General features: G+C 71.5%; 53 protein-coding genes and 1 pseudogene (1 of these 54 cut by a window edge). 31 read left to right on the top strand and 23 right to left on the bottom strand.

What is annotated here, in order from left to right; genetic code table 11:
- Nucleotides 1–610, top strand: the 3' end of a protein-coding gene (locus tag VGK78_RS06390; RefSeq protein WP_331526693.1) for a cytochrome P450. It extends 743 nt beyond the left edge of the window; the window shows 610 of its 1,353 coding nt (coding positions 744–1,353); its start codon lies beyond the left edge, outside the window; its stop codon occupies nt 608–610.
- Nucleotides 611–689: 79 nt separating this feature from the next.
- Nucleotides 690–1,988 carry an MFS transporter gene (locus VGK78_RS06385; protein WP_331526692.1) on the top strand — a complete coding sequence of 433 codons (1,299 nt, stop codon included), beginning with the start codon at nt 690–692 and terminating at the stop codon, nt 1,986–1,988.
- A gap of 85 nt (nt 1,989–2,073) precedes the next feature.
- Here VGK78_RS06385 and VGK78_RS06380 read toward each other — a convergent pair whose 3' ends face one another.
- Nucleotides 2,074–2,964: a hypothetical protein gene (locus VGK78_RS06380; protein ID WP_331526691.1), complete on the bottom strand. Its 891-nt coding sequence runs from the start codon at nt 2,962–2,964 to the stop codon at nt 2,074–2,076.
- A gap of 243 nt (nt 2,965–3,207) precedes the next feature.
- Between VGK78_RS06380 and VGK78_RS06375 the strand changes: the two genes are divergently transcribed.
- Nucleotides 3,208–3,765 carry a hypothetical protein gene (locus VGK78_RS06375; protein WP_331526690.1) on the top strand — a complete coding sequence of 186 codons (558 nt, stop codon included), beginning with the start codon at nt 3,208–3,210 and terminating at the stop codon, nt 3,763–3,765.
- 76 nt (nt 3,766–3,841) lie between these two features.
- Here the strand turns inward: VGK78_RS06375 and VGK78_RS06370 are convergent, their stop codons facing one another.
- The gene (locus VGK78_RS06370) at nt 3,842–4,702 is read right to left on the bottom strand and encodes an aldo/keto reductase (protein WP_331526689.1); all 861 of its coding nucleotides are present in this window, start codon (nt 4,700–4,702) and stop codon (nt 3,842–3,844) included.
- Nucleotides 4,703–4,792: 90 nt separating this feature from the next.
- Here VGK78_RS06370 and VGK78_RS06365 point away from each other — a divergent pair, with 90 nt between their 5' ends.
- Nucleotides 4,793–5,371: a SecDF P1 head subdomain-containing protein gene (locus VGK78_RS06365; protein ID WP_331526688.1), complete on the top strand. Its 579-nt coding sequence runs from the start codon at nt 4,793–4,795 to the stop codon at nt 5,369–5,371.
- On the opposite strand, the gene zwf is transcribed toward VGK78_RS06365, so the two are convergent.
- From zwf to VGK78_RS06325, 8 genes are all read right to left on the bottom strand, one after another.
- Entirely contained in the window at nt 5,368–6,807 is a 1,440-nt protein-coding gene (zwf, locus tag VGK78_RS06360; protein WP_331526686.1) for a glucose-6-phosphate dehydrogenase, read from the bottom strand. The genes VGK78_RS06365 and zwf overlap by 4 nt on opposite strands.
- Before the next feature lie 59 nt (nt 6,808–6,866).
- Nucleotides 6,867–7,904 (bottom strand): DivIVA domain-containing protein, encoded by a 1,038-nt coding sequence (locus VGK78_RS06355; protein WP_331526685.1) that lies wholly within the window; start codon nt 7,902–7,904, stop codon nt 6,867–6,869.
- Nucleotides 7,901–9,307 carry a hypothetical protein gene (locus tag VGK78_RS06350; protein ID WP_331526684.1) on the bottom strand — a complete coding sequence of 469 codons (1,407 nt, stop codon included), beginning with the start codon at nt 9,305–9,307 and terminating at the stop codon, nt 7,901–7,903. Before VGK78_RS06350 ends, VGK78_RS06355 begins: the two co-directional genes overlap by 4 nt.
- 96 nt (nt 9,308–9,403) lie before the next feature.
- Complete coding sequence (locus VGK78_RS06345) at nt 9,404–9,625, bottom strand: hypothetical protein (protein WP_331526682.1); 222 nt, start codon at nt 9,623–9,625, stop codon at nt 9,404–9,406.
- Nucleotides 9,626–9,822: 197 nt separating this feature from the next.
- Nucleotides 9,823–12,837, bottom strand: a complete 3,015-nt coding sequence (locus tag VGK78_RS06340) for an alpha-mannosidase (protein ID WP_331526680.1) — start codon at nt 12,835–12,837, stop codon at nt 9,823–9,825.
- Nucleotides 12,838–12,841: 4 nt separating this feature from the next.
- A complete protein-coding gene (locus VGK78_RS06335; protein ID WP_331526679.1) occupies nt 12,842–13,342 on the bottom strand; it encodes an N-acetyltransferase family protein in 501 nt (166 codons plus the stop codon).
- A complete protein-coding gene (locus tag VGK78_RS06330) occupies nt 13,339–13,956 on the bottom strand; it encodes a GrpB family protein (RefSeq protein ID WP_331526678.1) in 618 nt (205 codons plus the stop codon). The genes VGK78_RS06335 and VGK78_RS06330 overlap by 4 nt, the downstream gene beginning before the upstream one ends.
- A 22-nt stretch (nt 13,957–13,978) precedes the next feature.
- The gene (locus tag VGK78_RS06325; protein WP_331526676.1) at nt 13,979–14,767 is read right to left on the bottom strand and encodes a glycerophosphodiester phosphodiesterase; all 789 of its coding nucleotides are present in this window, start codon (nt 14,765–14,767) and stop codon (nt 13,979–13,981) included.
- 261 nt (nt 14,768–15,028) lie between these two features.
- Between VGK78_RS06325 and dnaK the strand changes: the two genes are divergently transcribed.
- The 6 genes from dnaK (at nt 15,029) to clpB (ending at nt 24,300) form a co-directional block, all read left to right on the top strand.
- Nucleotides 15,029–16,915, top strand: a complete 1,887-nt coding sequence (gene dnaK / locus VGK78_RS06320) for a molecular chaperone DnaK (protein ID WP_331526675.1) — start codon at nt 15,029–15,031, stop codon at nt 16,913–16,915.
- Between the two features lie 92 nt (nt 16,916–17,007).
- Complete coding sequence (grpE, locus tag VGK78_RS06315; protein ID WP_331526673.1) at nt 17,008–17,640, top strand: nucleotide exchange factor GrpE; 633 nt, start codon at nt 17,008–17,010, stop codon at nt 17,638–17,640.
- A 70-nt stretch (nt 17,641–17,710) separates the two neighbouring features.
- Nucleotides 17,711–18,901, top strand: a complete 1,191-nt coding sequence (gene dnaJ / locus VGK78_RS06310; RefSeq protein ID WP_331526672.1) for a molecular chaperone DnaJ — start codon at nt 17,711–17,713, stop codon at nt 18,899–18,901.
- Complete coding sequence (locus tag VGK78_RS06305; protein ID WP_331526671.1) at nt 18,888–19,328, top strand: heat shock protein transcriptional repressor HspR; 441 nt, start codon at nt 18,888–18,890, stop codon at nt 19,326–19,328. The genes dnaJ and VGK78_RS06305 overlap by 14 nt, the downstream gene beginning before the upstream one ends.
- A 102-nt stretch (nt 19,329–19,430) precedes the next feature.
- Nucleotides 19,431–21,461 (top strand): S8 family serine peptidase, encoded by a 2,031-nt coding sequence (locus tag VGK78_RS06300; protein ID WP_331526670.1) that lies wholly within the window; start codon nt 19,431–19,433, stop codon nt 21,459–21,461.
- A 250-nt stretch (nt 21,462–21,711) separates the two neighbouring features.
- Complete coding sequence (gene clpB / locus VGK78_RS06295) at nt 21,712–24,300, top strand: ATP-dependent chaperone ClpB (protein WP_331526669.1); 2,589 nt, start codon at nt 21,712–21,714, stop codon at nt 24,298–24,300.
- Nucleotides 24,301–24,419: 119 nt separating this feature from the next.
- On the opposite strand, the gene mgrA is transcribed toward clpB, so the two are convergent.
- Entirely contained in the window at nt 24,420–25,457 is a 1,038-nt protein-coding gene (mgrA, locus tag VGK78_RS06290) for an L-glyceraldehyde 3-phosphate reductase (protein WP_331526668.1), read from the bottom strand.
- A gap of 31 nt (nt 25,458–25,488) precedes the next feature.
- On the opposite strand from mgrA, the gene VGK78_RS06285 reads away from it, so the two are divergent.
- A complete protein-coding gene (locus tag VGK78_RS06285; RefSeq protein ID WP_331526666.1) occupies nt 25,489–26,544 on the top strand; it encodes a hypothetical protein in 1,056 nt (351 codons plus the stop codon).
- On the opposite strand, the gene VGK78_RS06280 is transcribed toward VGK78_RS06285, so the two are convergent.
- A complete protein-coding gene (locus VGK78_RS06280; protein WP_331526665.1) occupies nt 26,534–27,703 on the bottom strand; it encodes a pyridoxal phosphate-dependent aminotransferase in 1,170 nt (389 codons plus the stop codon). The genes VGK78_RS06285 and VGK78_RS06280 overlap by 11 nt on opposite strands.
- Nucleotides 27,700–28,680, bottom strand: coding sequence for an NAD-dependent epimerase/dehydratase family protein (locus VGK78_RS06275; protein WP_331526664.1), 981 nt, complete (start codon nt 28,678–28,680; stop codon nt 27,700–27,702). The genes VGK78_RS06280 and VGK78_RS06275 overlap by 4 nt, the downstream gene beginning before the upstream one ends.
- A gap of 18 nt (nt 28,681–28,698) precedes the next feature.
- Here VGK78_RS06275 and pyrE point away from each other — a divergent pair, with 18 nt between their 5' ends.
- The gene (gene pyrE, locus VGK78_RS06270; protein ID WP_331526663.1) at nt 28,699–29,232 is read left to right on the top strand and encodes an orotate phosphoribosyltransferase; all 534 of its coding nucleotides are present in this window, start codon (nt 28,699–28,701) and stop codon (nt 29,230–29,232) included.
- Between the two features lie 106 nt (nt 29,233–29,338).
- Here the strand turns inward: pyrE and VGK78_RS06265 are convergent, their stop codons facing one another.
- Complete coding sequence (locus VGK78_RS06265) at nt 29,339–30,010, bottom strand: DedA family protein (protein WP_331526662.1); 672 nt, start codon at nt 30,008–30,010, stop codon at nt 29,339–29,341.
- A gap of 119 nt (nt 30,011–30,129) precedes the next feature.
- On the opposite strand from VGK78_RS06265, the gene VGK78_RS06260 reads away from it, so the two are divergent.
- Together VGK78_RS06260 and VGK78_RS06255 are read left to right on the top strand one after the other, a co-directional pair.
- The gene (locus tag VGK78_RS06260; protein ID WP_331526661.1) at nt 30,130–30,765 is read left to right on the top strand and encodes a maleylpyruvate isomerase N-terminal domain-containing protein; all 636 of its coding nucleotides are present in this window, start codon (nt 30,130–30,132) and stop codon (nt 30,763–30,765) included.
- 52 nt (nt 30,766–30,817) lie between these two features.
- A complete protein-coding gene (locus VGK78_RS06255; protein ID WP_331526694.1) occupies nt 30,818–31,465 on the top strand; it encodes a TrmH family RNA methyltransferase in 648 nt (215 codons plus the stop codon).
- Nucleotides 31,466–31,471: 6 nt separating this feature from the next.
- Here the strand turns inward: VGK78_RS06255 and VGK78_RS06250 are convergent, their stop codons facing one another.
- The 3 genes from VGK78_RS06250 to VGK78_RS06240 all read right to left on the bottom strand — a co-directional run bounded on the left by VGK78_RS06250 (nt 31,472) and on the right by VGK78_RS06240 (nt 33,901).
- Nucleotides 31,472–32,233 carry a septum formation family protein gene (locus tag VGK78_RS06250; protein WP_331526660.1) on the bottom strand — a complete coding sequence of 254 codons (762 nt, stop codon included), beginning with the start codon at nt 32,231–32,233 and terminating at the stop codon, nt 31,472–31,474.
- 340 nt (nt 32,234–32,573) lie between these two features.
- On the bottom strand, nt 32,574–33,455 hold the full coding sequence (locus VGK78_RS06245; RefSeq protein WP_331526659.1) for a hypothetical protein: 882 nt from the start codon (nt 33,453–33,455) through the stop codon (nt 32,574–32,576).
- Complete coding sequence (locus VGK78_RS06240; protein ID WP_331526658.1) at nt 33,452–33,901, bottom strand: sigma factor-like helix-turn-helix DNA-binding protein; 450 nt, start codon at nt 33,899–33,901, stop codon at nt 33,452–33,454. The genes VGK78_RS06245 and VGK78_RS06240 overlap by 4 nt, the downstream gene beginning before the upstream one ends.
- 122 nt (nt 33,902–34,023) lie before the next feature.
- Here VGK78_RS06240 and fbaA point away from each other — a divergent pair, with 122 nt between their 5' ends.
- Nucleotides 34,024–35,067: a class II fructose-bisphosphate aldolase gene (fbaA, locus tag VGK78_RS06235; RefSeq protein WP_331526657.1), complete on the top strand. Its 1,044-nt coding sequence runs from the start codon at nt 34,024–34,026 to the stop codon at nt 35,065–35,067.
- 22 nt (nt 35,068–35,089) lie between these two features.
- On the opposite strand, the gene VGK78_RS06230 is transcribed toward fbaA, so the two are convergent.
- The gene (locus tag VGK78_RS06230; RefSeq protein ID WP_331526656.1) at nt 35,090–36,604 is read right to left on the bottom strand and encodes a DHA2 family efflux MFS transporter permease subunit; all 1,515 of its coding nucleotides are present in this window, start codon (nt 36,602–36,604) and stop codon (nt 35,090–35,092) included.
- Between the two features lie 75 nt (nt 36,605–36,679).
- On the opposite strand from VGK78_RS06230, the gene VGK78_RS06225 reads away from it, so the two are divergent.
- Nucleotides 36,680–37,093 carry a DUF3151 domain-containing protein gene (locus tag VGK78_RS06225; RefSeq protein ID WP_331526655.1) on the top strand — a complete coding sequence of 138 codons (414 nt, stop codon included), beginning with the start codon at nt 36,680–36,682 and terminating at the stop codon, nt 37,091–37,093.
- Between the two features lie 115 nt (nt 37,094–37,208).
- On the opposite strand, the gene lysS is transcribed toward VGK78_RS06225, so the two are convergent.
- The gene (gene lysS / locus VGK78_RS06220) at nt 37,209–38,954 is read right to left on the bottom strand and encodes a lysine--tRNA ligase (protein ID WP_331526654.1); all 1,746 of its coding nucleotides are present in this window, start codon (nt 38,952–38,954) and stop codon (nt 37,209–37,211) included.
- Between the two features lie 270 nt (nt 38,955–39,224).
- Between lysS and VGK78_RS06215 the strand changes: the two genes are divergently transcribed.
- Nucleotides 39,225–40,211: a helix-turn-helix domain-containing protein gene (locus VGK78_RS06215; RefSeq protein WP_331526653.1), complete on the top strand. Its 987-nt coding sequence runs from the start codon at nt 39,225–39,227 to the stop codon at nt 40,209–40,211.
- Here the strand turns inward: VGK78_RS06215 and VGK78_RS06210 are convergent.
- Entirely contained in the window at nt 40,206–41,147 is a 942-nt protein-coding gene (locus VGK78_RS06210; protein ID WP_331526652.1) for a diacylglycerol/lipid kinase family protein, read from the bottom strand. The two genes, VGK78_RS06215 and VGK78_RS06210, sit on opposite strands and share 6 nt — an antisense overlap.
- Nucleotides 41,148–41,260: 113 nt before the next feature.
- Here VGK78_RS06210 and VGK78_RS06205 point away from each other — a divergent pair, with 113 nt between their 5' ends.
- The 7 genes from VGK78_RS06205 to purB all read left to right on the top strand — a co-directional run bounded on the left by VGK78_RS06205 (nt 41,261) and on the right by purB (nt 48,733).
- Nucleotides 41,261–42,547: an adenylosuccinate synthase gene (locus VGK78_RS06205; RefSeq protein WP_331526651.1), complete on the top strand. Its 1,287-nt coding sequence runs from the start codon at nt 41,261–41,263 to the stop codon at nt 42,545–42,547.
- On the top strand, nt 42,544–43,284 hold the full coding sequence (locus tag VGK78_RS06200; RefSeq protein ID WP_331526650.1) for an alpha/beta fold hydrolase: 741 nt from the start codon (nt 42,544–42,546) through the stop codon (nt 43,282–43,284). Before VGK78_RS06205 ends, VGK78_RS06200 begins: the two co-directional genes overlap by 4 nt.
- Nucleotides 43,285–43,364: 80 nt before the next feature.
- Nucleotides 43,365–43,862: a hypothetical protein gene (locus VGK78_RS06195; RefSeq protein ID WP_331526649.1), complete on the top strand. Its 498-nt coding sequence runs from the start codon at nt 43,365–43,367 to the stop codon at nt 43,860–43,862.
- 4 nt (nt 43,863–43,866) lie between these two features.
- Nucleotides 43,867–45,129 (top strand): APC family permease, encoded by a 1,263-nt coding sequence (locus VGK78_RS06190; RefSeq protein WP_331526648.1) that lies wholly within the window; start codon nt 43,867–43,869, stop codon nt 45,127–45,129.
- Between the two features lie 110 nt (nt 45,130–45,239).
- Entirely contained in the window at nt 45,240–46,490 is a 1,251-nt protein-coding gene (purD, locus tag VGK78_RS06185; protein WP_331526647.1) for a phosphoribosylamine--glycine ligase, read from the top strand.
- Entirely contained in the window at nt 46,487–47,305 is an 819-nt protein-coding gene (locus tag VGK78_RS06180; RefSeq protein WP_331526646.1) for a DUF402 domain-containing protein, read from the top strand. Before purD ends, VGK78_RS06180 begins: the two co-directional genes overlap by 4 nt.
- 9 nt (nt 47,306–47,314) lie before the next feature.
- Entirely contained in the window at nt 47,315–48,733 is a 1,419-nt protein-coding gene (gene purB / locus VGK78_RS06175; protein ID WP_331526645.1) for an adenylosuccinate lyase, read from the top strand.
- An 89-nt stretch (nt 48,734–48,822) separates the two neighbouring features.
- On the opposite strand, the gene VGK78_RS06170 is transcribed toward purB, so the two are convergent.
- A complete protein-coding gene (locus VGK78_RS06170; protein ID WP_331526644.1) occupies nt 48,823–49,461 on the bottom strand; it encodes a hypothetical protein in 639 nt (212 codons plus the stop codon).
- A 163-nt stretch (nt 49,462–49,624) separates the two neighbouring features.
- On the opposite strand from VGK78_RS06170, the gene VGK78_RS06165 reads away from it, so the two are divergent.
- Genes VGK78_RS06165 through VGK78_RS06145 form a run of 5 tightly spaced genes read left to right on the top strand, consistent with a single transcriptional unit; the run spans nt 49,625 to nt 53,120 of the window.
- The gene (locus VGK78_RS06165; RefSeq protein ID WP_331526643.1) at nt 49,625–50,758 is read left to right on the top strand and encodes a sensor histidine kinase; all 1,134 of its coding nucleotides are present in this window, start codon (nt 49,625–49,627) and stop codon (nt 50,756–50,758) included.
- A complete protein-coding gene (locus tag VGK78_RS06160) occupies nt 50,755–51,423 on the top strand; it encodes a response regulator transcription factor (RefSeq protein ID WP_331526642.1) in 669 nt (222 codons plus the stop codon). The genes VGK78_RS06165 and VGK78_RS06160 overlap by 4 nt, the downstream gene beginning before the upstream one ends.
- Before the next feature lie 14 nt (nt 51,424–51,437).
- The gene (locus tag VGK78_RS06155; RefSeq protein ID WP_331526641.1) at nt 51,438–51,710 is read left to right on the top strand and encodes an acylphosphatase; all 273 of its coding nucleotides are present in this window, start codon (nt 51,438–51,440) and stop codon (nt 51,708–51,710) included.
- Nucleotides 51,711–51,745: 35 nt separating this feature from the next.
- A complete protein-coding gene (locus VGK78_RS06150) occupies nt 51,746–52,645 on the top strand; it encodes a phosphoribosylaminoimidazolesuccinocarboxamide synthase (RefSeq protein WP_331526640.1) in 900 nt (299 codons plus the stop codon).
- A 52-nt stretch (nt 52,646–52,697) separates the two neighbouring features.
- Nucleotides 52,698–53,120 carry an SRPBCC family protein gene (locus VGK78_RS06145; RefSeq protein ID WP_331526639.1) on the top strand — a complete coding sequence of 141 codons (423 nt, stop codon included), beginning with the start codon at nt 52,698–52,700 and terminating at the stop codon, nt 53,118–53,120.
- A gap of 88 nt (nt 53,121–53,208) precedes the next feature.
- Here the strand turns inward: VGK78_RS06145 and VGK78_RS06140 are convergent, their stop codons facing one another.
- Complete coding sequence (locus tag VGK78_RS06140; RefSeq protein WP_331526638.1) at nt 53,209–53,742, bottom strand: general stress protein; 534 nt, start codon at nt 53,740–53,742, stop codon at nt 53,209–53,211.
- A 98-nt stretch (nt 53,743–53,840) separates the two neighbouring features.
- On the opposite strand from VGK78_RS06140, the pseudogene purS reads away from it, so the two are divergent.
- Nucleotides 53,841–54,080 (top strand): annotated as a pseudogene (gene purS, locus VGK78_RS06135) (phosphoribosylformylglycinamidine synthase subunit PurS); the annotation flags it as partial.
- Between the two features lie 109 nt (nt 54,081–54,189).
- Entirely contained in the window at nt 54,190–54,858 is a 669-nt protein-coding gene (gene purQ, locus VGK78_RS06130) for a phosphoribosylformylglycinamidine synthase subunit PurQ (protein ID WP_331526636.1), read from the top strand.
- Here purQ and VGK78_RS06125 read toward each other — a convergent pair.
- A complete protein-coding gene (locus tag VGK78_RS06125) occupies nt 54,855–56,189 on the bottom strand; it encodes a glycoside hydrolase domain-containing protein (RefSeq protein WP_331526635.1) in 1,335 nt (444 codons plus the stop codon). The genes purQ and VGK78_RS06125 overlap by 4 nt on opposite strands.
- Nucleotides 56,190–56,347: the final 158 nt, after the last annotated feature.

Raw genomic sequence — 56,347 nt, 5'->3', positions numbered from 1 at the left:
CTCCGACGTGCTGTCGCGGCTGATCCTCGCGGGGAACGAGGGAGACCGGCTCACCGACGAGGAGCTCCGCGACCAGCTGGTGACGCTGCTCCTGGCCGGGCACGAGACCACGGCCAGCGCGCTGTCCTGGGCTCTGTACGAGCTCGGTCGCGACCGCGCGCTCCTGGCCCGGGCCCGAGAGGCGGCGCGCACCGGTGACGACGACTTCCTCGAGGCGGTGCTCAAGGAGGCGATGCGGCTCCACCCGGTGATCCCGATGGTGGTCCGCACCCTGATGCGGCCGACGACGGTCGCGGGCTGGGACCTGCCCGCCGGCGCGACCGTGGGGCCGTCGATCCTGATCGCGCACGGCCGCGACGACAACCACCCCGAGCCCGAGCGCTTCGACCCCGCTCGGTTCCTCGGTCAGAACCCGCCGGTCAACACCTGGATCCCCTTCGGCGGCGGCGTCCGGCGCTGCATCGGGGCCGGGTTCTCGCTGATGGAGGGCGTCGCGGTGCTGCGGCAGGTCCTCACGGCGTACGACGTCACCGCCGCGGGCAGCGACCGTCCGACGGTCCGCAACATCACCAGCGTGCCCCGCCACGGGTCCCGGATCAGGGTGAGCTGAGCCCCCGAACGGGTGAATCTGGTCACGGCTTGGCCAATTCGGGGACCGGGCCGGTAAGGGCCCGACACAATGGCGTTTCATGGGGTGGGGGTCACGTCTGCGCGCGCTCCGGATGGACCTCGGGCCGTTCCGGGAGCACCGTGACTTCCGCCTGCTCCTGATCGCCGGGACGGTCTTCTACCTCGGCGGGATGATGACCTACGTCGCCATCCCGTTCCAGATCTACCAGCTCACGCACTCCAACTTCGCGGTCGGCGCGGTGGGTCTCGTCGAGCTCGGGCCGCTGATCGTCTTCGGTCTGTACGGCGGCGCGCTCGCCGACCACGTCGACCGCCGGCTGCTGCTGATCTGGACCGGCATCGCCCAGGCCGCGTTCACGGCCTGGTTGTGCATCAACGCGTTCTCGCAGAACCCCCGGCTCTGGGAGATCTTCGTGGTCTCCGGCCTCCTCGCCTCGTCCTCGGCGCTGCAGCGCCCGTCGCGCGAGGCGCTCCTGCCGCGTACCGTCCGGCACGACGAGCTGACCGCGGCCAACGCGTTGTCGAGCTTCGGGATGCAGGCCGGCGTCCTGGTCGGCCCGACGATCGGTGGCCTGATCGTGGCCGCGGCCGGCCCCGGGTGGTGCTTCCTGGTCGACATCGTGGGCCTGTTCGTGGCCTCGATGATGTACGCCGCGATGCGGCGCTACCCGCATGTGGGCGAGACCGAGGCGCCCAGCCTGGCCGGCATCGGCAAGGGCCTGCGCTACGCGTTCAACCGGCGTGACCTGCTCGGCACCTACGTGGTGGACCTGGCCGCGATGCTGCTGGCGATGCCGGTGGTGCTGTTCCCCGCCCTCGCCGAGAACGTCTTCTCCCGGCCGCACCTGCTCGGTTTCCTGTACTCCGCCGAGACCATCGGAGCGCTGGTCGCGACGGCACTCTCGGGCTGGACGGCACGCGTCCACCACCACGGCCGGGCGATCGTCCTGGCCGCCGCGGTGTACGGCGCCTGCATCGCCGCCGCGGGCTGGTCCTCCTCGATCTGGCTCGCGGTGCTCTTCTTCGCGCTGGCGGGGGCCGCCGACATGATCTCCGCGGTCTTCCGCGGCACGATCTGGAGCCAGACCATCCCGGACACCCTGAGGGGCAGGCTGGCCGGCATCGAGATGCTCAGCTACTCCATCGGCCCGCTCGGCGGCCAGGTGCGGGCGGGTGTGGTAGCCGACCGGTGGACGGTCCGCGGGTCGATCATCAGTGGCGGCGTCTCCTGCGTCGCCGGGGTCACGCTCACCGCGATGTGGCTGCGCGGCTTCTGGGGCTACGACGCGCGCACCGACGAGCACGCCGTGGCCCAGAGGGAGGCCAGGCAGCCCGCCGGCGAGCGCGCCGAGTCCTGAGAAATCAGCGTGGAGGCTGATGCGGAGAGCCCTCCGGTCCCATGCGGGGACCGGAGGGCTCTCTGCGAGGGCAGACCTATCGAGGTCAGACCATGTGGAACAGCGTGATCATGCCCATCGCGGCGTGCGGCGTGACCCCATCGGTCTTGCTGGGCCAGAAGCACATCACGGCGTACTTGCCACGCGGAACGCGGTACTTCCACACAAAGGTGTGTCCGGGGCTGATCACGTTGGTCTCCGTGAAGCCCGAGCGTCCGAAGGACGGCGGGTTCTGGTCACCCGACATGAAGTAGTCGACGATGTCCTGGACCGTGGTCGGCTCGGTGACCTGGTTCAGCACGAGGAAGTGCGGCTCCTTCGCCTTGTTCGTCGTCTTCATCCAGCCCCGGTGCGGGTCGGTCTTCGGCGCCACGAACACGTTCGCGCCGCCGTCGCTGGTGGCGGCGTTCAGCCATCCGGTCGGGCTCGGCAGCGCCCGCCTCTGGTGGGTTCCCCGGGCCTTGAGGACCGTCTTGGCGTTCGACTGCAGGTTGGCGACGTAGTAGGTGTCGGCGCGGTCGAGGTCCACACCCCAGAAGTTCGCGGGGGCGCCCTTGGCAGGCACGTCGATGCCGCCGTAGAAGACGACGTTCTTGTCGACGCGCTGGACCACCTTGGCGGTGGAGTTCGGCCCGAACATGGCGGCGAAGTCCTTGTTGGCCTGCCGCACGGTGTAACCGGACCTGAGCCGGAGCACCTGCATCGTGCCGCCGGCGCCGGCGCGGACGACCTTGAACAGGGTCTTGCCGGGCCGCAGCCTCGTCGTCGAGAGCACGGGACCGTGCTTGGTCGACTTGATCGTCACCGTGAGGGTCTTGGTGGCCCTGGCGCTGGTGTGGTGCGTCCCGGAGGCCTCGGCGGCTCCCCCGGTCGCAGCCAGACCCGCCGTGGCCGTGAGCAGCAGCGCCGTGGCTGCCGCGCGATAACGCGTCTGCATCAGTGTCTTCCTCCTGGAGCGGGGTCTCTGGCGGACCCCTGCGCACGCAGTTCTATGTCGGAAGAACCGCTCCGGTCAGCGCTCGACACGCCATTTACGTCGGGAGGATGACGGCTTTGGAGCGGAATCATCCTGTCGGATGACAGTGCGGCCGGAATCCCTGTCGCCCGCCTCGTGGTCCGGGGATTCGGGCCAGCTTGCCCGGTCCGGGAGAATGGGCGCTCGAAGGAGGTGGGTGCCGACGTGAGGTCCGACAAGGAGCGACCGGTCATCGCCGGACTGCTGGCGCTGGTCGGCGTCGCCGTGGCCGTCGGGCTCATCGCTGCCGGTGCATTCGTCGTGGGAGCCCACGTCGTGGGGCTCAGCGGTGGCCATGCGGCCATCGTGGGCGGCGACGCGGGGGCGACCATGATCGTGCCCAAGCCGGAGAAGACCCAGCCGGCCACCGGCCCGTCGATCACGCTGGGGTCCAGCCCGACCTCCTCCGACACGAACCAGAGCCCGCCGCCGAAGATCGAGAAGCCCAAGACCCGGATCTCCCTGCAGGCCGGGCAGACGTCGGTCCCGCCGATGGGCCGGATCGACCTGACCGGCACCTACCCCGGCGGTGAGGGAGCCGTGCTGAACGTCCAGAAGTTCAGCAACGGCTCGTGGCAGGACTTCTACTCCATCTCCGCGACGGTCACGAACGGCACCTTCTCGACGTACATCCAGACCGGTACGCCTGGGATGAACCGGTTCCGCGTGATCGACTCAGACACCCACCGGGCGTCGAACGAGGTGCGGGTCCAGATCCGCTGATCGGGTCGTCCGCGAGGGAAGCACCCCGGCTGCCCCTGGGGCGGACGACCCAACCGGACCCGGCTGCTGGGGGGACTCAGTCGGGGATCCGGTCAAAGGTGTTCGGGTTCGGGCCGGTGCGCCCGGACTCACCGCGGTCGAGCCCGGAGATCGCGGCGACGTCCTCGTCGGTGAGCTCGAAGTCGAAGAGCGCGAAGTTCTCCTCCATCCGCTCCCGGTGCATCGACTTCGGGAAGACGATGTCACCGCGCTGGAGGTGCCACCGCAGGGTGACCTGCGCCGCGGTCCGGCCGACCCGCTCGGCGATCCCTGCGATCGTCGGGTCGCCGGCGATGCCGCCGCGGGCGATCGGCGACCACGCCTCGGTCGCGATCCCGTGCCGGGCGTCGGCGGCCCGCGCGGCCTCGTTGGTGAAGAACGGGTTCACCTCGATCTGGTTCACCGCCGGGATCACGCCGGTCTCGTCGAGAATCCGCTCGAGGTGGTCCGGCTCGAAGTTCGAGACGCCGATGGACGCCGTACCCCCGTCGTCGCGGAGCTCGGCCAGGGTGCGCCACGTGGTGACGAAGTCGCCGTCGTACCGGGTGGGCAGCGGCCAGTGGATGAGGAAGAGGTCGACGCGGTCGAGCCCGAGCTTGTCCAGCGACTCGGCGAAGGAACGCCGGGCGTCGTCGGGCCGGTGGTAGCCGTTGTTCAGCTTGGTGGTGACGTACAGCTGGTCCCGGGAGATGCCGGCCGCGGCGATCGCGGCTCCGACCTCCGCCTCGTTGCCGTACATCTGGGCGGTGTCGATGTGGCGGTAGCCCACCTCGAACGCCTGCTCGACCGTCTTCTGGGTGTCTGCCGGCGGCACCAGGAACACGCCGAACCCGAGCTGCGGGATCTCCGTGCCGTCATTCAGGGGGATGGTCGGGACTGTCGTCGTGGAAACGGTCATACAAGGGGCGACAACACGATTCGGCAACTTATTCCACCCGGGACCGCCCGGGCGCGCTCAGCGTTGCGAGCACCCTGTTAGATGGGGGCCGTGCGTGTCCTGCGAATCCTCGCGCCGTTGGCGCTGGTCGCCGGTCTGGTGGCCGCGTGCGGCAACGGGTCCAGCTCCGACTCCGGCGCCTCGACCGGTGTGGCGAACTCCACCACGGTGCAGCTGCGTCCGGTCTCCGCCCGGTACATCCAGAACCCCGCGGACGGGCAGGAGCAGCTCGGCCCGACGGTTCCCAAGGACCTGCTGGGCGCGATGAAGAGCTACGACTGCTCGTCGCAGCCCACCGAGCTGCAGGGCATGCTCCTGGAGTGTGACTCGACCGGCACCGTGTTCCTGCTGCAGAGCCCGCTCCTCAGTGGCGGCGTCGCCTCGGCGGTGCCGCTGGAGATCGGGCACGGCCAGGAGTGGTACGTGAAGCTGACCTTCGACCAGCAGGCAGCCGCGACTCTCTCGAAGGCCGCCGACACGATGCCGGGGACCGACCTGGCGGTCGTGCTGAAGGGCAAGGTGCTGACCGCGCTGATCGTCGACTCCTCGATGAAGGACGGCCACATCGGCATCACCGGCGACTTCGACAAGCAGCAGGCGACCACGATCGCCCACGAGTTGGCGGCCTAGGCTCCGGACTCGTTCGGCCTGCGCCACTGCCGCTCGAAGGGCAGCCGCCAGGCGAACGGCGCCACCAGCTGGTGGATCTGGTTGGGCCCCCAGGAGCCCTGGGCGTACGGACGCACGACCGGCGGGTTCTCGAGCAGTGGTGTCGAGATCTCCCACAGCCGCTCGATGCCGCGTGCGGCCGAGAACAGGGTGCGGTCGCCCCGGGCCGCGTCGTAGATCAGCCGCTCGTAGGCCTCGAGCACGGCGCCCGCCCAGCCGGTGTCCTGCATCGCGAACTGCATGGACAGCTTGTCCAGCTTCATCCCCGGGCCGGGGCGCTTGCCGTAGAACGACAGCGACATCTTCGCCTCGTCCGCGAGGTCGAAGGTGAGATGGTCGGGGCCGTGGTCGCCGACCCCGGAGCCGGCCGGGAACATCGACCGTGGCGGCTCGCGGAAGGCGATCGAGATGATCCGCGCCCCCTCGGCCATCCGCTTGCCGGTGCGCAGATAGAACGGGACGCCGGCCCAGCGCCAGTTGTCCACGTAGCACTTGAGCGCGACGAAGGTCTCGGTCTCGGAGTCCGGGGCGACGCCCTCGATGTCGCGATACCCGACGTACTGCCCGCGTACGACGTCGGCGGGCTCGATCGGGAGCATCGACCGGAAGACCTTGTTCTTCTCCTCGCCGATGGCCTCCGGCTCGAGCGCGGTCGGCGGCTCCATCGCGGTGAAGGCGAGCACCTGGAAGAGGTGGGTGACGACCATGTCCCGGTAGGCGCCGGTGCTCTCGTAGAAGTTGGCGCGCTGGTCGAGACCGAGCTCCTCGGGTACGTCGATCTGGACGTGGTCGATGTGGTTGCGGTGCCAGATCGGCTCGAACAGCCCGTTCGCGAACCGGAACGCCAGGATGTTCTGCGCCGCCTCCTTGCCCAGGAAGTGGTCGATCCGGAAGATCTGCTCCTCGCGGAAGACCTCGTGGAGCTCGCCGTTCAGCTTGACCGCGCTGGCGAGGTCGGTGCCGAACGGCTTCTCCATCACGATCCGGCTGTTCTCCACGAGGCCGGCCTCGGCGAGCTCGTGCACCACCGACAGGGCCGCCTTCGGCGGCACGCTGAGGTAGTGCAGCCGGTCGAACTCCCCGGCGCGCCCTCCCTCCGCCTCCTCGATGGTGCGCCGGAGACCGTCCGGGCCGCCATCGCCGGGCGCCCAGTACAGGAGCTTGGAGAACTCCGGCCAGCCGTCGGTGTCGTGGTCGTCGCCGCCGAACTCATCGACCGCCTGGTGCGCGAAGTCGATGAACGACTCACGGTCGTGGGCGTCCAGGGACGTGCCGACCACGACGATGTCGCGCATCAGCCCCGTCTGGAACAGGTGCAGCAGACCGGGCAGCAGCTTGCGGCGGCTGAGGTCGCCGGTGGCACCGAAGAGGACGACGGTGGTGGGCTTGGTCGGCATGGTTCCCAGCCTGCACCCGTGCCGGGGCGGATGAGAAGCGCGACCGGCGTACGGCGGGGTCAGCCCCGGGCCATCGACTCCTCGCGCGACTCCTCGTCCGTGTCGGCTGAATCGTCGGCCGACTCGTCCGCGGACTCCACCGGGTCCTCCCCCTCGTCCGTCGTTTCCTCGGCCGGTTCCGCTGACTGCTCCTCGGCAGGCGTGGAGGCGTCCCCCTCCTCGTCCGCGCCGAAGGCGCTGAGCGGCATCGCCGCGGTGCCGGTGAGCGTCGCCAGCATCTGCCGCACGTTGGCCAGCTGGGCGTTGATGCTGTCGCGCCGCTGGCTGGCGGCGGTGAGCTCGCGGTCGGAGTCGGCCCGCACGCGCTCGGCGGTCGCCTTCGCGTCGCTGACGATGCGCGCGGCCTCCTGACGTGCCTCCTCGACGAGCCGGTTCGCCTCGCGACCGGCCTCCCCCCGGGCGTGCTCGGCGTCGGTGCGGGTGCGCTCGGCGAGCTCCTTGGCCTCGTCGAGGCGCGCCTGCGACTCGGCCATCTTCTGCGTGAACTCGTCCTCGGCCGCCTTGCGGCGTCCCGCGAGGGTGGTCTCGAAGTCGGCGGCAGCCTTGGCCGCGCGGGCCCGCTGCTCCTCGTAGACCGCCTCGGCCTCCTGGAGCCGGACCGACGCGTCGCGCTCGGCCCCGTCGCGATGGTCGTCGGCTGCCTTGCGGGCCTCCTCCTCGATCCGCGCGGCCGTGGCGTCGGCCTCGCTCCGCACCCGTACGGCGTACTGGTCGGCCTCCTCGCGCGCCTGGGTCGCGTTCCGGTGGACCGTCGCCGTGTGGGCCTCGGCCTCCTCGCGGGCACGGTCGCGCAGCTCGGACGCCTCGGCGTCCGCGAGGGACAGGATATGACCGACCCGCTCGCCGAGGTGCTCGTAGCTCGGCGGCTCGGCCGGGCTCGACGCGGCGTCGTGCAGCTCCTGGACCCGCGCGGCGAGACCGTCGCGCTGCTGGGTCAGGGAGGTGACGGCGCTCGCGAGCTCCTCGAGCCGGCGATCGACCTCCGCCGGGTCGTAGCCACGCATGACGGTCTTGAAGCTGCTGTTCTGTTCGTTCACTGCTCGGGTTCCTGTGGTGTGGGGGGATGGGTGGGGGTCGGAACTGCCAGGGCCTGGATGACGCCGGAGAGCTGGCCGAGCTCCTGGGTGATGCCGTCGCGCTGACGTGCGAGGAGCGCCACCTCGGCACGCGCGTCTTCGACGATACGACGCGCCTGAGACCGCAGCTCATCGGCCTCGGTACGGGCATCGGCGACCAGCGCGGCACCTTCGGCGCGGGCGCGGCGGAGTTCGTCGTCGGCAGCCCGCTGCCGGCTCAGTACGTCCTGGGCCACCTGCTCCCGCAGGGCGCGCGCCCCCTGCTCGGCCTCGGCGAGGCGGTGCCGGGCGCGCTCGTCGGCGTTGGCCGCGGACGCCTCGGCGTCCTCACGGATGCGGGCGGCGTCCTGTTCGCCCGCGGCGCGTGTCTGCTGCGCCTCGCGGGCCGCCGCGGCCAGGGCGTCCTCGGCCGAACGGCGGCGGTCGTCTGCCTCCCGCCGCGACAGGTCGGTCTCGGAGGCCAGCCTCTGCCGCAGCCGGCCGGTCACGCCGACGACTCCCTGGCGGACACGGCGTACGACGTCGGCCGCGTCGCGGTGACCGACCTGCCGGATGCGGTCGGCCTCGAGGTCGGCGGTGGCCAGCAGGGACTGGACGGTCTGCTGGGTCCACGTCGTCTGCTCCGCTGCCGCGGCGAGCTGGCGGTGGGCCTCGCGCTCGGCGGCCGCGACGTGCTCGTCGGCCCGGGTGCGCGCCTCGGCGAGGACGCGCTCGGCCTCCTCACGGGCGGCGACGGCCGCGGTCTCCGCGTCGGCCCGCAGGCTCTGAGCCTCGGCCTCGGCCTCCGCCCGGAGCGCGGCGGCCTCCTCGCTCGCGGCGCCGAGCAGCTTCTCGGCCGCAGCCTCGGCCTCGGCGGTGCGCGACTCGACGAGGTCGCGGGTCTCGGAGTCCTGCTGGTCGGCCCGCGCGCGTGCGCTCGCCAGCAGGGCGTCGGCGTGCTGCTGTGCCTCGTCGCGCACGGCGCCCGCCGCGGCGACGGCGTCCTCGTGGGTACGCCGGCCGGCGTCCGCGCGCTCGGTGGCGATGCGTTCGGCCTCGGCCACGATCTGGTCGTGGTGGGTCTGCGCCGCCTCCATCAGCACTCGGGCCTGCTCGCCCGCGTCGGTGACGATCTGCTGGGCGTCGGCGGAGGTGTCGTCGAGGAGCCGCTGGGCGTGCTCACGGGCTCGGGTCGCCTCGGCATGGAGCCGCGCCGCCTCCTCACGGAGGCCGTGGGCCTCGGCGGTGTGCGCCCGGGCCTCCTCCTCGGCGCGGGCCTGGAGCTCGTCGGCGACTGCCTGGGCATGCCGGAGCAGCGCCGCGGCGCGTTCGCTGCCTGCGGCCTCGGGGGGCGGGCCGACCGGACCGTCCTGCATGGCGGTCATGCCCGCATCCTCCCAAACGATCGGGCGTTGTGGGAGTCGGTCTCCGAAGTCCATCCCGACACCTCCATGCGGCCGGTGGCGGGGGCTGGATCTCGGTCAGTGGGCGGGGCGGACGAACCGGAACGCCCACGCGGGGAGGCGCAGCGTCGTCTGGGCAGAGGTGCAGCTCTCCTCGCGCCGGCCGGCCCGGCGCGCGTCGCGCCGGGCGGCGCGGACGGCGCGCACCTGGGCGCGACGCTCGGCGTCCCTGATGCGGTCGTTGATGGTCTGCTCGGCCACGAGCTGGAAGGCGCTCATGTTGCCAGGAAGGATGTTCATCTCGGGCTCCTCGGGCTTCGGTCCGTCTGCTGACGACCTCCACACTCGCGCTGAGGAGACGTCCGCGGATCTGGCATTCGACGTAGACCGCGCCTCAGATCTCGGCGGTCGTCACGCCCGGCTGGGCGCGGACTGTCTGAGGTGCCTCACGGTCAGAGACCGTCCACCTCGGAGCGGGATCGAGGCCGGCAGCCCGGTCAGCGGGTGAACCGGAGGGTGACGATCTGGAACGGCCGCAGGCTGATCTCGGAGCCGTCCCAGTCGTCGCTCTCCAGCGGTCGTTCGAGCAGGTCGACGACCTCGGCCCCCGAGCTCTCGAACCCCGCGATGACCCGGAGGCGGCTCCGTGCCCCGAGCGGCTCGTAGAGGCGCACGATGACGTCTCCGGAGCCGTCCTCGGCGAGCTTGACCGCCTCGACGTACGCCGTGCCGCCCTCGACCCGCACCAGGGGCTCGACCGGGTGGCCTCGACGGCGTCGCAGCGGCAGGTTCAGCGCGTAGCCGGCGCCGGCCGCCTCGGCGACCCCGGCGCCCGGCACGATCGCGTGCCGGAACGTGTGCCGGCCCTGGTCGGTGCCCGGGTCGGGGAACCTGGGCGCGCGGAGGAGGCTGGCCCGGATCCGGGAGTACGTGCCGGCACCGGGGCGCGGGTGCCGGGTCACGTCGTGGCCGTACGTCGTGCGGTTGGCGAGCGCGACGCCGTACCCCCGCTCGGCGACCAGCACCCACCGGTGTGCGCAGACCTCGAAGCGCGCGGCGTCCCAGCTGGTGTTGACGTGGGTGGGGCGGACGACGTGCCCGAACTGCGTCTCGTACGACGCGTGGTCGGTGTGGACGTCGCAGTCGACCGCGAGCTTGAGCACCTTCTCGCGCTCGTGCCAGTCGACCTCGGTGTCGATCTCGACCCGGTCGCCACGCAACGCGACCCGCTGCGCGACCCGCGAGCGGCCGAAGGACCTGACGACCACGATCGCGTCGCCGTCGGTGCGCACATCGTCGGCATCGCTCAGTCGGGTGACCGTGTGCCGATGGTGCTCGTCGAGGTCCCAGGCGTCCCAACGGTTGGGGTGGTCGGGATGGAGCTCGAGCAGGTTGGCCGCGCCCCCGGGCGGGATCACCTCCCGGTCGTGACGCTTGTCGACGATCGACCGGATCACGCCGTCGGCGTCCAGGGTGACCAGGAGTTCGTCATTCTCGAGGTGGTTTCGAGCCCTTCGAGACGGCTCGTCCCTCGCCTCCTCAGGAACCAACGCTCGCAGAGATCGCTCCTCAACCACCGGTGTCGCGTCCGCAGCAAGCGCGGGGACGGCATCGAGCTCCACCGGCGAGGCGTTGTAGGCGACCTCGTCGTCGCCGTCGCCGGCGAGGGCGTCGAGCGCCCGCTCGATGATCTCCTCCAGGTCGGCCACCCCCCGGGCGTACGTCGTGCGCGCCTCGCGGTGCACCCACGCGATGGACGAGCCCGGGAGGATGTCGTGGAACTGGTGCAGCAGCACGGTCTCCCACGCCGACCGCAGCTCGTCGTAGGGGTAGTCGAGGAGCCCGCGCACGGCCGCGGTCGCGGACCACAGCTCTGCCTCCCGCAGGAGGTGCTCGCAGCGGCGGTTGCCGTCCTTCATCGCGGCCTGAGAGGTGTAGGTGCCGCGGTGGATCTCGAGGTACAGCTCGCCGACCCAGACCGGCGCGCGATCGGCGTACTCCGCCTCCGCGGCCTCGAAGAAGGCCGACGGCGCCTCGACCCGGACGCGCGGCGAGCCGGCCAGGTCCTCGGTACGTCGTGCCCGCGCGAGCATCTCGCGGGTCGGCCCGCCGCCGCCGTCGCCGTACCCGAACGGCAGCAGCGCCCGGGACGCCCCGCCCTTCTCGCGGAAGTTGGCGGCCGAGTGCGCGAGCTCGGCGCCCGTCAGCTCGGCGTTGTAGGTGTCGACCGGCGGGAAGTGGGTGAAGACGCGGGTGCCGTCGATGCCCTCCCACCAGAACGTGTGGTGGGGGAAGGGGTTGGTGGTGTTCCACGAGATCTTCTGCGTGAGGAACCACCGCATCCCCGCCTGGGCCACGATCTGCGGCAGCGCGGCGGTGTAGCCGAACGAGTCCGGCAGCCAGACCTCGCGCGGCTCGATGCCGAGGTGCTCAGCGAACCACCGCTTGCCGACCACGAACTGCCGCGCCATGGCCTCGCCGCCGACCAGGTTGGTGTCGGACTCCACCCACATCCCGCCGGTCGGCACGAAGCGTCCCTGCTCGACGTACCTCTTCACCCGCGCGAAGAGCTCGGGGTACGCCGACTCCAGCCACGCCCACTGCTGGGCGCTGGACATCGCGTAGACGAGCGAGTCGTCGGTGTCCATGAGGTGTACGACGTTGGCGACGGTGCGGGCGACCTTGCGGACCGTCTCGCGGACCGGCCAGAGCCAGGCCGAGTCGATGTGCGCATGGCCGACGGCCGAGATCGTGTGACCGCCGGGGGCGGCCGGGGTGCCGAGGACGCCGCCCAGCTCGGCCCGGGCCAAGGCCGCGGCGCCGGCGACGTCCGCCGGGTCCGACGCGTCGACCGCGTCGAGCGCCGCCTCGATCGCGTAGAGGATCTCGCGGCTCCGGTGGTCGTCGGGGAGGCTGCGACGCAGGCCGTCGAGCACCTCGAGGTCGGACACCAGGTCGGCGACCTCGGTCGCGCGTCGGCAGAGATCCGCGCGCGCCAACGTGTAGAGCGGCTCGGCGGACGTGGTCAGGCGATCACCGAGATCGGTCGGCCGGAAGCCGGTGAGCACGGTCGGGTTGGCCGCGGCCTCGACGTACCACTCGGCCTCGCCCGGGCTCGCGGGGACCCAGTCGTTGCGCGGGTTGAGGCCCTTGACGATCCGGCCGCCGGCCTCGTGCACGAGCCCCTCGGCCTGGAACCCGGGCACGGCCCGGGTCCAGCCGAGGTCGAGCACCGCTTCGATGGGGCCGGGGCCCGCCGGCACGTGCCCGCTCAGCCGGAACCACGACGTACCCCAGGCCGGGCCCCAGCGCTCGCCGACCCGGCACGGCCGGTACGCCGCGTCCCGCGCGGCCGCGAACGGCACCGGCTCGCCCACCCGTCCGTCGTCGGCCGGTGGTACGTGCCAGACCTCGACGGTGAGCGGCGCGAGGATCGTGTGGACCGCGGGCCGCAGCCGCTCGTCCAGTGCCCGCGCGAGCCGGGCCTCGATCTCGCGGAGCCGATCGTGCATGCGCTCAGAGAACCTTCTGGTACCACGCGGTGTCGAGCCAGCGGTCGAACTTCCAGCCCACCTCGCGCATCGTGCCGAGGTGCTCGAAGCCGCACGCTTCATGCAGGGCGACGCTGGCCGGGTTGGGCAGCGCGATCAGGGCGAGCGCGACGTGGATGCCGTCGGCCCGCACGCGGGCGAGCAGGTCGTCGTACATCCGTCGGCCGAGCCCCTGTCCGCGCGCGTGCCCGCTCAGGTAGACCGAGGTCTCGCGAGTGAGCCGGTATCCAGGGCGCGGCCGGTACGCCGAGGAGTAGGCGAAGCCGGCGACCTCTCCGCCGTCGTCGGCGACCAGGAAGTGGTCGCCGGGCTCGGTGCTCGCGAGGTGGTGCTCCCAGTAGGAGAGCGGGGGCGGCTCGAGGTCGAAGGTCGAGATGCCGATCCGGACCTGCTCGTCGTAGATCGCAGCGGCTCCGGGGAGGTCGGCGGTCGTGGCCGGCCGGACCTGTGTCGTCGACCCGATCACGGCAGCAGTCCGTGCGCCCGGAACATCCGGTCGTAGATCTCGCGGACGACGGGTTCCTTGTGCCGGTTGTAGTCCATCCCGGTGCCGCCCCCGGGGCGGGCGTTCATCGCGGTGGCCGCGGCGCGCTTGGCGTCGGCGTACCGCTGCCGCTCCTCCTCGTGCTCGACGAGCCAGTCGTGGAACATCCGGTGCCGGATCACCTCGGGGCAGTCAGGGCCGAAGATGTGGACGTACGCGAGGGGGTCGGCCCACTTCACGAGTCTGTGCTCGTGCCACCAGGGCTCGCGGATGTGATGGACGAAGCCGGCAGCGACGAGATCGGGGAGGTACGCCGCCTCCTCGGCCGGGTCGGCCACCACCAGATCGATGTCGATCACCGGCTTCGCGGGCAGCCCGGGTACGGACGTCGAACCGACGTGGTGGATCTCCAGGGCGCGGTCACCCAGGACGGCGCGGATGCGCTCCGCAACTCGCCGGAAGTCGGCCGGCCAGCGGTCGTCGTACTCCACGACCCGGATCTCGTAGGGCCGTGCCCCGCTCGGGTCGACGAACGGGTCTGCTCCCGGCGGCGGGCGGTCGTCGTGGTGGCGCGTGATCTCTTCTGCGGTCGGCACCAGGCGGACGCTACCGATCCTCCTACCGATCACGCAGGGCGACCGCGCGGGCCGGGTGGTTGGTGGTGATCATCCAGATACGGCGGTCGTGCAGGAAGCGCCTCTGCAGCCACGTGGAGTCGACGGTCCAGACCAGCAGCGGGACCCCGATGTGGGTGGTCCAGCGGGCGAGCCGGATCATCGCGAGCGCGAAGTGGGCCGCGACCGCGTCCGCGCTCGACAGCCGGAACCGGAGCTGGGGGAACAGCTCACCCCAGCGTCGTCGGATCGCGTTCTGCCACGTCATCCCGCGGACGCTTCCCCCGATGCTGAGCGCCACCACCATCGAGGGGGCGTGGGCATCGGCCCACTCGCGCAGGGCGGTGGTGGTGGCGCGGACCCCGGCGGTGAAGACGATCTTCGCGGGGTCGAGGTGCTCGACCAGGATCGAGGCGAGCTCGACCTCCCAGCACTCGCCAGCGGCGCGTGCCTGATGGGGGGTGCGGAACTTCATGTCCACGTGCGCCCCCATGCCCGTCGCGGCCAGGGCGTCGAGCAGGCGGTCGAGGGGGCACACGTCGGGGGCGCGTGACCGGAGCACGTCCCAGGTGAGGTCGGAGATCACGAGGGACCCGTCGCCGATGCCGCCGTCGGGGTCGTGGGAGACCACGAACCTGCCGTCGGAGCACCGACGTACGTCGAACTCGCAGTAGTCGGCGCCGATCCTCGCCGAGTGCTCGATCCCGGCGATCGGGTCCTCGTGGCCGCCGACATTGCCCAGCTCGGCGTACCCGCAGCGGTGGGCGGACACCAGGACGCGATGGCGGGCCACAGCCCATCACGGTAGCCGGAGCCCTCCGGGTCGTCCGCCTCAGCGGCACCCGTGGCCGCGCCTCAGGCGGGCGACCCGAAAAATTGGCGTCCGGGCGGGAACAAGGCGGCCTCGGGTCGTCGTTGTGCCATCTGACAGACTTGAGCGCAGCTGGCTCAAGAATTTTGTCAGTCCACCGCCCACCGTCAGGATGGGCACCACCCACAGACAACAAGAGACAGACCGGCCCGAACGGCCGGATGACCCCGGAGGTAACCAGACATGGCTCGTGCCGTCGGCATCGACCTCGGTACGACGAACAGCGTCGTCGCCGTACTCGAAGGTGGGGAACCCACCGTCATCGCCAACGCAGAGGGCGCACGCACCACCCCGTCGGTGGTCGCGTTCGCGAAGTCCGGCGAGGTGCTCGTCGGCGAGGTCGCCAAGCGACAGGCGGTGACCAACGTCGATCGCACCATCCGCTCCGTGAAGCGTCACATGGGCACGGACTGGAAGCAGAAGATCGACGACAAGGACTTCACGCCGCAGCAGATCAGCGCGTTCGTCCTCCAGAAGCTCAAGCGGGACGCCGAGTCCTACCTCGGCGAGACCGTGACCGACGCGGTGATCACCGTGCCGGCGTACTTCTCCGACGCCCAGCGTCAGGCCACCAAGGAGGCCGGCGAGATCGCAGGCCTGAACGTCCAGCGCATCATCAACGAGCCCACCGCGGCCGCGCTGGCCTACGGGCTCGACAAGGGTGACGCCGACCAGACGATCCTGGTCTTCGACCTCGGTGGCGGCACGTTCGACGTCTCGCTGCTCGAGGTGGGCAAGGACGACGACGGCTTCGCCACCATCGAGGTGAAGGCGACCTCCGGTGACAACCACCTCGGTGGTGACGACTGGGACTCGCGGATCGTCGACTGGATGGTCAAGAAGTTCAAGGACGGCAACGGCGTCGACCTGTCCCAGGACAAGATCGCCATGCAGCGTCTCCAGGAGGCCGCGGAGAAGGCGAAGATCGAGCTGTCCGCCTCGAGCGAGACGACGATCCACCTGCCCTACATCACGCACGGCGAGTCCGGCCCGCTCCACTTCGAGGAGAAGCTGACCCGCTCGGAGTTCCAGAAGATGACCTCCGACCTGCTCGACCGGACCAAGGCGCCGTTCCGCTCGGTGCTCAAGGACGGCGGCGTCGACGTCTCCAAGATCGACCACGTCGTCATGGTCGGCGGCTCCACCCGGATGCCCGCCGTCACCGACCTGGTCAAGGAGCTGCTCGGCGGCAAGGAGCCGAACAAGGGCGTCAACCCCGACGAGGTCGTCGCGGTCGGCGCCGCGCTGCAGGCCGGCGTGCTCAAGGGCGAGGTCAAGGACGTCCTGCTCCTCGACGTCACCCCGCTGAGCCTCGGCATCGAGACCAAGGGCGGTGTCTTCACCACCCTGATCGAGCGCAACACCACGATCCCGGCCAAGCGGTCCGAGATCTTCACCACCGCCGACGACAACCAGCCGAGCGTGGAGATCAAGGTCGCCCAGGGCGAGCGCCAGATGTGGGCGCAGAACCAGCCGCTCGGCAACTTCGAGCTGACCGGTCTGCCCCCGGCGCCGCGCAACGTGCCCAAGATCGAGGTCACCTTCGACATCGACGCCAACGGCATCGTGCACGTCTCGGCCAAGGACCAGGCGTCCGGCCGCGAGCAGTCGATGACGATCTCGGGCGGCAGCGCCCTGAGCAAGGACGAGATCGACCGGATGATCAAGGACGCCGAGCAGTACGCCGCGGAGGACGCCGCCCGCCGCGAGGCCGTCGAGACCCGCAACCAGGGCGAGTCCCTGGTCTACACGACCGAGAAGTTCCTGGCCGACAACGCCGAGAAGGTCCCGGACGACGTGAAGATCGAGGTGCAGGCGGACGTCGACGCGCTGAAGAAGACGCTGGAGAACGCCGACGCCGGCAAGGACGAGATCCAGGCCGGCATCTCCAAGCTCGGTGAGTCCAGCCAGAAGATGGGCGCCGCGATGTACGCCGCAGCCGAGGCCGACCAGACCGCGGCCGGTGGCACCGACAGTTCGACCGGCGCCGCGGACGACGACGTCGTCGACGCCGAGATCGTGGACGAGCCCACCGACTCGGCCGACGACGGGGAGGGCGAGTCCAAGTGACCGATGGGCGGACGGGGAAGTCGCGCACCGCGGCTTCCCCTCCGACCCACTCGTTCGGTGACGCCGCTTCCGAGATGGCCAACGAGACCGAGGTGGACGAGCCCGTGACCCCCCGGCACGCAGCACAGACCGACACGCCCACTCCGGAGGAGCGCCCGCGCACCGACGACATCAGCGGCGTGGACAACATGCTCGAGGAAGGTGCTCCGCTGGAGCCCGCCGACCTGCGGGACGTGGAGTCCGGTGAGGACACCGCGCCTGCCGCCGCACCGGACGCCGAGCAGCTCGAGCTGGCACTGGCCGAGCGCACGGCGGACCTGCAGCGGCTGCAGGCGGAGTACCTCAACTACAAGCGCCGGGTCGACCGCGACCGGGAGCTGGTCCGTGAGAACGCGACGTATACCGCGCTCGCCCCCATCGTCGAGGTCCTCGACACCATCGACCGGGCCCGCGAGTCCGCCCGATCTCTGGGGAGCGAGCTCGAGCAGGGCTTCTCGGCGGTCGCCGACCAGCTGGAGCGGGTGGTGGCCAACGCCGGGCTGGTCAAGTACGGCGCTCCCGGCGACGCCTTCGACCCGCGCATCCACGAGGCCCTCAGCCACATCGGCGAGGACGCCGAGGTCGAGGTGACCACCTGCAAGGTGATCGCCAAGGCGGGCTACCGGATCGGCGAGCGCGTGGTGCGGGCGGCTCAGGTGCTGGTCGTCGACCCGGCCGGCAGCTGAGCGAGACCACCCGGCCCGAACTCCGCGGGCGGCCACCACACACGAACCACACTGGAGAGGGGAGGGAACCGTGAGCGAGACCGGCATCCGCGCCGACTGGGCGACGAAGGACTACTACGCCGTCCTGGGCGTGGACAAGAAGGCGACCCAGGCCGACATCAAGAAGGCCTACCGCAAGCTCGCCCGCGCCAACCACCCCGACTCCAACCCCGGCGACTCGGCCGACAGCCGGGCCAAGCACGAAAAGTTCAAGGCCGTCGCCGAGGCGTACGACGTCATCGGCGACGAGGAGAAGCGCCAGAAGTACGACGAGGTGCGGCGCCTCTACGAAGGAGGCGGGTTCCGCGGCGGCTTCCCGGGCGGCCAGGAGGGCGGCGGGGTCGGCTTCGACCTCGGCGACCTGCTCCGCGACCGGGCGGGCGGGTTCGGTGACCTGTTCGGCGACATCTTCGGCGGCCGGGGCGGCGGCCAGCGGTCACGCACCCGACCGGTCCGGGGGGCCGACGTCGAGAGCAACGCCACCATCGGCTTCACCGACGCGCTCGAGGGCGTCACGATCAGCCTCCGCCTGACCTCCGACACGGCCTGCCCCGACTGCCGCGGCACCGGCGGCAAGCCCGGCACCCAGCCGCACATCTGCCCGGAGTGCGAGGGCGCCGGCTTCATCGTGAACTCCAGCGGCGGCGGCTTCTCGATCAACGAGACCTGTCCGCGCTGCGGCGGGCGTCAGCTGATCTACGACGAGGCCTGTCCCACCTGCCACGGCTCCGGCCGCGGGACGTCGGCACGCACCATCCAGGCCCGTATCCCGGCGGGGGTGAAGGACGGCCAGCGCATCCGCCTGCGCGGCAAGGGCGGGGCCGGTGAGAACGGCGGCGCCAACGGTGACCTCTTCGTCACCGTGAAGGTCACGCCGCACCGGTTGTTCGCCCGCAAGGGCGACAACCTCACGCTCGACGTGCCGGTGTCCTTCGACGAGGTCGCGCTCGGCGCCGAGATCAAGATCCCGACCCTCGGCGGCAGCGCGGTCACCCTCAAGATCCCGGCCGGCACGCCGAACGGCCGCACCTTCCGCGTCCGCGGCCGGGGTGCCACCAAGAAGGACGGCACGAAGGGCGACCTGCTCGCCACCGTGCAGGTGCAAGTGCCGGCGCGTCTGAACGACGCGGCACGCGAGGCCATCGCCGGCTACCGCGCAGCCGGCGTCGACGGCACGCTGCGCGCCAACCTCTTCGAGCGGGTCTCCGATGCCTCGCCGTGAGCCGCGGGTGCCGAGTCCCGACGCCGCTGTCTACGTGATCTCGGTGGCCGCCGAGCTGTCCGGACTGCACCCGCAGACCCTGAGGTCCTACGAGCGGATGGGCCTGATCATGCCGGGCCGCACCGGTGGGGGCGGCCGGCGCTACAGCCACCGCGACATCGAGCTGCTCCGCGAGATCGCGTCGCTCACCGCGGGTGGCGTCGGCATCGAGGGAGTACGCCGCATCCTCGAGCTCGAGCACCAGGTGGCGGCGCTCCAGGCGCGCAACGAGGAGCTCCGGGCCGATCTCGCCGCCACCCGCGAGGCGCTGCGCGGCGCCATCTCGTCCGCAACCACCCGGCGTACCGGCCCGAACAAGCTGCCGGCGCTGCGCGAGCCCACGCCGGGCTCGGCGGTCGTGGTCTGGCGACGCGACACCGGCCGCTGAACGACGTGGGGGCCCGTGCGTGCTATGGACGGCGTCCGGGCCCGGTCCTAGCCTGATCCCGGTTCTCGGGTCTCCCGAGCTGGAGGCGCAGTCATGGTGCGGATGCGCGCGGTTGGCCTGTCCCTCGCCACCGCGGTGGCGATCGCCCTCCCGGCCGGGATGTCCTCGGCCACCACCGGACCGTCGCCCCGCGCCGAGGTGCCCGCGCCGGCATCGCGCGTCCAGGCCCTCGCCGACCAGGACCGCAACGGCAACCGGATCGACGACCGGCTCGACCGCCGTCTCGCTCACGTTGCCGCCGGGCAGCGGCTGCGCGTCATCGTGACCGGCACCGACCTCGCCGCCGCCGAGAGGGCGGTCGGGCAGGTGCGTCTGCGGCACCGGCTCTGGCTCATCCACGGGTTCTCCGCCTCGATGACGGCGGGTCAGGTCAGGGCACTGGCGCGGGTCCCGGGCGTCCGCCGGATCGAGCCGGTGACCACGATGCACGCGCTCGACGACGGCACCAACCACGACTTCGGCGCGGCCGCCGTCCCGGCCGACCACCCCGGCACCACCGGTGCGGGCGTCGGTCTCTGCGTCGTGGACACGAGGGTCGACCCGAACCACGAGCAGATCGCGCCGCGCACCGTCACGTTCAAGGACTTCATCAACGGCCGGACCACGGCGTACGACGACCAGGGCCACGGCACCCACGTCACGAGCATCGCGGCCGGTGACGGTGTGGGCGGCCCGAGTGCGGCGACGTTCGTCGGGGTCGCGCCGGGGGCCACCCTGTACGCCGCCAAGGTCCTGGACTCCTCCGGCTCGGGTCCCAACGACGTGGTGGCGGCGGGCGTGCAGTGGTGCGCCGGCCAGTCCGGCGTCGGCGTGATCTCGATGTCGCTGGGCGACACCGCGGGAGGCGACGGGACGGACGCGGTGAGCCAGACCGTGGACGCGGCTGTCACCGCCGGCAAGGTCGTCGTGGTCGCGGCCGGCAACAGCGGTGACATGCCGGAGACGATCAACGCGCCCGGCACCGCCACCGGCGCGATCACCGTCGGGGCCGTCTCCGACTACTCCAGCCCGGCCGGGACCGACCGCCACGACGACGGCATCTGGCTGGCCGCGTTCTCGAGTCGCGGCCCGACCGTCGACGGCCGCACCAAGCCCGACATCTCAGGCCCGGGTGTCAGCGTGACAGCGGCGCAGGCCGGGACGACCAGTGGCTACGTCACCCTCAGTGGGACGTCGATGGCCACGCCGTACGTCGCCGGCGCGGCGGTGCTCGCGCGCCAGGTCGCACCGACGGCCACCCCGGCGCAGATCCGGGCCGCGCTCACCTCCACGGCGCTGGACGTCGGGGCCGCCGGCGCCGACAACGAGTACGGCGCAGGTCTGGTCGACGTCCGGGGCCTGGTCAGCACGCTGGCGGGCGACCTGCCGGTGCTGCACACGGCGTTCCCTCAGCAGAGACACCAGGTGCTCACGGTGCCCGACAACGGCGCCGTCGACGTGCCGATCACGGTCCCGACGAACGGGATCGGGGTCCCGATCGCGGTCACGATGACGGTGAACGGGCAGGCACTGTGCTACTTCGGCTGCCTGTACGTCGAGTGGACCCCCGACATCGACATGCAGCTGGAGTCACCGACGGGCGCCGTGCTGGCGACCAGCGAGTGCGCCCTCGACGGCCTCTCCTGCGGGGTCGGCCGGCAGGAGACGATCGGGTACACCCCGACCGCGGCCGGCACGTACACGCTGCACGCCTACGCGTTCACCGGGGATCCGAACTACGGCCAGGGCGGCACCGTGTCGGTCGACGTCTCCCAGGGCCCGGTCGGGACGTCCTCGCCACCACCTCCGCCCGAGAACCAGCCTCCCGTCGCCAACGCCGGGCCCGACCAGAGGGTCGTTGCGAACAAGAAGACCGGACTCGGCTCCTTCACGCTGGACGGCCGAGGTTCCTCCGACCCCGACGGTACGGTCACCGCCTACACCTGGAGCCTGGGCGGAGTCGCGGTCGGCTCCGGTTCGACGCTCACGCTGATGCGGGGGATCGGGACGTACACGTTCACCCTCACCGTGACCGATGACGGTGGCCTCACGGCGACCGACACGGTGACGGTCGCAGTGGTGAAGCACCGCTGACGTCGGTTCGATCGCCGGGTTCGACGAACTGGCCCACGGACGACGCGTGAAGCACCGATGGGGCGCCGTCCGTAGGCCAGTTGCGGCGACGTCACGCGCGCGCCCGGAGAAAACTCAAGGTTGAGGGGAATCGACTCAACTTCTGGATCGTTGTCTCAGATGAGGGCCACAGTGGTCCTCGCAGGGCCGTGCCGCGCTGGTTTCGAGACGGTCGCTGCAGGACCTCCTCAACCAGCGGAAAAGGAACCAGATGAGCCAGTTCGGGGCCGAGAAGTTCACGACGCGCAGCCGGGAGGCGATCGAGACCGCCCAGCTCGCCGCCACCACGGCGGGCAACACCCAGACCGAGCCGATCCACCTCCTGGCCGCGCTGCTGCGCGAGGCCGACGGTACGGCGCGCCAGCTGGTGGGCAAGGCCGGCGCCGACGCCGCGTCACTCGCCGCGCAGGCGGAGGGCGCACTGCAGTCGTTGCCGAAGGCCAGCGGCGCGACCGTGCAGCAGCCGGCGGCGTCTCCGGCGCTGACCCGCGTGCTGGCGGGGGCGATCGACCTGGCGGCCTCGATGAAGGACGACTACGTCGCCACCGAGCACCTGCTGATCAGTCTGGCGACCGTCGAGTCCGGCGCCCGCAAGCTGCTGGCCGACGCGGGTCTGACCGCCGACGGCTTGCGTGAGGGGCTGACGGCTCTGCGCGGCAACCGCCGGGTGACGAGTCCCGAGGCCGAGTCGACGTACGAGAGCCTGGAGAAGTACTCCCTCGACCTGACCCAGGCCGCGGAGGAGGGCAAGCTCGACCCGGTGATCGGCCGCGACGCGGAGATCCGGCGGGTGATCCAGGTGCTCTCGCGGCGCACCAAGAACAACCCGGTCCTGATCGGCGACCCGGGCGTCGGCAAGACGGCCGTCGTCGAAGGGCTCGCGCAGCGGATCGTCGCCGGCGACGTACCGGACTCGTTGAAGGGCCGACGGCTGCTCTCGCTCGACCTGGCGGCGATGGTCGCGGGCGCGCAGTACCGCGGTCAGTTCGAGGAGCGGCTCAAGGCCGTGCTGGAGGAGATCAAGGACTCCGGCGGCCAGGTGATCACCTTCATCGACGAGCTGCACACGGTCGTCGGCGCCGGTGCCGGTGGCGACTCGGCGATGGACGCCGGCAACATGCTCAAGCCGATGCTGGCCCGCGGCGAGCTGCGGATGATCGGCGCGACGACGCTCGACGAGTACCGCGAGCGGATCGAGAAGGACCCGGCCCTGGAGCGCCGATTCCAGCAGGTCTTCGTGGGTGAACCGTCGGTCGAGGACACGATCCAGATCCTGCGCGGCATCCAGGAGAAGTACGAGGCGCACCACGGCGTCCGCATCACCGACGCGGCCCTGGTCGCGGCGGCGACCTTGAGCGACCGCTACATCACCGGCCGGCAGCTGCCCGACAAGGCGATCGACCTGATCGACGAGTCGGCGGCGCGGCTGCGGATGGAGATCGAGTCGTCGCCGGAGGAGATCGACCAGCTCCGGCGTACCGTCGACCGGCTGAAGATGGAGGAGTTCGCGCTCGAGAAGGAGACGGACGCCGCCTCCCAGGAGCGGCTGGAGCGACTGCGTGCCGACCTCGCCGACTCCGAGGAGCAGCTGCGCGGGCTCGAGGCCCGGTGGGAGCAGGAGAAGGCGTCTCTCGAAGGTGAGGGCGAGATCCGGCGGGCGCTCGACCAGCTCCGGATCGAGGCGGACAAGATGCTGCGTGAGGGCAACCTCGAGGGCGCGTCCAAGATCCGCTACGAGTCGATCCCCGAGCTGGAGAAGAAGCTCGAGGCGGTCGTCGCGGCGGAGAAGGCGGACGTCGAGCCGCTGGTCGGCGAGGAGGTCGGCGCCGAGCAGATCGCCGAGGTCGTCGAGGCCTGGACCGGCATCCCGACCGGCAAGCTGCTCCAGGGCGAGACCGCCAAGCTGCTCGAGATGGAGGACGTGATCGGACAGCGCCTGATCGGACAGCTCGAGGCGGTGCGTGCGGTGAGTGACGCCGTACGCCGCTCCCGGGCCGGGATCTCCGACCCGAACCGGCCGACCGGGTCGTTCCTGTTCCTCGGCCCGACCGGCACCGGCAAGACCGAGCTGGCCAAGTCGCTGGCGGAGTTCCTGTTCGACGACGAGCGGGCGATCGTCCGCATCGACATGAGCGAGTACTCCGAGAAGCACTCGGTGGCGCGGCTCGTCGGCGCGCCTCCCGGTTACGTCGGGTACGACGAGGGCGGTCAGCTCACCGAGGCGGTGCGCCGGCGCCCGTACTCCGTCGTCCTGCTCGACGAGGTCGAGAAGGCCCATCCGGAGGTCTTCGACATCCTGCTGCAGGTGCTGGACGACGGGCGGCTGACCGACGGTCAGGGCCGGACGGTGGACTTCCGGAACACCCTGCTGATCCTGACCTCCAACCTCGGCTCGAACTTCCTGGTCGACCCGACCCTGGAACCCGCCACCAAGCGCGAGTCGGTGTTGTCGGTGGTGCGGGCGTCGTTCAAGCCCGAGTTCCTGAACCGGCTCGACGAGATCGTCGTCTTCGACGCCCTGACCAAGGACGAGCTGGCGCACATCGTCGACCTGCAGCTGTCGCTGCTGGAGAAGCGGCTGGCCGTGCGGCGGATCACCATCGACGTCACCGACTCCGCGCGGGCCTGGCTGGCCGAGACCGGCTACGACCCGGCGTACGGCGCCCGCCCGCTGCGACGGCTCATCCAGACCGCGATCGGCGACCGGCTCGCCCGGCTGCTGATCAGCGGCGAGGTCACCGACGGCGGGAAGGTGACCGTCGACGTCCGCGACGGCGAGCTGGTGCTGACTCCGGCCTGACCGGGGGGCGCGAGTTCCCCGCTCAGGCGGGGACTTCGACACTTGTGGGGGTAAATCTGGGCCAACAAGTGCAGAATTCCCCGCTCAGGCGGGGAATTCTGAAGACCCGCCAGGCCCGGTCACTCCTCGGCGGATCGCGCCCACAGGTTGATCCCGGACTCCACGGCGTACCGGTCGATCTCGGCCAGCTCGTCGTCGTTGAGGGCCGGGAACGAGAGCGCGTCGAGGTTGGTGTCCAGCTGTTCGACACTCGACGCGCCGATCACCACCGACGTCACGCGGGAGTCCCGCAGGGCCCACTGGAGCGCCAGCTGGGCGAGCTTCTGCCCGCGGCGCCCGGCGAGGTCGTTGAGGGCCCGCACCCGGTCGAGCACGTCGTCCTCGAGCCCGGTCAGCGACGAGTCGGGGCGGGCGGCCCGCGAGTCGGGGGGTACGCCGTCGAGGTAGCGGTCGGTGAGCAGCCCCTGGGCCAGCGCGCTGAACACGATGCATCCCATGCCCTGCTCCTCGAGCTCGTCGAGCAGGTCCCGCTCGATCCACCGGTTGAGCATCGAGTACGACGGCTGGTGGATCAGCAGCGGCGTGCCCAGCTCGCGGGCGATCGTCGCCGCCTCCCTGGTCTTCGCGCCGGAGTACGACGAGATGCCGGCGTACAGCGCCCGTCCGGAACGCACGGCCCGGTCGAGCGCCCCGATCGTCTCCTCGAGCGGGGTGTCGGGGTCGAAGCGGTGGCTGTAGAAGATGTCGACGTACTCCAGCCCCATCCGCGCCAGCGACTGGTCGAGCGAGGAGAGCAGGTACTTCCGCGACCCGCCGCCCTGGCCGTACGGCCCCGGCCACATGTCGTAGCCGGCCTTCGTCGAGATGACCAGCTCGTCGCGGTACGGCGCCAAGTCCTCACGCATCCAGCGCCCGAAGTTCTCCTCGGCGCGGCCGTACGGCGGCCCGTAGTTGTTGGCGAGGTCGAAGTGCGTCACCCCACGGTCGAACGCACGGCGGAGGATCGCTCGCTGCACCTCCTCGGGCCGGTCGTCGCCGAAGTTCTGCCACAGCCCTAACGACAGCGGGGGCAGCTGCAGACCGCTGCGGCCCGTACGTCGGTAGTCCGTGCTGTCGTAGCGGGTGGCCGCTGCCTGGTAGCTCGTGGGGATGCTCATGGGGCCATCCTGCCGTGATGCAATGGACGCCGTGAGCGACCCTTCGAGCACCGACGCCCGACCGCCGCAGGTGACCGTTGCGTGCGTGATCGCCATGCTCGGGTCGGTCTTCGTCGTGCTCGCGGTGTGGGACCGGATCGCCGGCCTGTACACGCTCGACAGCCGCGACGCGCTGCGCTCGTGGCTCGACGTCCCGCTGCTGAAGAGCAGCGGTGCGACCGTGTCCGGCCTCATCGTCGCGGTGAAGGCCGTCTCGATGGTCGCCGCGGCGTGCGCGACCTCGATCGCGGTGCTGGGGTTCCAGACCCTGCGTCGCAGCCGCGGAGCGCGGCTCGCGATGACGGTGCTGGCCGTGCCCATGTTCCTGGCCGGTCTCGCGGCCGACGGCATCTTCTCCTCCGGCGTGGCCGCCGCGGTGGGGACGCTGTGGTTCGGCTCCGCCCGGACCTGGTTCCAGGACGCCGCGGGGACACCGGTCGGTCAGCGTCCCGACCCCTTTGCGGCACGGCCGCCCAGCCAGGTCTCGGAGCCCGTCCCACCACCCCCGCGGCAGGAGCCGCCACCCCACGCGCAGGCCCCAACGTGGCCCTCGAGCTCACCCCCGGGATGGGCACCGCCGCAGAGGTCGACGTACGACGTCACCCGCCGGCCGGTGCCCGCGCGACCGAACGCGCTACTCACCGCCTGCCTGATCACCTGGACGTTCTGCGCGATGACGGCGGTCCTGATGGCCGCCTCGCTTCTGGTCCTGGCGGCCGACTCACGAGCCGTGCTCGACCGGATGCACGACCAGGACCCGCAGCTGGCCGAGCGGGGGCTCACCGACCACGACCTGCTCGTGATCGGCTACGTGACGGGATCGGTGGTGATCCTCTGGTCGCTGGTGGCCGCGGTCCTCGCGCTGCTGCTGTTCCTCGGGTACCGGTGGGCGTGGTACGCGCTGCTCGCCTCCACGGCCGGCGTCGCGATGCTGAGCCTGCTGGGGATGCTCGGCTTTCTCCTGGTGCTGGTGCCGTTCGCGGCCGCCGTCGTGACCTTCGTGCTGCTGGTGCGGCCGGAGGTCCGGGGCTGGCTGCTCAGCCGCTGAGGTCCGACGCGGCCAGCCGGGCGAGCGCCTCCTCGAGCACGCTGCTCTCCTTGCAGAAGGTCCAGCGCACGACCTGGTCGCCCGCATCGCTGTCGTGGAACGACTGCGTCGGAATCGCGACGACGCCGGCCCGCTCGGGCAGCGCCAGGCAGAACTCCATACCGTCCTTCCACCCCAGCGACGAGATGTCGGTGACGGCGAAGTAGGTCCCTTCCGGACGGCGTACGTCGAGACCGAGCTTCGCCAGTCCGTCGCACAGCAGGTCGCGTCGCGCCTGGAGGTCCCGGGCCAGAGCGCGGGGCCAGTCCGGCTCCTCGTCCAGGGCCGTCGCGATCGCGGGCTGCAGGGGTGCGCCGGAGGTGAACGACATCCACTGCTTCGCAGCGAGGACCGCGGAGACGAGCTCCGGCGGACCGGTGGCCCAGCCCACCTTCCAGCCGGTCAGGCTGTAGGACTTGCCGGCGCTCGAGAGGGTGAGCGTCCGCTCGAACATCCCCGGCAGCGTCGAGATCGGCACGTGCTCGTGGGGCGTGCCGTCGTCGGAGAAGGTCAGGTGCTCGTAGACCTCGTCGGTGATCACGACCAGGTCGTGCTCGATGGCGAGGTCGGCGACGGCCTGGAGCTCGGCGCGGGTCAGCACGGTGCCGGTCGGGTTGTGCGGCGAGTTCAGCAGCACGAACCGCGTGCGCGGCGTGACGGCCGCCCGCAGCTCGTCGACGTCGAGGCGGAAGTCCGGCGCGCGGAGGGTGACCGGTCGGCGTACGCCTCCGCACATCTGGAGCATCGCGACGTAGGAGTCGTAGTAGGGCTCGAGCACGACGACCTCGTCGCCCGCGTCCACCAGGGCGAGCAGCGAGGCCGCGACGGCCTCGGTGCAACCGGTGGTCACCACGACCTGGCGGTCGGGGTCGAGCTCGAGGCCGTAGTGACGCTGCTGGTGCCGGGCGATGGCCTGCCGGAGTGCGGGTACGCCGGGACCGGGGGCGTACTGGTTCGCCCCCTCACGCAGCGCCCGCTCGGCCGCGGCCAGCACCGAGGCCGGGCCGTCGACGTCCGGGAAGCCCTGCCCGAGGTTGACCGAGCCGGTGCGCAGGGCCAGCGCCGACATCGCGGTGAAGACCGTCGGCGGGATGCCGTCGAGGCGGTGGGCGAGTCTCATGCCTGCCCGGCCCACGCCTCCAGGAGCTGCTGCTCGCGCTGGGCGGGCATCCCCCACTGCGGGTTCGTCGACTGGTCGGGGTTCGCCTCGGCCCAGGCGAGGGTGTCGACGACCGTCTCGGCGAACGGGCGGTGCGTCAGCCCGGCCGCCTCCGCGCGCCCGGTGCCCATCGCCAGCGAGAACTCGGGGCTCCCCTCGGTCCAGAGCGGCAGCTGTAGCCCGTCGACGCCCTGCCCGACCAGCCAGTCGCCGTCGACCTGCACCAGCCGGGCGTCGCTGTTGATCGCCTCGAGGGTCTCGTCGAGCATGGCGCCGAACGTCGTGCGCGGCCGGGCCGCGGTGAACGCACCGGTCACCCGGCCTTCCGCCAGGCGGACCGTCCACGCGCCCATGTCCCGGGCGTCGATGCACTGCATCGGCGCCTCCGCCGGGCCCGGTGCGATCATCGGCCCTCCCCGCGCGGCCCGCAGCGGCCACCACGGGTAGCGCGCGGTCATGTCGCGCGGCCCGACGACGTACGTCGGCCGGATGATCGCGAGTCCGTCGGCGCCGTACAGCTCCTGGGCGATGCGCTCGCAGGTGACCTTCAACGGCCCGTACGTGTCGTTGGTGACCTCGCTGGCGTCCTCCGGTGCCTCCGGGAAGAGCGGCGAGTCCTCGTCGGCCCCTGGGCCGTCGGGCTCCTGGTAGACCGAGACCGTCGAGACGAAGAGGTGGTGCCCGCCTCGCTCCCCGAGCGCGTCGTGGAGCCGGCGTACCTGGCCGGGCACGTAGGCGCAGACGTCGATCGTCGCGTCGAAGCTCAGTCCGTCGAGCACCGAGAGGTCGCCGTTGCGGTCGGCCAGCAGGTGGGTGGCCTTGGGCAGCTCGTCGGTGGCGTTGCGATGCAGCAGGCTCACGTCGTGGCCGGCGTCCAGCGCCGCCTCCGCCATCGCGTGCCCGACGAAACGAGTGCCGCCGATGATCAGGATCCGCATCCTGCGAGAGTAGGCCACATGGACCAGCCCGACGCCGCCCTGGCTCGTGACATCGACGCGGCCTGCCGCCTCACCGGCGAGTTCACCCTGCGCTCCGGGCAGGTCGCGAGCGAGTACTTCGACAAGTACCTGTTCGAGACCGACCCCGACCTCCTGGCCAGGGTCGCCGCCGCGATGGTGCCGCTCCTGCCGGCCGGCACCGACCTGCTCGGGGGGCTCGAGATGGGCGGCATCCCGATCGTGACGGTGGTCAGTGCCCGGTCGCGGATCCCGGCACTTTTCGTCCGCAAGGAGGCGAAGACCTACGGCACCTGCAAGCTGGCGGAGGGCCCCGACGTCTCGGGTCGCACGGTCACCCTGATCGAGGACGTGATCACGACCGGGGGAGCGGTCCGCAACGCGGCGGTGGCGCTCCGGGAGGCGGGTGCGACCGTCGGCACGGTGGTGTGCGCGATCGACCGCTCACCGGGGCACGACAACCCGCTCGCCGACGTGGGACTCGCGATCCGCTCGGTGCTGACCAAGGCCGACCTCGACGCCGTCCGCGTCTGAGCGACGTACGTCCCCGTCTCGGGTTTCTGCCGGGAGCGGTGAGCCGGGATCGGTTTTCGACCCGAAAGGGGTCCTGTCTCACCGCTCCTGGGCGGACGTCGGGAGCTCAGCTCCGACTTGCGGCCTCCTCGCGGCGCTGACGACGCCACTCGAAGCCGATCGGGATCACGGTCAGCACCAGCAGGCCGAGGATCACCCAGTCGATCTTGTCGCTGAGCCACGGGAAGGTGCTGCCCAGGAAGTAGCCGAGGCAGGTGATGCTGACGACCCAGAGCAAGGCGCCGACGAGGCTCCAGAGCCAGAACTTGAAGCGGTTCATCTCGCTGACGCCGGCGACCAGGGTGACGTAGGTCCGCACGAACGGCACGAAGCGCCCGATGACCAGCGCCTGACTGCCGTGCTTCTCGAAGAACTCGACGGTCCGGTCGAGGTACTTCTTCTTGACGATCCTCCCGTCGTGGCGCCGCACGGGTGGGCCGATCCAGCGCCCGATCTCGTACCCGGCGATGTTGCCGAGCAGCGCGGCGACGGTGAAGGCGACGCAGCCGACCAACAGCCCCAGCAGGTTGGGCCCGCTGGCCAGGCTGAGCTCATCGGTGGCGACGAAGAGACCGACCGAGAACAGCAGGGTGTCGCCCGGCAGGAACGGGAAGAACAGCCCGCACTCGATGAACACGATGAAGAGGCCGATCCACACGAACTCCGTGTGGAAGTTCTGCAGAAGCCAGTGCGGGTCCATCCAGGGGATGCCCAGGAGCAGGGGCTGCAGGCCGATCACCGTGCGAGCCTATCCAGAGCATCTGGCCGGAACCTGATCGACGGCCCGTGCAGGCGTGACCCGGCTCCGGCCTCGCCGGCGCCATGCCCTCCGCCGTGCTCTCCACTAGCGTCGCCGCCATGGAGCATGAGTTGCGAGGTCCCTTCGCCGCGGCTGTCGAGGTGGCGACCGATCTGGTCCTGAGCCCCGAGGTCGAGGCGCGGTGGCAGGAGGAGAGCGCCTGTGCCGACATGTCCGTCGGGGCGCTCGCGCGGCACCTGGTGTCGCAGTGGTTCAACGCCGAGCGACTGCTGCGTGCCCCGGCGGGGGAGGCGCCTATCCCCGTCGTGGAGCACTACCTGCGAGCGGCGTGGGTGAGCGCGGGCCACGACGACGAGGCCAACGTGCAGATCCGTCGCGACAGCGAGGTCATCGCTGCGGAAGGACCCGACAGCATGCGTGTACTCGTCGGCGAGCTGGAGCCGCGGTTGGCCGAGGCGCTGGCCTCCGACCGGCGTGGTCCGGTGCTCGTTCCGTGGCAGGGATGGTCGCTGAGTGAGCACGACTTCCTGCTCACGCGGCTGATCGAACTCGTCGTCCACTCCGACGACCTGGCAGCCAGCATCGACGTCACGACGCCGGACTTCCCGGACGACGTCGTGACGCCGGTGCTCGGTCTGCTGACGGATGTCGCGATCCGTCGACACGGCCAGTGGGCGCTCGTGCGGGCGCTCGCCCGGCCGCAGCGGGCATCTCGGTCGATCTCGGCGTTCTGACGTGGACGACGTGGGGACCGAGGGCGAGGAGGAGCGGGCGCCGTACGACCCGATGCCCCACGGACCGGAGGAGGTCGGGGTCGGCCCGTGGGTGGGGGAGTGGCCCACGGGCGAGGAGTACGACGAGCGGCTGCTCGCCGAGGGCGACCGGCGCAACGTGGTCGACCGGTACCGCTACTGGCGGTTGGAGGCGGTCGTGGCCGACCTGGACACCCGCCGCCACGACTTCCACGTGGCGATCGAGAACTGGCGCCACGACTTCAACATCGGCACGATCGTCCGCACCGCGAACGCGTTCCTGGCGGCCGAGGTGCACATCGTCGGCAACCGCCGGTGGAACCGCCGCGGTGCGATGGTCACCGACCGGTACCAGCACCTCCGCCACCACGAGACGGTGGCCGACCTCGCGGCGTACCTCCGTGGGCATCCCGGCGGCCCGGTGGCGCTGCTGGGCATCGACAACCTCCCGGGCTCGGCCCACCTGGAGGCCATGGAGATGCCGCGGCGGGTGTGCTTCCTGTTCGGGCAGGAGGGTCCGGGGCTCTCCGCGGCCGCCCGCGAGGTCTGCGACGGCGCGCTCTCCATCGCGCAGTTCGGGTCGACCCGGTCGATCAACGCCTCGGCAGCCGCGGCGATCGCCATGCACTCGTGGATCCGCGTGCACGCTGATCTCTCGCACGAAAGTGCCTGGCGGGGCTGAGAGACCTCAGCTGCGGGTCTTCGAGAAGCAGACCACGACGTGGTCGTGCGCGACGTTCCAGGTCACCTTGTCTCCGTAGGTCCAGCGGTAGGGCTTCCCCGCCGCGACCCGGGTGCGGCACCGGTTGGTCGCGGTCCGGTTCAGCGCCTTCGGGCCGGGGTACCTGCCGGAAACCACGAAGGTGCCGGTCGCCCGCCACAGGTGGCCGGCGGAGCACGGCGTGCGGTCGCCGGCCTTCGTCATGCACCGGGCGAGACCGTCCCGCAGCGTGCCGCTGGCCAGGAACGGCGTCCTCGACGTGGGCAGCGTGATCAGCAGGGCGGCCTTGGGCCGGATCACCGAGCAGCTGAGCCAACGCGCCCCTTGGCTGCGCTCCCGCTTGCTCGGCTCGAACCACACGTAGTCGTACGCCGAGGAGTCACGCGTCCTCGTGTCCCGACCCAGGGTCGCGGCCACCTCGGGCAGACATCGGCCCGCGACCACCCGGAAGAGATCCGCCCTGCTGGCCCCGCTCCACTGCATGCCGCTGGGCAGCTGCACGACCCCGGCGACCTGCGCGGTGTGCTTCTCGGAGCAGGGCACGGCGGTGCTCCGGTCGATCGCGGCGGCGGCCTGCTCGGCGGTCATCGTGCTGCAGGCCCCGACCGCCGGCCCCCCGGCCAGCTCGCCGGCACGCTGCTCAGCGGCGTACGCCGTGCCGGCCGTCGCGAGCGCCGTCAGGGTCAGGGCGGCCGCTGCGGCCAGGACCCGAGGGGCGAGCATCGTCATCTGTCCTCCTGGAGGTCGGACGCATGCTAAGCGGTCGCGGTGTCGGCAGGCGCCTTGGTCGTCGGAGCCGCCGGGTTCGTCGTCCTCACCCGGGTCGGACGTCCTCGCTGGCGCTGGTCCTGGTGGGAGGCGTAGAGCGAGCTCGGCCGGTGCGCTCGGCATCGCGCTCCTCCGCACCGCCGGGGCCGCGGCGTACCACGCGTACGCCGGGTCGCACCTGCCCGCGGCGGTCGCGAGCGGGCCGGCCGGGCACTCGCTGCCGGGGGCCTTGGCCCAGGCGTACCGCCGTCGAGGACGAGGCCGACGGGCGGGAGGACGTGACACCGGCCGCGTGACCGGTTCAGCCCACGAAGGCGTCCTGCACCTTCTTCACCCGCGGCAGCCACGCGGACAGGGTCGTGGCGCGTACCCCGACGCGCTCGGAGTACACCGCGCCGACACCGCGGCAGTCGAAGCCCACCACGAACCACTCCCCGTCGCCGGTGTGCACCTGCACAGCCTGGGCGTGGCAGGGCGGGACCGACTGCGCGTTGGCCAGTGGGTCGTGGATGCGCTGGACGACGGTGCCGCCGGGCTTCGCGACGAGCAGGTCGCCGACGTACTCGGCCGGTGAGTCGTCGTCCGAGACGGGCTGCTGGTAGGGGCCGGGAGCGGTCGCGGCCAGGGCGAGACGCCCGGAGAGGATCGGGAACTCCACCTGGGCCCAGCCCATGAACGCCTGGTAGTTGTACGGCGCCTCGCGCTCCACGACCAGCCGCTCCGGCTCGTTGCCCACGACCACGACCCAGAGCGTCCGGCCGCCGACGCGCACGATGGCAGCGCCCTTCGGATGGGCGGAGACATCGATCTCGCCGTAGGTGCCGAGGACCGTCACGTCTCTGGCGCGCTTGAACATCCGGCCGTACAGGTACAGGACCGGCGGGGTGTCGGGACTGACGAAGCGCGCGGGTGCCACGAGGAGGTGCACGGGCGTGGGGGCCTCCGTCGTGGTCGGCGTCGGGAGCGGGGTCGGGTCCGGCCCCCCGCCTCCCGCGCCGGAGGAGGGCTGGAGGAGGACGGGAGCGACCCCGAGGACGACCAGCGCGGCGGCCGCGCCGACGGTGGCCGTCCTCCGGCGCCGGCGTACGGCGCGCCGGCCGGCCACGAGGTGCTCCTCGACCGGTCGGTGAGGCGGCCCGTCCCCGAGAGCCTGCTCCAGGCGGTCGCCCAGGTCCGTCGTCACGTGTCCTCCCGGGTCAGCACATACTGGAGGGCGATCAGGGCTCGCGAGGAGCAGGTGGCCGCGCGGCGGGTCGAGATCCCGAGCTCCTCGGCGACCTCCTCGACGGTCAGCCCGAGCCAGTGCTCGAGCACGACCACCTTGCGTTGTATGGGCGGCAGGGCGTGCAGTGCCTCGAGCAGTTCCGAACGCTCGGGCGGTGGGCGAGGTGGCGTCGAGCGGGGTTCCCGGTCGAGGTCGCTGCGGACGATCGCTCGCCGGACGTAGGCCTCCTCGGTCCCGTCCCGCTGCACCCGGGGCCACGCGGCGTACAGCCGGATGAGGGCGGTGTGCAGGAGCTCGTCGGCGCGGACCCAGTCGCCGCAGAGCGCGTAGGCGACCCGGCGCAGGTGGGTCTGCCGCGCCGTCACGAACTCGACGTACGCCGCCTCGCGTGCCTCCACCCGCATCGCCGGTCCTCCAGGGAGATTGTCGCTCCTCACCGGTGGTACGTGCTGAACGGGCCGTCGGTTGTCTCCGCCGGTCCCGTTAGGGTGGAACTGCCTGGTCACCGTGTCACGAGGAGCCTCCGATGCCCGTCGCCACCCCCGAGATCTACGCGCAGATGCTCGACACCGCGAAGGAGAAGACCTTCGCCTTCCCGGCGATCAACGTGTCGTCGTCACAGACCCTGAACGCCGCACTGAAGGGCTTCGCCGACGCCGAGTCCGACGGGATCATCCAGATCTCGACCGGCGGCGCGGAGTACCTCTCGGGCCCGTCGGTGAAGAACATGGTCAGCGGCTCGGTCGCGTTCGCGGCCTACGCCGCCGAGGTGGCCAAGAACTACCCCGTCAACGTCGCCCTGCACACCGACCACTGTCCCAAGGACAAGCTGGACGGCTTCGTGCGGCCGCTGCTCGACATCAGCGCAGAACGAGTGGCGCGAGGCGAGGGGCCGCTGTTCCAGTCCCACATGTGGGACGGCTCCGCCGTACCCCTCGAGGAGAACCTCGAGATCGCCCAGGAGCTGCTCGCGAAGTGCGCGGCGGCGCACATCATCCTCGAGGTCGAGATAGGCGTCGTCGGCGGTGAGGAGGACGGTGTCGAGGGGGCGATCGACGAGAAGCTGTACACCACCCCGCAGGACGCCCTCGAGACCGTCGAGGCGCTGGGGCTGGGCGACAAGGGGCGCTACATCACCGCACTCACGTTCGGGAACGTCCACGGCGTCTACAAGCCCGGCAACGTCAAGCTCCGCCCGGAGATCCTGAAGAAGGCGCAGGACGCGATCATCGAGAAGTACGGCACCTCGTCGGGCTTCGGCCCGGGCTCACTGCCGCTCGACCTGGTCTTCCACGGCGGCTCCGGGTCGTCGGAGCAGGAGATCGCGGACGCGGTGTCCTACGGCGTGGTCAAGATGAACGTCGACACGGACACGCAGTACGCGTTCACCCGTCCCGTCGCGGACCACATGTTCTCCCACTACAGCGGCGTCCTGAAGGTCGACGGCGACGTGGGCGACAAGAAGACCTACGACCCTCGGGCGTGGGGCAAGGCCGCCGAGGCCGGCATGGCCGCCAGGGTCGTCGAGGCCTGCTCGAACCTCTCCTCCACCGGCCACACCCTCCGCTGAGGGCGTCCAGCGACGACGGGGATCAGTCGAGCGCCGGCGCCGGAGCCTCGGCCGACCCGGCCGGCGCCTGCTCGCGGGGCGACAGGTGGCGGGGGAGCTGGAAGAGGAGCACGGACAGCAGCCCGAGCACCAGCACCGCCACGGGGAGCAGCATCGCGTCGGACATCGCCTGGCTGAACGGGTCGCGGACGATGGCGGGCAGCTGCTGGACGGTGCCCGTCTCGGCCCGGGCCCCTCCGGAGAGCCCGTGAGCGGAGAGCCGCGAGTCGATGAGGACGGCGATCGCGGCCGACCCGAGGACGGCGCCCACCTGGCGGGTGGCGTTGTAGACGCCCGACCCGGCACCGGCCATCCGCATCGGCAGGTTGCGGGTGGCGGTCGCCGCGAGCGGCGCCCAGAGGCCGGCCATGCCGATCCCCAGCAGGGTCATCGCGGCCAGGATGTGCCAGGCAGCACCGTCCGGGGTCAGGGTGAGCGAGAGCAGGTAGATGGCCAGCGCGGTGATCGCGAACCCGACCCCGGTCAGCACTCGCGGGTGGACCCGGTCGGTGAAGCGGCCCACGACCGGCGCCAGCACCATCGTCATGATCGCCATCGGCACCAGCAGCAGCGCTGCGCGCAGCGGAGTGTCGCCGCGCACCAGCTGGGCGTAGAGCATGATCGGGAACCCCATCGCCGTCGCGGTGAAGGACAGCGCAGAGATGGCGAAGTTGGAGATCGAGAAGTTCCGGTCGGCGAACAGCTGGAGCGGGACCAACGGCTCGCGCCGGTTGCGCGCCTGCCAGAGGATGAACGCCGCCAGCACGACGATTCCGGCGACGATCGAGGCCACGACCCACCCGTTCCAGTGGTACTTGTGGCCCTGCTGGATGCCGTAGACCAGGAAGAACATGCCCACGCCGCTCAGGCCCACGCCCAGCCAGTCGAAGCGGTGGGAGTGGGTCTCCAGGCGCGGCACCAGGCGCATCGCGAGGAAGAAGCCGATCACGCCGACCGGCACGTTGATGAAGAAGATCCACTCCCAGCCGAGGGCGTCGACCAGGATGCCGCCGAGCACGGGGCCGACGAGCATCGCCACTCCGGCGGTGGCACCCCAGAGCGCCATCGCCTGGCCGCGACGGTCGGCGGGGAAGATCCGGGTGATCACCGACATCGTCTGAGGGGTCAGCATGGACGCCCCGATGCCCTGCACCACCCGGGCGAGGATCAGCATGCCGATGCTGTTGGTGAGCCCGCACCACAACGAGGCGAGGGTGAAGACGGTCAGGCCGATCAGGTAGAGGTTCTTCGGGCCGAAGCGGTCGCCGAGCCGGCCCGTGATCAGCACCGGCACGGCATAGGCCAGCAGGTAGGCGCTGGTCACCCAGACCACGCTGTTCACGTCGGCGTGCAGGTCGGCGATGATCGCCGGCGTCGCAACCGACACGATCGTGGTGTCGATCAGGATCATGAAGAACCCCAGGCACAGCGCGAACAGCGCGGGCCACGGCCTCACGTCGGCGGGGATGGAATCGCGCGTCGGGGTCTGCTGGGCCATGACAGAAGTGAACACCCGGACGCCGACAGTGATTCCACCCATTTCGGGCGGCCTCCGGTCTGAGAGGGTGGATCCATGAGTCATGTCGACCTGATGGCGGGCCCGCCGCCGACGCACCTACCCGCCGACCGGGCGGATGCCGAACTCGCCCACGGTGACGACCCCGGCGACGTCGTACGCCGCCATCCGGCCTCGCCCGCCGCCTGGGCGGCGCTGGCGGAGCGCGCCCGTGAGGCCGGGGCTGACGACGTGACCGTCTACGCCTACGCCCGGGTCGGCTACCACCGCAGCCTCGACCTGCTGCGCCGCAACGGCTGGAAGGGCCACGGCCCAGTGCCGTGGGAGCACGAGCCCAACCGAGGCTTCCTGCGCTGCCTCGGTCTCCTGGCCCTGTCCGCGCGCGCCATCGGCGAGGACGACGAGTGGCGGCGCTGCTCGGAGTTCCTCCGCGACTCCAGCCCCGCCGCCGCCGACGCCCTGCTCGGCTGAGGCTCCGGCTCCGCCCGGCACGCGCCGTCGTTGCTTGTAACGCCCTGTTACCTGTTCGGCGGCGCCCCCGCGCCGGCGCCCGGGCGCGGATAACAGGGCGTTACAAGCGGGCGGATCAGGCCCCCAGCAGCATCCGGACCCGGTCGGAGCCGAGCGCCACGATCAGGGTCGGCAGACGCGGGCCGCGCTCGGCGTCGACGAGCAGGTGGTAGAGCAGCCGGAAGAACTCCTTCTGGTCCGCCTTCACCTCGTCGGTCGGCTTCTCGTCCAGCGACATCCCGCGGGCGAGCTTGGGTACGCCGTAGACCAGCGACGTCACGGCGTCGAGCTCGAGGTCTCCCTGCAAGCCCTGGAGCAGCAGCGCCAGCCACTCCCGCTCCTGGCTCGACAACGCCTCGATCGCAACGGCGTCCGGCGCCGAGCGCACGGTGGTGCGGTCCGACTCCGGCACGAACTCCCGGGTCCATGCCATCGCTCGTGACAATCGCGGCTCGAGCTGGTCGACCGAGTCGTGCGCGTGTCCCATGTGACCCACGATCCGGCTGATCTGGTCGGCCGAGCCGGCCGTCACGTCGGCGACCGAGGAGAGCGTCCGGAAGGGTACGACGACCTCGGGGGTGGGCAACCGTCCCGCGGTCGCCGTTGCCGAGGCCCGTTCGTAGGCCAGCACCTGGACGTCACGGCGTTCGGGGTCGGCGGCCTTCCGCGCCAGCGAGTCCCACTCGTCGTACAGGCGAACGACCTCCTGGCCGAAGTCGATGTCGAAGGTCTGCTTGGGCTGCCGGCGCACGTACAGCCAGCGCAGGATCCCCGGCTCGAGCACGCGCAGTGCGTCGGTCGCGGTCGGCGCGCCGCCGGCGGAGGACGACATCTTCTGCACGCCCGCGAACCCCACGAAGCCGTAGCCGAACCAGGCGGGTCGCGGGTAGTCCCACACCGACTCGACCAGCTCGTGACCGACGGTGAACGACGACCCCGGAGTGGCGTGGTCCATGCCGGCAGGCTCGAAGTCGACGTGCTCGAAGGCCCAGCGCATCGGCCAGTCGGCCTTCCAGACCAGCTTGCCCTCGTCCTGCGTCGCCAGGTTGGTGGTGCCGTGGTAGTCGCAGACCGAGCAGGTGTAGGCCAGGTCGGTGGTGTCGTCGTCGTACGCCGTGACCGTCGTGGTGTCGCGGCCACAGTCGCGGCAGTAGGGCTTGAAGGGGAAGTAGCCGACGCCGCTCTCGCCCTCGGCGGCGTCCTCGTCGTCGTTGGCCACCGAGTCCGCCATCGCCTCCGCCTCCTGGGCGGCGTGGTCACCCGTCTCGTCGGCGGTGAGCTCGGCGGCGGCGTCGGTGGCGGCCTTCCTGGTGCGGTACCTGGCCAGGACGGCGTCGATCTCGGAGCGGTGGCGTACGGCGCGCAGCACCTCGTCGCGGTAGACGCCGGAGCGGTAGCGCTCGGACTGCGAGATCTCCTCCATGTCGACGCCGAGCGCGTGCAGGGCCGCGACGATCGGCTCCTTGAAGTGGTCGGACCAGGTTGCGTGGCACCCCCACGGGTCGGGGATCGCCGAGTAGGGCCGCCCGATGTGGTCGGCGTACGACGGGTCGACTCCCGCGGGCACCTTGCGGAAGCGGTCGTAGTCGTCCCAGACATGGAGATGACGAACTGGTACGCCGCGGCGCCGCAGCTCGTCGGCCACGAAGTGCGGCATCAGGAACTCGCGCAGGTTGCCCAGGTGCACCGGCCCCGACGGCGAGGCCCCCGACGAGCAGGTGACCGGACCCGAGGCCCCCGACTTCTCGTGATGCCGGATCGCGTCGTCGGCGGCGCGGGTCACCCAGTCATGCGGCTCGCCCTGCGGCTTCGATCGGGACATCGACGCGGCTCTCCTGCCCGGTGGGGTGCTCGACGGCTGAGGGCCGCCACGCTATCGCGGCGAGCAGAGCGCACCCGAGCCGGACGCCGGAGACGGACGGAGGGCGCCGGCCCGAGCGGCTGGCGCCCTCTGACGAGTGGCCGGAGCATCCCCCGATGTGTGCCGGCCGCAGCATCTCGGCTGTCCCGTCCTCATCATCTTCCCCATTGGATCGCTCAAACCCCGGAGGTCTCCGGTCAGTGGCACCAAGATGCCAATAGACTCCGCGCGGTGCCACGGAGAAGAGCGGTCTCGGTCCTCTCCGCGCTCGGGGTGAGTGCGGACGACGAGCGGCGCTACCAGCAGCTGCTCCCGCTCTCCGGTTCCAGGGTGCACGACGTCGCCGCCGCCCTGGGCGTCGAGCCGGACCGAGTGCGCGTCGTCCTGTCCGCGCTCGTCGACTGCGGCGTGGTGCGGTTCGAGGACGGCCGGATCACCGTGCTGCGTGCCGACCAGGCGCTGGCGGCGGCCATCTCCCGCGAGGCCGCCGCGGCCGACCTCGCCCGCGACCGCCTCGACGACCTCGCCCGAGCGGTGCCGCTCCTGGTGGCGGCCCGCACGCGCCCGGCACCCGGCGAGGTCGAGGACGTCCAGGCGCTGGACGGGGAGCTCAGCTCGGGCGGGAACGCCCTGGAGCTGCTGACCGCGATGATCGAGCAGAGCCGCGGTGACCTGTTGTTCCTGCGGCCTGACGCGTGGCAGATGCCGCGCGAGTCCGCGATCTCCCGGGTGGTCGCCCGCGCGATCGCCTCGGGCCGGCGCTCGCGCGCGGTCTATCCGCTGCGGGCGCTGCACGAGGCTCCGGAGACCCTCCACCAGCGTGTCGACGGCGGCGAGGAGGTCCGGCTGATCGACGAGATGCCCACCCGGCTGATGGTCATCGGGGTCACCCATGCGATCGTCCCCGAGCCGCTCGGCTACTCCGACTCGCCGCGGTTGCTGGTGCGCCAAGGGGCCCTCGTCGCCGCGCTGACCCTGTTGTTCGAGCTCTACTGGGAGAAGGCCGTCCCGGTGTCGGAGCTCTCCGGACCCCGCAGCACCGAGCGCACGTTCCTGCTCCGGCAGCTCCAGGCCGGGGCGAAGGACGAGCAGATCTCCCGCACCATGGGGCTCAGCCTGCGCACCGTCCGGCGCCGCATCTCCGACCTCATGATCGAGCTCGGCGCCGACACCCGCTTCCAGGCCGGTGCCGAGGCCGCGCGGAGGGGGTGGTTATGAGGGAGGTTCGGACCTTCCCGCCGACCTCGGCAAGATGAACGAGTACGCCGCGGGCTCGACGTGCCAGCACCGTTGCCGCTCCGGCCCACTGATCTCGCCGTCCGCGCTGATCCAGAACGCGTCGCCGGAGATCGTCACCTGTGACCCCCGCAGGTACTGCACGTCGTCGCGCCGGTGGTGCTCCCCGCGCCGGAGGTGAAGGGCATACCCGAGCCTCGCCTTGGTCCCGATCGCGTGGGAGATCATCACGTCGACCTTGCCGTCCGCGGGGTCGGCGTCCGGCGTCAGCAGCGTGCCGCCGCCGACGTTCGCGCCGTTGCCGATCGACACCATCAACACCGGGTCGTCGACGTCGGTGACGACCTTCCCGTCGAGCTCGACGTGGAGATGCACGCTGGGCTCGTCCAGCGCCGACATCACCGCACCGATCGGGTAGCCGAGCTTCGCGAGATTGACCTTGCCGACGCCGATCGCGCGGAGCCGCTCCTTGATCCCCGCCCCGCGCCGGCTGGCCTCGGCGCCGGCCCCCACGTGGACGTTGTTCACGACGACCTCGCCGAGCTCGTCCACGATCAGGTCCATCGGCCGCACCACACCGGAGAGAACCACGTGGGCGGCGTCCTCGGGGTCGAGGGGGATCTCCAGCGACCGGGCGAAGTCGTTCCCGGTGCCCATCGGCAACAACCCGACCACGGCGTGGCCGAGCTCGTGCCGGCGGTAGAGGGCCGCGATCACGGCGTGCAGGCTGCCGTCTCCGCCGGCCACCACGATCCGCCGCGACCCGGCCCGCTGCAGGACCCCGTCGAGCTCGCCGGGCTGGGACGTCGACTGCACGTCGACCGAGCACTTCTTGCGCATGATGTCGAGCGCACGCTCGAGCGCCTCGTCGTCGGCGGTCCCCGCGTCGTCGTTCGTGATCACGAGGAGGGGGTCCACGGGGCGGACCCTAGCCGAGACCGCCCAGGACGCGACTCCCCCCGTGGGGTATGGTCGCGACCGCCCGAGCGGCCCCGCCGCAGCCCGGAAGCCGCCCCCGAGCAGGAGGTCCGATGCCCGCGATCGTGGTCCTCGGAGCCCAGTGGGGCGACGAGGGGAAGGGCAAGGCCACCGACCTCCTGACCACCACCGAGAAGATCGACTACGTCGTCCGCACCAGCGGTGGCCACAACGCCGGTCACACCATCGTGGTGAACGGCGAGAAGTTCGCCACGCACCTGCTGCCCAGCGGGATCCTGACTCCGGGGTGTACGGCGGTGATCGGCAACGGCGTCGTGGTCTCGCCGGAGGCCCTCTTCCGCGAGCTCGAGGCGCTGGCCGAGCGCGGGGTCGACGTGTCGCGACTCGTCGTCAGCGCCAACGCGCACGTGATCGCGTCGTACCACCAGACGATCGACAAGGTCACCGAGCGCTTCCTCGGCAAGAACAAGGTCGGCACCACGGGGCGCGGGATCGGCCCGACGTACGCCGACAAGGTCGCCCGCGTCGGCGTGCGGGTGGCCGACCTGTTCGACGAGAAGATCCTGCACGACAAGATCGAGGGCAGCCTCGACGTCAAGAACCAGCTGCTCGCGAAGGTCTACAACCGGCGCGCTGTCGACGTCGACGCGGTGGTCGAGGAGCTGCTGTCGTACGCCGACCGGTTGCGGCCGCTGGTCGCCGACACCTCGCTGCTGCTCAACCAGGCGCTCGACCGGGGCGACACCGTGCTGTTCGAGGGCGCGCAGGCGACGATGCTCGACGTCGACCACGGCACCTACCCGTTCGTGACGTCGTCCAACGCGGTCGCCGGTGGCGTCTGCACCGGCGCGGGCGTCGGTCCGACCCGGATCGACCGGGTCATCGGGGTGATCAAGGCCTACACCACGCGCGTCGGCTCCGGCCCGTTCCCCACCGAGCTGTTCGACGAGGACGGCGAGAAGCTCTGGAAGATCGGCGGCGAGGTGGGTGTCTCGACCGGCCGCGACCGCCGATGCGGCTGGTACGACGCGGTGGTCGCCCGCTACGCCTCGCGGGTCAACGGCCTCACCGACCTGTTCCTGACCAAGCTCGACGTGCTGTCGAGCTGGGAGAAGGTCCCGGTCTGCGTGGCGTACGACGTCGACGGCGTCCGGCACGCCGAGATGCCGATGACCCAGACGGAGTTCCACCACGCGAGGCCGGTCTACGAGCACCTGGACGGCTGGTGGGAGGACATCTCCGGATGCCGCACCTTCGACGCACTGCCGGCGAACGCACAGGCCTACGTGCGCGCGCTGGAGGAGATGTCGGGCACCCGGATCTGGGGCGTCGGCGTCGGTCCCGGCCGCGAGCAGACCCTCGTCGTACCCCCTTCGTGACGGTGGAGACGACGGTCGCGCCTCCGTTGGTGCTGGTGCACAGCCCGCTGGTCGGTCCGTCGACCTGGCGACCCGTGGCAGAGCTCCTCCGGCGCGCCGGCCGCTCGGCGGAGCTCGCCGATCTCACCGAGACGGTTTCCGGGGACCCGCCGTACGTGCCGCGTCAGGTAGCGGCCGTCCTCGACTCCGTGGCCGGCCGAGACGCCGATCCGCGCGTGCCGGTCGTCCTGGTCGCGCACAGCGGCGCGGGTCCGCTGCTGGGCGCCGTGGGCGAGGCGCTGGGTGAGGTGGCCGGATACGTGTTCGTGGACGCGGGGCTGCCGACGCCGGGGCGGAGCACGCTGGCGACGGCGCCCCCGGAGTTCGCCGACCTCCTGCACGAGATGGAGTCGGAGGGCGTCCTCCCCCCGTGGGCGCTCTGGTGGGGCGAGGACGGCCTGGCGGAGCTGCTGCCCGACCCGGAGCAGCGCGACCGGTTCGCCGCGGAGTGCCGGCCGTTGCCGCTGGCGATGTTCGAGGAGGAGCACCCGGCGGCACCCCACTGGCCCGACGCACCGTGCGCCTACCTCCGGCTGAGCACGGCGTACGCCGACGCCGCCGCGGAGGCGAGGCGCCGGGGCTGGCCCTGCACGGAGCTGGACGCGCACCACCTGGCGATGCTGACCCAGCCGGAACAGGTCGTCGACGTCCTGCTCGGCCTGCTGGGCCGGATGACCACGCCCGGCCGGCCGGGCTGACGCTCCGCGTGCGGGGCGCTTGATCGCCGCTCGGCAAGGCGGGTCAAGCGTGATCCGGTCGTACGCCGGAACCTGGCGACATGACACTTCCGTACGCCGAACCCCTGACCGTCCTGCAACCCGCCGACCTCGTCGTGCCCGAGCCACCGCGGCGGGGCGAACCCGGGGGCGAGCCGTGCTTCCCCTGCAGCGCCGGCTCCGACTCCAACCTGATCTGGTCCGACGCGCACTGGACCCTGCACAACCCGGGCCAGACCGGGCTGGCCGGCTCGGTCTGGCTGGCGTCTCGTGAGCACTTCGACTCGTTCGCCGACATGCCGGCCGAGATCGGCTCGACGTTCGCCGCCGTCTGCGGGCACGTCGAGCGGGCCGTGCTGGCGCTCGGTGACGTCGGCCGCGTCCACCTGTACCGCTGGGGCGACGGGGGTGCGCACTTCCACGTCTGGTTCGTGCCGCGGCCGTTGGGCCGGCTCGACATGAGCGGCCCGATGCTGATGGCGTGGGAGGACGCGATGCCTCCCGCCACGGAGGCGCAGATCGCCGAGGCGGGTCGGCGCATCGCGGCGGCGATGGCGTAGTTCCATGGCGACCGTGACCGCCCGCTCCGCGTCCCTCGACCGACGGCTCGGGCTGGGCGACGCGGTCTTCATCGGGCTGGGCTCGATGATCGGCGCGGGCGTGTTCGCGGCGTACGGCCCAGCTGCGCGCGCCGCGGGGACGGGCCTGCTGATCGGCCTGGCCGTGGCCGCGGTCGTCGCCTACTGCAACGCCACCGCGTCGGCGCAGCTCGCCGCGGCGTACCCCCGCGCCGGCGGCACCTATCTCTACGGCCGCGAGGTGCTCGGGCAGTGGTGGGGATATCTCGCCGGGTGGGGCTTCATGGTCGGCAAGACCGCCTCCTGCGCGGCGATGGCGCTGATCTTCGCGGCGTACGTCGCCCCCACGGGCTGGCTGCGGCCGGTCGCGGCCGCCGTGGTCGTCGTCTTTGCGCTGGTGAACTGCGCCGGCATCACCCGCACGGCTCTGCTGACGCGCGTGCTGGTCTCGTTGGTGCTCGTGGCCCTGGTCGTCGCGGCCGTCGCGTGCTTCCGCGGGGGCTCGTCGTCCGGGCTCGACGGGTGGACGTCGCCCACGAACGGGTTGTACGGCGTGCTGCAGTCTGCCGGGCTGTTGTTCTTCGCGTTCGCCGGCTACGCCCGGATCGCGACCCTGGGGGAGGAGGTGCGCGAGCCCGCGCGCGTGATCCCGCGTGGCATCGTGGTCGCGTTGGCCGGAGCCGTCGTGGTGTACGCCGTCGTCGCGGTGGCGGTGCTCATGGTCCTCGGAGGGGCCGGGACCGCGTCGTCGTCGGCCCCCGTCGCCGACGCCGTCCGGGACGGCTCCGCGACCTGGGTGGTCGGTGTCGTCCGGGTGGGTGCCGCCCTGGCCTCCGCCGGCGCGCTGCTCGCCCTGGTGGCCGGGCTGGGCCGCACCGGTCTGGCGATGGCCCGTGAGCGCGACCTGCCGGGCTGGCTGGACGCGGTCCACCCGCGCTTCCGCGTCCCGCACCGCGCCGAGCTGACGGTGGCCGCGATCGTTGTCGTCCTGGTGCTGACGACCGACCTGCGCGGCGCGATCGGCTTCTCGTCGTTCGGTGTGCTGCTGTACTACTTCGTCGCCAACGCCTCGGCGTACCGCCAGCCGTCTGCTGCCCGCCGCTTCCCGCGCTGGCTCCAGCTCCTCGGCTGCACCGGCTGCCTGCTGCTCGTCGCCTCCCTGCCCTGGCAGTCGGTCGTCGCCGGCCTCGCTGTGTTCGCGGTCGGGATCGTGCTACGCCTGACCCGCCTATGCCGCCTGTCCGGGTGACGCCCCTTCGCTTGTAACGCCCTGTTATCCCCACCCGGGCGCCCGCAGGTAGGCGCACTGCCGTGGATAACAGGGCGTTACAAGCAGGACCGGCCACTAGGGTGGCCCGCGTGGACGTCCTCGTGATCGGGACCGGCGGGCGGGAGCACGCGCTGGTCCGGGCGCTGGCCGCAGACGCGGGGGTCGAGACCGTTCATGCCGCACCCGGCAACCCCGGCATGGCGGCGCAGGCGACCCTCCACGAGATCGAGCCGATGGACGGGGCAGCCGTCGCCGCACTCGCCGCCGGCTTGGGCGTGGGACTCGTCGTGGTCGGGCCGGAAGCGCCGCTGGTCGCCGGGGTGGCGGACGCCGTACGGAGCAGGGGTGTCCCGTGCTTCGGCCCGAGCGCCGAGGCTGCCCGGCTGGAGGGGTCGAAAGCGTTCGCGAAGGACGTGATGACCGCTGCCGGAGTCCCGACCGCCGAGGCCAGGGTCTGCACGACCGCCGAGGAGGTCGCGGCCGCCCTCGACGCGTTCGGCCCGCCGTACGTCGTGAAGGACGACGGGCTGGCCGCCGGCAAGGGGGTCGTCGTCACCGACGACCGGCGCCTCGCCACCGACCACGCCGCTGCCTGCGACCGCGTCGTCGTCGAGGAGTACCTCGACGGGCCCGAGGTCAGCGTCTTCGCACTGTGCGGCTGGAACGAGGCGAACGGCCCGACGGTCTACCCGCTCCAGCCAGCCCAGGACTTCAAGCGCATCCACGACGGTGACGTCGGTCCCAACACCGGCGGCATGGGCGCCTACACCCCGCTCACGTGGGCCCCGCCCGACCTGGTCGACGAGGTCACCCGCACCGTCCTCCGGCCGACTGTCGACGAGATGGCCCGACGCGGGACTCCGTTCTCCGGTCTGCTGTACGCCGGGTTGGCGCTCACCTCGCGCGGGGTGCGCGTCGTGGAGTTCAACGTCCGGTTCGGAGATCCCGAGACCCAGCCCCTGCTGGCGCTGCTCGACTCACCGTTGTCGCCACTGCTCCTCGGCGCCGCGACCGGCAGGCTCGCCGACGTCCCGCCCCCCAGGTGGAAGCCGGGCGCCGCCGTCACGGTCGTGCTGGCCAGCAAGGGCTATCCCGAGACGTCCTCGAAGGGCGACGTCGTCGTCGGCACCGAGACCCTCGCCCACGACCCCGCGGTCCACGTGATCCACGCCGGTACGGCGCTCGCGGACGGCCACCTTGTGACTGCCGGCGGTCGCGTGCTCGCCGTGACCGCCGTCGGCAGCGACGTCGCGGACGCCCGCGAGAAGGCCTACGAGGGCGTCGCGACCATCTCCTTCCCCGGCGCCCAGTGGCGTCGCGACATCGCCGCCGGCCGATGACCGAGGCCTCTCGGGAGGAGCGCACCTCGACCAGCGGCGGCACCATGCGTCTGCTCACCCAGCCGCCCACCACCGCGGTCCCCGACCTCGCGCGGCTGGCGTCCCTGCGTCGGGTCGTCCAACCGGGGAAGGTGCGACCTGCAGGAGGGCCGCCGTACCTTGCCGAGGGGCAGATCGTGACGTGGCACTACGGGGCCTGGACCGACGTGCTGCGAGTTGTGCGCGATGACGAGCGCGGACTCGTGGCGTGGCTGCCCTCCGACTCGGAGCGGCTGACGGCGATCCCGCGCGACGGGAGGGGGCTGCGCGACAGATCATTGGCCGAGCGGGCGGCGTTGTCGGTGGCCCGCGAGTACGACATGGTGGTGCGCGGCTGGCAGGGTCCCGGCCTCCTGCGGATCGCGCCCACCGGCGTCCCCTGGTCGTTGTGGTACTTCCGCGACGACCGTGGGGCCTTCGAGGGCCACTACCTCAACCTCGAGCTCGTGCACGAGCGACCGGTGGACGGCAGCCCGCGCGTGCACACCCGCGACCTGGTCCTCGACCTGTGGCTGGAGAACGGCGAGACCTGGCTGAAGGACGCCGACGAGCTGGACGCCGGAGTCGAGGCCGGGTGGTGCACGGCCGAGCAGGCGGGAGTGATCCGCGACATCGCCGAGCAGGCAAGAAGCGAGCAGATCGACCCGGGTGCCTGGCCGCTCGACGAGGGCTGGGAGTCCTGGCAGCCGCCACCGGAGTGGGACGAGCCGCTGACACTTCCTCGCGACGTCGTCGACATCGCCTCGGCTGGTCCGACGGTCGGGACGGGTCAATAGCATGGGCGCGTGACCGTCCCCAACGTCCTCGCGACGCGGTACGCCGCGCCCGACCTGGTCGCGATCTGGTCGCCGGAGCACAAGGTCGTGCTCGAGCGCCGGCTCTGGATCGCGGTGCTGACGGCGCAGCGCGACCTCGGGGTCGACGTACCGGACGGCGTCGTCGAGGCGTACGAGAAGGTCGTCGACCGCGTGGACCTGGACTCGATCGCCGCGCGTGAGCGGGTGACGCGCCACGACGTGAAGGCGCGGATCGAGGAGTTCGCGGCCCTGGCGGGGCACGAGCACATCCACAAGGGGATGACCTCCCGCGACCTGACCGAGAACGTCGAGCAGCTCCAGGTCCGCCAGTCGCTGACGCTGGTCCGCGACCGGGCCGTGGCGACGCTGGCTCGCCTGGCCCGCCTCGCCACCGAGCACGAGACGACGGTGATGGCCGGTCGCTCGCACAATGTCGCGGCGCAGGCGACCACCCTGGGCAAGCGGTTCGCCACGGTCGCCGACGAGCTGCTGGTGGCCGTCGAGCGGCTCGAGGACCTGCTGGACCGCTATCCGCTGCGCGGGATCAAGGGCCCGATGGGGACGTCGCAGGACATGCTCGACCTGCTCGGCGGTGATCACGGCAAGCTCGCCGAGCTCGAACGCCGCGTGGCCACCCATCTCGGCTTCGAGCGGGCCCTCGACAGCGTCGGCCAGGTCTACCCCCGCTCGCTCGACTTCGACGTCGTCTCCGCGCTGGTACAGCTGGTCTCGGCGCCGTCCAACCTGGCGACCACGATCCGGCTGATGGCAGGCCACGAGCTGGTCACCGAGGGCTTCGCCGAGGGCCAGGTCGGCTCCTCGGCGATGCCCCACAAGATGAACACCCGCTCCTGCGAGCGGGTCAACGGCCTCGCGGTGGTCCTGCGCGGCCACCTGTCGATGGTGTCCGAGCTGGCGGGCGACCAGTGGAACGAGGGCGACGTCTCCTGCTCCGTCGTACGCAGGATCGCGCTCCCCGATGCGTTCTTCGCCACCGACGGTCTCTACCAGACGTTCCTGACCGTGCTCGAGGAGTTCGGCGCGTTCCCGGCGGTGATCCAGCGCGAGCTCGACCGCTACCTGCCCTTCCTGACCACCACGAAGGTGCTGATGGCGGCGGTCCGTGCCGGGGTCGGCCGCGAGGCGGCGCACGAGGCGATCAAGGAGCACGCGGTCACCGTCGCGCTGGAGATGCGGCAGGGCCGCACCGACAACGACCTGTTCGACCGGCTCGCCGACGACCCGCGGCTCGGGCTCGACCGGGCGGCGATCGCGACGCTCGTGCGAGACCCGATCGAGTTCACCGGTGCCGCCCGCTCCCAGACGCAGGCCGTCGTGCGCCGGGTCGAGGAGGTCGTGGCCCGCCACCCCGACGCCGCGGCGTACACCCCCGGCGCGATCCTCTGACCTTCGGCCCACGAAGAAACTGGCCCACGAACGACGCCGGCGGGGCACCGCCGGAGTCGTCTGCGGGCCAGTTAGTGCGGCGACCCGGATCAGACCAGGGACGGCGCCGGCTCGGATGCCAGCGGCCGGGATGCGCGGCTGCTCAGCAGCGCGACACCGGTCACGATCGTCCAGATCACGAACACGAAGTAGGTGAAGAAGAACGGCGCCAGGATGCCGCACAGGCCGGCGACCACCGAGAAGATCCGCAGCCACATCGGAAGCCGCCCGGCGACCGCGAGCACCAGCGCCACGACGCCGACGAAGAACGCCGGGCCGCACACCGCGACCAGGTTGCCGACCTCGCTGAGCGTGTAGACGACCGGCTGCGGGACACCGGTCTGCACGTGGGTGCCGCCCTCCGCCATCGCGACGTCGATGCCGCCGACCAGGAAGGAGCCGACGACGCTGATCGTCGTACCGGCCTGGCACAGCCCGCCGACGAAGTCTCCGACCGCACCGTCCAGGGACCGACGAAGAGCCTGGCCGAGGACGATCAACGCGAGCGAGCAGAGCGCGGACATGTAGGCCAGCGCGAAGGCGGCGGGCCAGTGCCCGTGGGACACGTACGACGCGATGTTGTCCGGGTCGTAGTCGCCCCCGGGCGAGCCCAGGGACAGGAAAGCGGCGGTCACGCCCAGCCCGTAGACGAGCAGCGCGACGCCGGCACGGCGAGGAACGGTGGTCATGAGGTGCTCCTGACGAGGTCGATCGGTCGGACCCCTCGACGCTAGGGAGCAGGTGCCACGCAGGTCGTCGTCCGCGCTCCCGGTTTCCGGTCCCTTGAGCGGGCGACCCCACATCCTCCGCAAGTAGGACGCACCGCGCCTGATGTGGTCCTACCGTCGGAGCATGACCCGCCGGAGCTGGGCCTTCGACGTCGCGGTCGCGCTCGGCGCCGCGCTCCTGGGCGTGCTCGAGGCGTTCTGGGGTATCGATGCGACCCACCGGCAGGGGCCGCACTGGATCGAGGCGCTGCTGTTCGTCACGACCTCACTGTTGCTCGTGCTCCGCAGAGTCAACCCGTTGGGCTGCGTGGCAGCGATCACCGCGGTGAGCGTCGTCGAGTTCGCACTGGTCGGCTCGCCGGAGGGTCAGGGGGTGGCGACCGCCGCCATGGTCGCGGCCTACTCGGTGGCTCGCTACCAGCCACGGCGAGCGTGGTGGGGTCTGGTCCTGGTGGGGATCTTCTGGGTGGCCTGGGCGGGATTCGACCCGATGAACACCCGTCCCGTCCAGTTCGCGCAGAGCGGGATCTGGATGATGGAGATCGTCGTCCCCTGGCTGGTCGGCGCCCTTGTGCGCAGCCAGGCCCAGAACCTCGAGCAGCGCCGCACCGCCCGGGAGCAGCGGGCGGCGCGGGCGGTCGCCGAGGAGCGGAACCGGATCGCCCGCGAGCTGCACGAAGTGATCGGTCACAGCGTGAGCGTGATGACCGTCCAGGCCTCGGCCGTACGTCGTCGCCTCACCACCGACCAGGCCGTCGAGCGCGAGGCGCTCGAGACCGTCGAGCGCGTGGGCCGCGAGGCGCTCGACGAGATGCGCCGCATGGTCGGCGTGCTCCGCGAGGCCGGGTCGGACCCGGACCGCGAGCCTCCGCCCGGGCTGGCGCAGGTCACCGGACTGGTCGACAAGGTGCGGGCCACCGGGCTCCCGGTCGAGCTCACGATCTCCGGCGACCCCCGGCCGCTGCCCGGCGGCCTCGACCTCACGGCGTACCGCCTGCTGCAGGAGGGCCTGACCAACACGCTCCGGCACGCCGTCGGACCGGCCCGGGCGGAGGTCGGCATCACGTACGGCGAGGGCGCGCTCGAGCTCTCGGTGCGCGACGACGGCGCGGCGAGCGCGCCGGACGCCGAGGCGGGGCACGGGCTCCTCGGCCTGCGCGAGCGCGTCGCCGTGTACGGCGGTGAGCTGGTGGCGCGTCCCCGGAACGGTGGTGGGTTCGAGCTGCTGGCGACGCTGCCGCTGGGGGTGACGGCGTGACGACGGTGCTCATCGCGGACGACCAGGCACTGGTCCGTCGGGGCTTCCGGCTGATCCTCGAGATCGAGCCCGACATCGAGGTCGTGGGCGAGGCCGCCGACGGTCACGAGGCCGTCCGGCGATGCCTCGAGCTCCGCCCGGACGTCGTCCTGATGGACGTGCGCATGCCGGGTCTCGACGGGATCGCGGCCACCCGCCTGATCGCCGCCGACGAGGCCCTCGGGGAGACCCGCGTGGTGATGCTGACGACGTTCGACATGGACGAGTACGTCTACGAGGCGCTGGAAGCCGGCGCGAGCGGGTTCCTGCTCAAGGACGTCGAGCCCGAGCTGCTGGTGGCCGGCATCCATGCCGTGCACGACGGCGACTCGCTGCTCGCGCCGAGCGTGACGCGCCGGATGATCGAGTCCTTCCTGTCGGCGCCGCGGGTGCGCGATCCCCAGGCGCGGCGCGCGCTGGGCACGCTGACCAACCGCGAGCGGGAGATCCTGCTGATGATGGCGCGCGGGCTCACCAACGCCGAGATCGCCTCCGAGCTGTTCGTCTCGGAGACCACCGTGAAGACCCACGTCGGGCGCGTCCTGATGAAGCTCGGGCTCCGCGACCGGGTCCAGGTCGTGATCTTCGCCTACGAGTCCGGGCTGGTGACCGGACAGCGCACCTGACCTACGGTGAGTTGGTGGCGAAGGCGGTGACGGTGAAGGTGACCGGCCGCGTGCAGGGCGTCTCGTTCCGGTGGTACGCCGTGCAGGAGGCCCGGCGTCTCGGCGTCCGCGGCTGGGTGCGCAACGACCCCGACGGGTCGGTCTCCGGACATCTCGAGGGGGACGACGACGCGGTGGACGACATGGTGGACTGGTGTCGGCGAGGCCCGTCGTACGCCGCGGTCCGGCACGTGGCGGTGAGCGGCGCGCAGCCGACCGGCACCGACGGTTTCGACATCAGGTACTGACCGCCTCGACCCCGCTGATCGGTAACCTCGGCTCCATGCCGACCCCCGCAGCGCCCGCCATCGACGGAGCGACCCATCTGCACTCCGGCAAGGTGCGGGATCTCTACGAGCTGCCCGACGGCCGGCTGCTGATGGTGGCGAGCGACCGGATCTCGGCGTTCGACTACGTCCTCGACACGACCATCCCGGACAAGGGCGAGATCCTGACCCGGATGTCGCTGTGGTGGTTCGAGCAGCTGGCCGACCTGGTGCCCCACCACGTGCTCTCGACGGACGTGCCCGAGGCCGTGCGGGGCCGAGCCGTGATCTGCGAGCGGCTCGAGATGTACCCGGTCGAGTGCGTCGCCCGCGGATATCTCACCGGCACCGGACTGCTCGACTACCGGGCGAGCGGCGAGGTCTGCGGCATCGCGCTGCCGGCCGGTCTCGAGGACGGCAGCCGGCTGCCCTCGCCGATCTTCACACCCGCCGCCAAGGCCGCTCTCGGCGAGCACGACGAGAACGTCTCATACGACGCGGTGGTCGCGACCGTGGGAGCGGACGTGGCCGCTTCACTGCGCGAGCTGACCCTCGAGGTCTACGCGCGTGCCGAGGAGATCGCCCGCGGCCGCGGGATCATCCTGGCCGACACCAAGCTCGAGCTCGGGCACCGCTCGGACCCTTCGACAGGCTCAGGACAACGCGGGACGATCGTGCTCGCCGACGAGGTGCTCACGCCCGACTCGTCGCGCTTCTGGCCCGCCGACGGGTGGCACCCCGGTCGGACCCAGCCGTCGTACGACAAGCAGATCGTGCGGAACTGGCTGCTCTCACCGGCCTCCGGGTGGGACCGCGCCTCCGGGGAGCCGCCGCCGCCGTTGCCCGAGCCGGTCATCGAGCACACACGGGCGCGCTACCTCGAGGCGTACGAGACGCTGACGGGGCTGCCCTGGTGAGCCACCCCACGAAGGTGTTCGCTGCGCTCACCTCGCCGCGGGGGCCCCGGACATGACCGACTTCCAGGTCACCCTGGAGCTGCCACACCCGCCGTCGGCGCTGTTCCGCTTCCTCGCCGATCCCCGCAACCGGCCGCTCTGGCAGACCAGCCTGCGCGCGGTCACCGAGCTCGACGAGGGCGAGCCGCACCGGGGCATGCAGTGGCGCGACGTGACCAAGGTCGGGATCAAGCCGTGGATGGAGATCACCGAGCTCACGCCGTACCGGGTGCTCAGCGAGTCCGGCACCTGGCGCGGCGTCGACGGCCTGCTGACCATGCGGTTCGTGAAGACCGGGCACGGCACCCGCCTCACCGCGGAGGGCCGGCTCATCGGTCACGGCCCCTTCGCGCTCGCCGCCGCCCTCAGCGGCCGCTGGGCTCCCGAGACGATCCGCAGGGACCTCCTCCGCGCCTCCGAGATCCTGACCCGCTGACCCCGACGCGGGAGTTTTCCGCGCCGAGGTGGGAGCCCCGCGCTCGCGGAAGTCCCACCTCGCGCCGGCGGAAGTCCCACGTCGGCGGTCAGGCGAAGGGGTTCGGGCGGCCGCCGGGGAGCTGGGCGAGGAGCTCCTGGGCGCGGAGCAGCAGCTTGTGCTCGACGAGCACCTCGTAGCGGGTGGCGACGACGACGCGGACCGAGGAGAAGTCGCGCCGGCCGCGGGTGGCGGCGTACCCGACGAGTGCCCAGACGATCCCGAACAGCACGCCGAAGAGTGCCGTGGTGACGATCGTGACGAACCCGCTGTCGCTGCCGAAGAGCGAGAAGATGATGCCGATGAAGATGCCCAGCCACAGCCCGGACAAGGCTCCGCCGAGAGCGACCTTGTTCGTGGTGAGGCGGCCCGTGATCCGCTCGACCTGCTTGAGGTCGGTGCCCACGATCATGCAGTTCTCGACCGGGAACTCCTTGTCCGAGAGGAAGTCGACGGCCTTCTGCGCCGCGGCGTAGTCGTCGTACACGGCCAGGGACTGCGGGAACTGCAGCTGCAGCATGCTGGCGCCCTGCAGCCCCGGGTTGCCGCCGCCGAGCCCGCCGAGCGGGTTGTTCGTTGCCATGGCCCCAGTCTGCCCGCACCCGGGTGGCGGTGCGTGGAGCGCACCACGCCCGTCCTTAGACTTGGCCCGACCCGCACAGCCCTCCGAAAGGCACCACCGTGGCCCGGTACGTCGTCGACGTGATGCCCAAGCGCGAGATCCTCGACCCACAGGGCAAGGCCGTGCTCGGTGCGCTGCCTCGGCTCGGGTTCGAGGGCGTCAGCGACGTCCGCCAGGGCAAGCGGTTCGAGATCGAGGTGGACGGCGAGGCCGACGACCGGCGCCTCGACGACGTACGCCGGATGGCCGAGACCCTGCTCGCCAACCCGGTGATCGAGTACTTCACGGTGACCGCCGACACCGGGCCGGCCGAGCCGTCGGCCGAGCCTCCCGTCGAAGCGGTCGAGGAGGCCGACCCCGACCTCGATCCCGACCACGACGACGCGCACGGAGCATGAGGAGTCGAGCATGAGGATCGGTGTCGTCACCTTCCCCGGCTCGCTGGACGACGCCGACGCGGCCAGGGCGATCCGGCTGGCCGGCGGCGAGTCCGTGGCGCTCTGGCACGGCGACGCCGACCTCAAGGGGGTCGACGCGGTGGTCCTGCCCGGAGGGTTCTCGTACGGCGACTACCTGCGCTGCGGTGCGATCTCGCGGTTCGCGCCGGTGATGAGCGAGGTCGTGACGGCTGCCGAGCGGGGCATGCCGGTGCTCGGCATCTGCAACGGCTTCCAGGTCCTCTGCGAGTCCCATCTGCTCCCGGGTGCCCTGATCCGCAACGACCACCGCACGTTCATCTGCCGCGACCAGCGCCTCCGCATCGAGAACAACCGCACGCCCTGGACCACGTCGTACGCCGAGAACGCCGAGGTCACCATCGTCCTCAAGAACGGCGAGGGTGGCTTCGTGGCCGACGAGCCGACCCTCGAGCGGCTCGAGGGGGAGGGCCGGGTCGTCGCGCGCTACCTCGACGTCAACCCGAACGGGTCGCTGCACGACATCGCCGGCATCACGAACGAGCGCGGGAACGTCGTCGGCCTGATGCCCCATCCGGAGCACGCCGTCGAGGCGCTCACCGGCGCCGGCACCGACGGGCTCGGCTTCTTCACCGGCCTCGCTGCCCTGACCGCGACCTAGTTCCGGATCCCGGCCGCCAGCGCCTTCCAGGTGCCGTAGTTCACGACCCCGGAGACGGTCCGTCCGGTCGCCTGCTGCCAGGCCCGCAGGGCGACGTCGGTCGGGCGCGTGAACAGGCCGTTCACCGTGAGGCCGGTGCGGGGCGTCGCGGCGTTCAGGGCGCGCTGGACACGACGTACCGACGAGCCCGTCGAGCCGAACTTCAGCACCGGCCGCGATCCCACGGTGACGATCGTCATCCAGGCCTGTCGGGTGAACGTCCTGCGGAGCTTGAGGCCGTGCGCCCTCTGCCAGGCGTGGACGGCGGCCAGCGTCCGGTCGTTGAACGTCCCGTTAATCCGGCCCGCGTACACCTGCTGCTCGGTGAGCAGGCACTGCAGCGCCTTGACCAGGATCGGGTCGGAGCCGAGCCTGGTCGGCGGGTAGTCGGCGAGGTCGACGTCCACCCCACCGCAGTGCCGCTCGCCGGGCGCCGTCGGCGTGCCGAGGCTGAGGTAGTCGCGGTCGATGTTGATCCGCACGCCGCCCCAGGTCTCGTCGTGTCCGCCGAGGTACTGCTTCATCCGGCGACCAGGCCGCCAGCCGTCGTCACTGATGTACGACGTGGACACGTTGGCCTTGCCGTCCCAGCGCGCGATCCAGATCTGGTCGGGCAGCGCGTACTTGTCCGGGGTGTTCAGGCGGGCCTGGTCGAGCGCCCAGATCCCGGAGCCTGCGCTGGAGTAGACGCCGGACACGTAGTGGAGCGTGTGGATCCCCGTGGTCCATCCGTTGAGGAAGGACAGCGAGGCCTTGCGGCAGTCCGTGTTGGTCTGGTCGAAGCCCTCGAGGTCGTACCAGAGCGTGCTCCCGGCCGAGATCCCGAGCTGCTGGGCGACGCCCACCGCGCGGCCCGCCTCCCTCACGCCCTGCCGGCGGGCCTTGCCGAAGTTGCCGTACTGCCCTGGGTCGTTGCTGATCACCGGGTCGTTGCCGTAGCGGGGGAACCGCGGGTTGCAGGGTGCCTGGGGTCCGAGAGTGATCGGGAGCAGCTTCCAGCCCTTGCGCAGCTGGGTGCTGATCCAGGTGGTGGTGAGGTTGGGCTGGTTGCGGCAGGCACGCGAGGCGCCGGAGATGTAGATGCCGACGGCGAGGTAGGGCGAGTGCTTGAGCCAGGCGTCCATCGCCGTCTGGTTCGGCGCCAGGCACTGGTCGAAGCCGTACCCGCGGAAGTTCCCAGGGGTCACCACGTTGGCCGTGGCGGCCGAGCCCGCCGGGACCTCCGTCGTCACTCCGGCGATCGTCGCCAGCGCCGCCGCGGCGACGACGATCCTGAGGGGACGGAGGAACATGCAGGACTCCCTGGGGCTTGTGACATCCCCGTGGCGGGGGGCCGGCCGGGGGCCGGGGTCCACGGGGAACGGCACACCATAAACACAGCAGTCACACCCGTCACAGCAGTTCCGGAGAACTACATGACTGTTCTTTGGGGAGTCGTGTGCCTGAGGAC

Source organism: Nocardioides sp. (assembly GCF_036503465.1).
In the GTDB taxonomy this organism is placed as follows: Bacteria; Actinomycetota; Actinomycetes; order Propionibacteriales; family Nocardioidaceae; genus Nocardioides.
This window is presented reverse-complemented; position numbering and strand designations above follow the sequence as displayed.

Excerpts from the sequence above, each read along its gene's own strand:
- VGK78_RS06385 (WP_331526692.1), top strand. The coding sequence starts at position 690 with ATGGGGTGGGGGTCACGTCTGCGCGCGCTCCGGATGGACCTCGGGCCG.
- VGK78_RS06380 (WP_331526691.1), bottom strand. The coding sequence starts at position 2,964 with ATGCAGACGCGTTATCGCGCGGCAGCCACGGCGCTGCTGCTCACGGCC.
- VGK78_RS06370 (WP_331526689.1), bottom strand. The coding sequence starts at position 4,702 with ATGACCGTTTCCACGACGACAGTCCCGACCATCCCCCTGAATGACGGC.
- zwf (WP_331526686.1), bottom strand. The coding sequence starts at position 6,807 with ATGCCGACCAAGCCCACCACCGTCGTCCTCTTCGGTGCCACCGGCGAC.
- VGK78_RS06350 (WP_331526684.1), bottom strand. The coding sequence starts at position 9,307 with ATGACCGCCATGCAGGACGGTCCGGTCGGCCCGCCCCCCGAGGCCGCA.
- VGK78_RS06345 (WP_331526682.1), bottom strand. The coding sequence starts at position 9,625 with ATGAACATCCTTCCTGGCAACATGAGCGCCTTCCAGCTCGTGGCCGAG.
- VGK78_RS06340 (WP_331526680.1), bottom strand. The coding sequence starts at position 12,837 with ATGCACGATCGGCTCCGCGAGATCGAGGCCCGGCTCGCGCGGGCACTG.
- dnaK (WP_331526675.1), top strand. The coding sequence starts at position 15,029 with ATGGCTCGTGCCGTCGGCATCGACCTCGGTACGACGAACAGCGTCGTC.
- VGK78_RS06305 (WP_331526671.1), top strand. The coding sequence starts at position 18,888 with ATGCCTCGCCGTGAGCCGCGGGTGCCGAGTCCCGACGCCGCTGTCTAC.
- VGK78_RS06300 (WP_331526670.1), top strand. The coding sequence starts at position 19,431 with ATGCGCGCGGTTGGCCTGTCCCTCGCCACCGCGGTGGCGATCGCCCTC.
- clpB (WP_331526669.1), top strand. The coding sequence starts at position 21,712 with ATGAGCCAGTTCGGGGCCGAGAAGTTCACGACGCGCAGCCGGGAGGCG.
- mgrA (WP_331526668.1), bottom strand. The coding sequence starts at position 25,457 with ATGAGCATCCCCACGAGCTACCAGGCAGCGGCCACCCGCTACGACAGC.
- VGK78_RS06280 (WP_331526665.1), bottom strand. The coding sequence starts at position 27,703 with ATGAGACTCGCCCACCGCCTCGACGGCATCCCGCCGACGGTCTTCACC.
- VGK78_RS06275 (WP_331526664.1), bottom strand. The coding sequence starts at position 28,680 with ATGCGGATCCTGATCATCGGCGGCACTCGTTTCGTCGGGCACGCGATG.
- pyrE (WP_331526663.1), top strand. The coding sequence starts at position 28,699 with ATGGACCAGCCCGACGCCGCCCTGGCTCGTGACATCGACGCGGCCTGC.
- VGK78_RS06260 (WP_331526661.1), top strand. The coding sequence starts at position 30,130 with ATGGAGCATGAGTTGCGAGGTCCCTTCGCCGCGGCTGTCGAGGTGGCG.
- VGK78_RS06255 (WP_331526694.1), top strand. The coding sequence starts at position 30,818 with ATGCCCCACGGACCGGAGGAGGTCGGGGTCGGCCCGTGGGTGGGGGAG.
- VGK78_RS06250 (WP_331526660.1), bottom strand. The coding sequence starts at position 32,233 with ATGACGATGCTCGCCCCTCGGGTCCTGGCCGCAGCGGCCGCCCTGACC.
- VGK78_RS06240 (WP_331526658.1), bottom strand. The coding sequence starts at position 33,901 with ATGCGGGTGGAGGCACGCGAGGCGGCGTACGTCGAGTTCGTGACGGCG.
- fbaA (WP_331526657.1), top strand. The coding sequence starts at position 34,024 with ATGCCCGTCGCCACCCCCGAGATCTACGCGCAGATGCTCGACACCGCG.
- VGK78_RS06230 (WP_331526656.1), bottom strand. The coding sequence starts at position 36,604 with ATGGCCCAGCAGACCCCGACGCGCGATTCCATCCCCGCCGACGTGAGG.
- VGK78_RS06225 (WP_331526655.1), top strand. The coding sequence starts at position 36,680 with ATGAGTCATGTCGACCTGATGGCGGGCCCGCCGCCGACGCACCTACCC.
- lysS (WP_331526654.1), bottom strand. The coding sequence starts at position 38,954 with ATGTCCCGATCGAAGCCGCAGGGCGAGCCGCATGACTGGGTGACCCGC.
- VGK78_RS06205 (WP_331526651.1), top strand. The coding sequence starts at position 41,261 with ATGCCCGCGATCGTGGTCCTCGGAGCCCAGTGGGGCGACGAGGGGAAG.
- VGK78_RS06195 (WP_331526649.1), top strand. The coding sequence starts at position 43,365 with ATGACACTTCCGTACGCCGAACCCCTGACCGTCCTGCAACCCGCCGAC.
- VGK78_RS06190 (WP_331526648.1), top strand. The coding sequence starts at position 43,867 with ATGGCGACCGTGACCGCCCGCTCCGCGTCCCTCGACCGACGGCTCGGG.
- VGK78_RS06180 (WP_331526646.1), top strand. The coding sequence starts at position 46,487 with ATGACCGAGGCCTCTCGGGAGGAGCGCACCTCGACCAGCGGCGGCACC.
- VGK78_RS06170 (WP_331526644.1), bottom strand. The coding sequence starts at position 49,461 with ATGACCACCGTTCCTCGCCGTGCCGGCGTCGCGCTGCTCGTCTACGGG.
- VGK78_RS06165 (WP_331526643.1), top strand. The coding sequence starts at position 49,625 with ATGACCCGCCGGAGCTGGGCCTTCGACGTCGCGGTCGCGCTCGGCGCC.
- VGK78_RS06150 (WP_331526640.1), top strand. The coding sequence starts at position 51,746 with ATGCCGACCCCCGCAGCGCCCGCCATCGACGGAGCGACCCATCTGCAC.
- VGK78_RS06145 (WP_331526639.1), top strand. The coding sequence starts at position 52,698 with ATGACCGACTTCCAGGTCACCCTGGAGCTGCCACACCCGCCGTCGGCG.
- VGK78_RS06140 (WP_331526638.1), bottom strand. The coding sequence starts at position 53,742 with ATGGCAACGAACAACCCGCTCGGCGGGCTCGGCGGCGGCAACCCGGGG.
- purQ (WP_331526636.1), top strand. The coding sequence starts at position 54,190 with ATGAGGATCGGTGTCGTCACCTTCCCCGGCTCGCTGGACGACGCCGAC.
- VGK78_RS06125 (WP_331526635.1), bottom strand. The coding sequence starts at position 56,189 with ATGTTCCTCCGTCCCCTCAGGATCGTCGTCGCCGCGGCGGCGCTGGCG.